Origin of the sequence: Hydrogenophaga sp. (assembly GCF_030656115.1) — a bacterium.
GTDB lineage: Bacteria > Pseudomonadota > Gammaproteobacteria > Burkholderiales > Burkholderiaceae_C > Hydrogenophaga.
In genome coordinates, this window is record NZ_JAUSOO010000153.1 from 1 (window position 1) to 41464 (window position 41464).

Here is a 41464-nt window from a genome sequence, read left to right on the forward strand (position 1 = left end):
ATGTGGTGGCCAATGCGCAGACGGAGCCGCGCGGCACGATCCGCGTGGTGTGCCCGGTCACGCTGGCGCAGACGGTGCTGGCCGACGTGATGCCGATCTACCTCGCGCGGCACCCGCAGATGCGCGTGGAGATGGAGGTGAACAACCGCGTGGTGGATCTGGTGAAGGAAGGCGTGGACGTGGCGTTGCGCGTGCGCCTGTCGCTGGAGGAAAGCGGCAGCCTGGTCATCAAGCGGCTGGACGACGCCCGCTCCGTGCTGGTGGCCAGCCCGGCGCTGCTTGAAAGGCAGGGCACGCCAGTCACCCTTGAAGAAGCGAGCCAGCTCGACAGCGTGGCGATGTCGGCCGCGGATGGACAAGTCAGCGTCCGTCTGACGCATACCCAGGGCCGGGAGGCCGTGCTGCAGTACCGGCCACGCTACATTGCCGACGATCTGCTCACCCTGAAGCGGGCGGTGCTGGGCGGCAGCGGCATGTGCTGGCTGCCGGACTACATGTGCGAGGACGAGTTGCGCGACGGCCGTCTGATGCGCCTGCTGCCGGAATGGTCCATGCCGGTGGGCGTGGTCCACGCGGTGTTTCCCTCGCGCCGCGGCCTGTCGCCGGCGGTGCGCAGTTTTCTGGACTTCCTAGGCGAATACGTGCCGGTGTGCAGCAAACAGCTGCGCCAAGCGCCCATGTAACGGCCACCGAGCCGACCCGACGGTCACCCGTACAATGCGAGCTCGCCGGTTTTCGCCGCCATAGTTCAATGGATAGAACGAGCGCCTCCTAAGCGCTAGATACAGGTTCGATTCCTGTTGGTGGTACCACATTCGACCCCTGCGCGGGTCCACCGGGAGACACCGCATGCACACCGCCCCTCCCCGCTGTTTTGGCACGTCCACCGCCCTCGCCTGCTGCCTCGCAGCCCTCGCCGGTATGGCGCTGCAGCCGCCCAGCGCACAGGCGCAAGCCAAGTTCGTGCAAACGCCCTACAAAAACCCCAAAGCCCTGTTCGACATCTACCTGGACAACCCGGCCAAGATGGGGGCTGCACTGTACTGGCTGCGCTCGTTCATCAACCCGCTGACCGAGGCGCCTTACAGCCTGTTCAACGACGATATGAGCGTGGTCGTGGTACTGCACGGCACCGAGTTGGTGACGGTGGCGAAGAAGAACGAAGCCCAATACGAAGAAGTGGTGCAGCGCATGCGCTACTACGCCGAGCAGGGCGTGAAGTTCAAGGTCTGCGGGCTGGCGCTGCAAGACTTTGGCTACACGCTGGCCGATATGCAGCCCTTCGTGGAAGTGACCCCCTCGGCCATGACCGAGTTGGTGCACTGGCAAAACCAGGGCTATGGCCTGATCACGCCGGTGGTGACGGACAAGCGTTTTTCCATCGACGACATCCGCTGAACAGCGGCGCACAAGCCCATGTCAAGACGCGCAGCGGCTATGTACGCTGGCGCAGTGTGCGGCTCAGCAGGATCACAGGCACCAGGCCCACCAGCACCAGGGTGAGCGCGGGCAACGCCGCTTCGCCCAGGCGCTCGTCGCGCGCCAGCTGGTAGGTCACCACCGCCAGGGTGTCGCTGTTGAACGGGCGCAGCACCAGCGTGGCGGGCAGTTCTTTCATCACATCCACAAACACCAGCAACGCAGCGGCGGCGGTGGATCGTTTCAGCAGTGGCCAGTGCACCCGCGCCGCCAGACCGAAACCGGTGGTGCCCAGCATGCGGGCCGAATCGTCCAGGCTGGCGGGTATGCGCGCATAACCGCTTTGCACCGACTGCAAGGCCACCGCCGTGAAACGCACCAGGTACGCCCACACAATGCCCAACGCCGTGGCGGTGATCCAGTAACCCACGCTGGACTCGGGCCGCAGCATTTGCACCCAGCCCACCGGCAACAAGATGCCCACCACAATCACCGCGCCCGGCACGGCATAACCCAGGCTGGCCAGTTGCACCACGCCACGGGTCACCGGGCCAGGGCGAGCCCGCACCGCAAACGCCAGCGCCAGCGCCAGCGCGGTGGCCAGCGCGGCGCTGAGCCCGGCCAGCCACACGCTGTTGCGCGACCATTGCACAAAGGCGGTCCAGGGCAAGTCGTCCCAGCCGCCGATGAGGGGACGCAACATGAACAGCACCGGCAGCACGAAACCAAACAGAATGGGCAGCACACACACCAACACCGCCAGGGTGGCGCGACCACCGCGCAAACGCACTGGCTGGGCTTCGCTGCTGCCCGCGCGCTGGCCGCGCAGGGTGGCAAAACGCATGCGCTTTTGCGCCCGGTGTTCCAGCCACAGCAACAGCGCCACAGTGGCCAGCAGCATGGTGGCCAGTTGCGCGGCGGCCGAGCGGTTGTCCATGGCCAGCCAGGCTTTGTAGATGCCCGCTGTGAAGGTCTGGATGCCGAAATAGCTGGCCACACCAAAGTCGGCCAGGGTTTCCATGAGCGCCAGCGCCACACCCGCTGCCACGGCGGGGCGCGCCAGCGGCAGCGCCACCTCGCGGATGCGGCGCGACAGCGGCGCCCCCAACAAGCGGGCCGCCTCCATCAGCTGCGAGGCGCGCTCGGTCAGGGCGGTGCGCGCCAGCAGGTACACATAGGGATACAGCGAAAAGGTGAACACCCAGACCGCGCCGGGTGTGTTGCGAATCTCAGGAAATACGCGCCCGCGCCAGCCAAAGGCATCGCGCAAGCCCACCTGCAGCGGTCCGCTGAACTGCAGAAAGTCGGTGTAGGCGTAGGCCACCACATAGGCGGGCATGGCCAGTGGCAGCAGCAACGCCCATTCAAAAATGCGCCGGCCGGGAAAGTCAAACAGCGTGACCGCGCTGGCCGTGCCCATGCCCACCAGCGCCACGCCCACCGCCACACTCAGGCACAGCACCACGGTGGTGAGCGCGTAGTCGGGCAGCACGGTTTGCGCCATCTGGCTCAGCACATCGCGGGCGGCCGCGTCAAACTGCAGCCACGAACCGCCCAGCGACAGCACCGGCAGCGTGAGAAGCAGCGCAATCAGCATCAAGGAAGCCAAGGACAACCAGCGCAACATGGGCAAACCAAAGTTAGGAAGGGGAAAAGCGGTGCGGGCAAACCACCAGCCTACAGGGCACTGGACGGCGGTTGACCCACATCAACACAAATGAGAATTGTAGTTATCTACAATAAGTCCCATGTTTCTGAACGTCTCCCACCTCAGCGTGCAATACCCCGGCCAGCCGCAAGCGGCGGTGGACGGCGTTTCGTTGGGCCTGCGTGCCGGCGACATCGGCGTGCTCATTGGCCCCTCGGGCTGCGGCAAAACCACCCTGCTTCGCGCCGTGGCCGGGCTGGAGCGTGCCAGCAGCGGCAGCATCACCCTGCAAGGCGAAACCGTGAGCGACGGCCAGCACCACATGCCGGCCGAGCAGCGCCGCATTGGCATGGTGTTTCAAGATTACGCACTGTTCCCCCACCTTGAAGTGGGCCGCAACGTGGCCTTTGGCATCCACCGCCTGCCCCGCGCCGAGCGCGACCACCGCGTGGCCGAGGTGCTCAAGCTGGTGGGACTGGACGGCATGCAGGCGCGCTTTCCCCATGAACTCTCGGGCGGACAGCAGCAGCGCGTGGCGCTGGCCCGTGCGCTGGCCCCCAAACCGCGCCTGCTGCTGTTGGATGAGCCGTTTTCCAACCTCGACGTGGACCTGCGTGAGCGCCTGGCCCACGAAGTGCGCGCCATTTTGAAGGCCGCAGGCGCCACCGCGCTGTTCGTCACCCACGACCAGCTCGAAGCATTTGCCATTGGCGACGTGATCGGCGTCATGCACGAGGGCCACCTGCACCAGTGGGACGATGCCTACGCGCTGTACCACCGCCCGGCCACCCGCTTCGTGGCCGAGTTCATTGGCCACGGCGTGTTTGCGCCAGCACAAATACGGCTGGTGGGCAACGAGGTGTCGGTGCAGACGCCACTGGGCGCCCTGCAAGACGTGGAAGAATGCCCGCTGCCCAGCGCCTACGAGGCGGGCCTGTGCGACGTGTTGTTGCGGGCCGACGACATCGTGCACGACGACCATGCGCCGGTGAAGGCGCAAATCGTCCGCAAGGCGTTTCGTGGCTCTGAATTTCTCTACACCTTGCGTCTGATCAGCGGTGAAACGCTGATGACACATGTGCCTTCGCACCACAACCACGCGGTGGGCGAATGGATTGGCATTCGCGCCGAAGTGGACCACGTGGTCACGTTTGCACGCGGCGCGGGCGCCACCTCGGCGCCGGCGCCAGGCGTGGTGCGCCATCCGGCCGACCTGATCGGGCATTGACGGTTTGCCACCGGGCGCGGAACCCTCACGTTCGATGTGCAACACGCCCGTCAGACACCAGCTTTCTTGCCGTCAACGGCCACCGACAGGCATGGTGGCGTAGTTGAACACCAGCCGCACGGAGGCAAACGACACACGGGTTCCGCCCACCGATTCGCGGCCCGCTTCCACACGGACATCCGCCCAATCCGCCGGGCTGTAGCCCAGCATCAGGGTGTGGCGGTTCGACGGCGTGTAAGCGTTCAGCTGCGTTTCGCTGGCCAACAGGCTGGCGCCAGGACCGTTCAGCCGGTGCGAAGCGCTCAGGCGCTCACCGCGCCAACCCAGCTCCCACTGGGGCCGCACATGCCACAGCGCCTCCAGCCAGCCCCCGCGGTTGTTCCCTCGGTAGTCGGCCAAGCCATTGGCCGACTCGATGGCACCCGTCTCATGCCGAAGCCAGCCGGCAGCGGTCAATGTCACGGGCCAAGGCTGCTCGGCATTCAGGCCACTCCATCGCCAGCTGGCTGCGGCCAGTTGGCTGCGGCCGCTGAAACACACCACCTTGTTTAACGCAGCGTCGCACACCGGCGCGCTGTGGCTGTGCCCAGCCGTGCCGCCGATCGCGCTGCCACGCCCTTGGGGCTCGAAGCGAGCGGCCACAGCATCCACCGCCCAAGGGTCTTGCGTCCAGCCCGCATGCAAGCTGGGAGCCGCTCCGCCGTGTGCAGCCCCCGGGAAGGCCTGGCCACGCCAGAGCCCGGCATCCGCGCGCCAAGTGGATGCGCCCATGTCGCGGCGCCAGCCCAGCTGCAGTCCGTCGTCGATCCACTGGTCATTGACCGCCATGCGCACGGCCAACGGCACGAGGCCGAACCGGTCCAGATGGCCTGCACCGCCCAACACAGCGCCCATGGCGGGTTGCTGTCGACCTGCGCTGAACAACCACGTGGCATCGTCGGTGTCGTGTCGGGCCTGCAGCCAGGCCGCCTCCACATGAGCCGGATCGCTGCCGTGCTTGCCCAGCACCCATTGAGCGCCCCAGGTGCCGTCCAGCCGCACCGCCAGCCCCACCGTTCCGTGCTCCAACTGCGTACCACGCAGCGCCGGTCCGGCATCGCCCTGCAGCAAATAGCCGCTCAGGCGTGCAGATGGCAGCACCGCGTCAGCGCTCAGGTGGCGCAAGGCGGCAGCGGCTTCAAACACCACGCCGGGTTCGGTCGGCAGGACATCGTCCACCTCGCCATGCGCAAAGGCCGAACCAGCACACACCGCCAGGCCCACCAAGACAGCCCATCGCATGGCGGACACACCCACGCCATCAAGGTTTGGCGAACGGATCAGAGAACTTGGGATGGGTGAGGAATTCATGGTCGGTCAGTGTTTTGAGGAAGGCGACGATGTCGGCTTTTTCCTGTGCGTTGAGGTCGATGCGGCTGATCAGGTCACTTTTGTTGGGGTTGAGCCGCCCGTCGCCCGCTTGCGGGCCACTGGTGATGTGGCGGCCTCCGGCGGCGTAGAAGTCCAGCACCTCTTCCAGCGAGGCGATGCTGCCATCGTGCATATAGGGCGCGGTCACCTCGATGTTGCGCAAACTCGGCGCCCGGAACAGGCCCCGGTCGCCGGGCTTGTTGGTGAACTCGAACAAACCCTGATTGCCCTCGGGGAAATTGCCGGTTCCCCCAATGTTGTAGAGCCCGGTGTTGTGGAACGGGGTGTCCAGCACCTGGGTGGACGCATGCACCACCTGGTCGTTGAAGTTGAAGCCCGCGTGGCAGTGGAAGCATTCGGCCTTTTCGCCAAAAAACAGGGTCTGGCCGCGTTGCTCGGCAGCGGTCAGGGTTTCCTGGCCACGCTGGCTGCGGTCAAACTTGCTGTTGCCCGACATCAGCGTGCGCTGAAATGCTGAAATGGCCCGCCCGATGTTGCCCCACGACAGCGCATCGGCCTCAGACGGAAAAGCCGCAGCAAACATGGCCGGGTAACGCTGGTCTGTGTTGATGCGCTCCAGCACCTCGGCCTTGTTGTGGTCGTTGATGCCCATTTCCACCGGGTTCTCGCCAAACAATGGCACCTGCAACTGGGCCTCCAGGCTCAGCAGCGACGGGTTGGCCCAGGTCAGCGTGGGATGGTAGGCCGCATTGGCCAGGCTTTGGGCATTGCGGGGGTGCAGCTCGCCGGTGGATCCGCGTGACACGGTCAGCCCGTCGGTGAAAGCCTTGTTTTGGTGGTGACAACTGGCGCAGGCCTGGGTGCCATTGCCCGACAGGCGCTTGTCGTAAAACAGAAACCGCCCCAGCTCTGCCTTGGCTTCGCTCATGGGGTTGCTTTCGGGCACCCGGGGTGCCGGGAAGCCGCTGGGCAGCGCCCAGGCCCACGCACCCGGTTTGCCACCACCCAAGGTGGTATCCACCACGGTGGTGCCGCCGCCTCCACAACCGGCCAGCGTCACCGCTGCCAATGCAGCGGTGAGTCCCACCAGGCCGAGCAGCGTGTGAATCAGACGCCGCCCGTTTTTCATTTGGCGGCCACCTTGAACACCGTTTGCGCCGCACCACCCGCAATGGGCAGACCGTAGTTGGTGGCATCGCCCACCTTGCCAATGGTGTAGGTGGCACCGGTTGCGGCAGTGCCGTCGAAGCCGATTTGCAGCGCCTTGAACACGCCCGTGCATTCAAAGTCGGTCAGGCCAGACATGCAGCCCGTGGGGCCAGACATGTTGGCGGTGGCATCGTTCTCGGCCAGCAGCGCACGCACATCGACGTTGACTTTCTGTGTCTCGGGGTTGAAGGCCGCAAAACGCACTGTGGCGCGGTTGGGTTCGGTGCATTTATCCACCAAACCCGCAGCGGGGTTGGTGCCGGTGCAACCGGTAGAGCCCAAGTGCATGTTGAACACCGACGCAGCCCATTTGCCCGCCGTATCTGCGGGTTCAGCAGCCAGCACATCGGTCAACTCGATCTTGGCAAACTTGCGCCCACCGGCCCACGACCAAGCCATGCCAGGATGGACAGCGTTGTTGATGACGGCGGGGGTTTTGTCCAGCGCTGCCGTCTGGTCGGTGTGGTTGAGCGCAAACGGCACGCCCAGGGTCATGGTCACGCCCACATAGTTGCCCGCAGGCACCGTGCCTTTGAGGCTGGGGTTGGTATCCGTGGTGCCGTTGCAAGCGCCGGTTTTGTCTTCCAGGTCGATCAGCGTGACGCGGTCTGTGCCCACGGTGGCGTTCCAGTTGTTGTTGGCGGGCAATGTCACGGGCACTTCCACACCGTCGGCGCGGATCATGGCCACGTTGCTGACGTAAAAGCGTGCGTCGCGCAAACGGCCATTGGCATTGGTAGTACCCAAGCTGGGAATGGACGCGGTGTCGCAGTTGACAGCGGCACTACCCGCTACCGTGGCGAACTGGATGTCGATGGATTTCGGACTGCTGGGCTCAGCATCGCCGCCACCGCAAGCAGACAACAAGCCAGCGCCAGCCAGCGCAACGGCGATCAGGGAAAAACTGTGTTTCATAAAAATCTCTAGATGAAAAGGATAGATGTGCATGCCCGGCAGGGAACGATTGACAAATCGTTGGCCCAGGCACGCCAAACAAAATACGAAAGAAGGCTCAGACGGCCAGTGGCGGTGCCCGCATGGCGGACATGAGCAGCACCCGCTCCGCGCTGTCGCTGTGGGGGCCGGGGCGAACGTCCCCCTGGTCCAATGGGCTTGTGTGCCCGGGTGCGCGCAGCCGCAGCAGCGGCGGTGCCCACACCATGGCCGTATGCGCCGACGACCAGACACAGGGCTGTGCCAGCCCTTCCAGGTCCGATTCACCACCCGGCGCGCTGTTTTCCAGGGCAACCCATTGCATGCCCTGCGGCGTGCAAATCTCCACCGCTGCCTGGCCCGACCATACCGGCACCACCCACGCGCCCAAGGTGCCGTGCAACGCAGAAAACAGCGTGCACAGCCACAGCAGGTGCAGCCAGCGGCGCACCTGGGCGACCGGCATGGGCAGAAGGCGCACAGACGCCATGGATCAATGCCTGTGTTCGCTCGTTGGGGAAGCCGTGCCAATGCGCCGTGGCGTTTGCACCCAGACCGTCACCGCATGCGTACCCGCCCGCTCAAAACGCAACGTGACAGGAAAGCGATCGCCGTCTTTCAGGGGTGCGTTCAGCTCAAACAGCATCAGGTGGTGCCCATCTTGGGCGCCATGGCGCAGCTTTACCTCGGACTTGGCGGGCAGATCCACCGCGTCGACCGCGCGCATGCGCATCACGTCGCCATCCATTTGCATGCGGTGAATCTCCACCCGAGCGGCCACCGGCGTGCTGGCCGACAGCAGACGGTCGTTTTGCGCACCCCGGTTCCTGATGGCCCTGAAATACACCGTGCCGGTCTTCAGGCCGGGTGCGCTGGGCGTGGCGTAGGGATGGTCGACGCGCAACTCGCCGGCCTTGAAATCATGGGCCAGAACAGGCTCGACGAGCCCAAAGCCCAACAGGCCCAGCAACATGAAGCGCCGGTTCACGCCGCGGCACCCAGCGGTACCACGTTGGCAGCCCATGCGCTGGCCAGGCGGCCCGGCGCAGCGGCAGACCACTCGCGCACCGCGCGGACCGGTCCGCCCTTGCGGCTGCGTGGGGGCAGCAGTTGCGCGAGCGCACGGCACACCGTTTCGGTCTTGGCGTCCACCAACAGCGCCACCTCGCGCAGCGCTGGCAAGGCCTGTCGGATCGCGTCCGCCTCACCAGGCTGGGCGTACCCAAGGGATGTCACGTTCAAACCCATGAGTGCGAGCAAGTGAGCCAAGCGCTGCAACACGCTGCCGGTGCGCAACTGGGCCATGTCTTGGCTGCGTTCCATGTGCTGCAGCAGCGCCTGCTGCAGCAACGGCCGGTGCATGCTGAGGTCTTCCGAACACACCGCCTCCAGCCGGCAGGGCGTAAAGGCACTGGCGCCGAGCTGGTAGGGCTGATCGCACAGGGCCTCGATACCGATCAGATCACCGGGCAGGGCCAACTGCACCGGCTGGCAGACCGGGCCGCTGTGGCGGTCCAAACGCACAATGCCTTGAACCACGCGCCAAACCGGGCCGGATTCACCGGCCAGAAAAACCGATTGCTGGCCGGCACAAACCAGCTCGACAGAAGAAATTGCTGATGTCATGAAATGCTCCTGAGACGGGGCCGGCATTGGTGCCAAGCCACTGAACCTGCGAACCCAAGCGGGGTCGCACCGAAGGTTCAGCTCAGCAGCGGCGGACCACGGGCGCCTGGGCTGGGCGCATTCAGAACATGCCGCGCAGCGGCCAGGTAGGCGGGAGAGGCCCACACACCATCGCCGGCAGGCACGGCGGGCAAGCTGGGCTGCAGCGGCGCAAAGCGCTCCGCCGCCAACGCGCAATGACCACAATGGTCCAGCGCATGCTGCAGATCGCCTGCGTGGCCCGGTTGCGGCAAAGCGCCTCGATCCGCCAGTTGCACCCATTGCATGCCCTGAGCGCTGCAAACCTCGACCCAGTCGCCGGCCACCCGCGTGCTCGCCAGCACGCGCGAGAGCCCGGGCGCGAGCACGGCGAGCAGCATCGCGGCCAGCAGGACGCGGGTCAGCGAACGCTTCAGGTGGGTGGACATGCCAGGGGCGGCAGCTCAGGGCAGGAGGCCAGCGCTCAGCGCAAACCGTCCAGGTACAGCTTGCTGAGCTGTGCGAACTGCTCGGCACTCAAGACCTTGCGCAAGGCTTCGACGCAGCGGTCACGGCCCTTGAAATGCGCCACTTCGGCCTCGGCGATCTGTTGCATCAGCGCCTCGCGTTCAGCCGGAGGCTTGTTGTCCAGGATGGCCATGCGCAACTGGCCGCGCAACTCAACGATCTTCTTCTGCACTGCGATGCGGCCGGGCATGGCCTGTTTGCGGTAGTCCGCCAGCGCCTGGATTTGTTCGGCGCTGAGCTTGAGATCGGCCTCGTAACGCAGGGTGAGCGGCATCAACTCCACCACAGGAATGGCCGCATCGCCGGGCACGTTTTTGGCCACCGCGAGGCTGCCGGTCACCACCAGCGCCAGCAGCATGGCAGCACAGCGCACGGTACGGAAAGTGGTTTTCATTGGGATCTCCAAGGTCACCAAGGTCTATAGGGGTTGGGGGTCTCAATGCTTGTGGCTACCGTGGCCCATGTCGTTCTTCATGGGCGCAGGGCCATTGCCACCGCCCAGCGCGGTCACGGGGGCTTTGATTTCTTGCGTGAAGCGCTTCTTGGCATCGTCTTCAAACACCAGCGTGATGGCCACACTGTCGCCCCCCTTCATTTGTTGTTTCAGGTCCATCAGCATCACGTGGTAGCCGCCCGGCTTGAGCTCCAGGGTGCGGCCTGCCGCCAGGTCCAGACCTGGAATCTGGCGCATTTTCATCACGTCGTTTTCCATCGCCATTTCATGGATTTCAACCACGCCGGCCACAGGCGACTGGGCCGCCACCAGGCGGGCATTGGCCGAGGGCGTCAGGCGCATGAATGCGCCGGTGGCCTTTTGGGTGGAGACGGTGCCGCGCACCCAGGCGTCTTCTACTTTGACGGTGGTCTGGGCCCAGGCGCTGGCAGTGACGGCGAGCAAGGCGGTGATGAGCAATTTTTTCATGGTGACTCCTGTTGAAAGGGGAAAAAAGGAAAGAGAACGGTGCAACTCAGTGGGTCTTTTCGGCAAGCAACTTTTTGATGTCGAAGGCGTAGTCGTCGGCGCTCTGCTCGTGTCGCAGTGCCAGGCGCAAACGGCCCTGACGGTCAAACAGATAGGTCAGTGCCGTGTGGTCCATGGTGTAGCTGCTGCCGGTCGGAATCTTTTTGAAGAACACCCGAAATTCATCGGCCGCAGCCTTGATCTGCGCGGTGTCACCGGTCAGCGCCATGAATGAAGCGTCGAAGGCGGCCATGTACTCGCGCAACAAAGCCGGCGTGTCGCGCTCTGGGTCCACCGTCACAAACAGCAGTTGCACCTGGGCGGCGTCAGGCCCGAGCTGTTGCATCACGGCCGAAGCCCGTGTCAGCGCCGTCGGACACACATCGGGGCACTGCACAAAGCCGAAATACAGCATCACCACCTGGCCACGGTAATCGGCCAGGGTTCGCGGCTGGCCGTTGAAGTCGGTCAGGGCAAAGTCGCGGCCATACGGAGCGCCTGAGATATCGATGCCCTTGAAGCCCGCAGAGCCACCGGTGACAGAAGGACCATCGCACGCAGCCAACAACCCACTACAGACCACCGCACCCAACCACACGGCGGCCGAGCGGCGGCTCAGTCCGTGTTGCGCCTGCGGCGCCTTAGAAACCCAATGAGGCATGGGGCCTCCCTAAAAATCGTGAAACACACGCAGCACCCGCGAAAGGTGTGCGACCGTGGTGATTTCAGGTGGCGAGAGGAGGCGCTCGGGCGTGGGCAACGGCCCAAACCCCCGCGAGCGCGGCGGCGTAGAAAAAGGCGGGAGGGCGCTCCGTCTGGCGCGGCGGTGCTTCGGCCGCATCGACCGATGGCGGCAAGCCTGCCGCCCCACCGTGCAGGCTGCACCAGGCGCAGTGCATAGAAGCGTCGGACATTGGCGCGCTGTGCCCGCTGCTCTGCGGGTCTGCGGCGTCCAAACCGGTGTCGGCCTTGACCCAGACCATGCCGCTGGCACTGCACACCTCGACCCATTGAGCCCCGTCAGACGAGGCCACCACCGCCTGCGCCAGCGTAGGCGCCAGCGCGCTCAACACCATGGCGAGCATGGCCAGCCAGGCGGTGAATCGGCGGTGGACACGGGTCAAAGACATCTTCGCAGTGTATCAGCGTGCGCAGTCTTGCAAGCCCTGCGGGCCGTGTTGCCTGCGCGACGCCTGCACCAGCCAAGCCCGAACTACCATCGCGTCACCCATCCAACCAACGGAGACAACCGATGCTCACACTCTGCGGCTTCGCGGCCAGCAACTACTACAACAAGGTCAAACTTGCCCTGCTTGAAAAAGGCGTGCCGTTTGAAGAAGAGCTAGCCTGGGTGGGCCAGACCGACACCGACGCCAGCCCTCTCGGCAAGGTGCCCTACCTGAAAACCGACGAGGGAACGCTCTGCGAGTCCACCGTGATGCTGGAATATATTGAGGCCAAATATCCGCAGCATCCGCTGCTGCCAGCCGACCCCTTTGCGGCCGCCAAGGTGCGCGAATTGCTGCGCTACCTGGAACTGCACCTGGAACTGGTGGCGCGCAACCTGTACCCCGAGGCCTTTTTTGGCGGCAAGGTGAGCGACAGCACCAAGGAAAAGACGGGCCAGCAACTGGAGAAAAACGTGGCCGCCTTTGCCAAACTGACCCGGTTTTCGCCCTTCATTGCCGGCGATACCTTCACCCTGGCCGACTGCGCTGCACTGGTGCATCTGCCGCTGGTGGGCAGCGCCACCAAGATCATTTATGGCCGGGACTACCTGGCCGATTTGCCGGTACGCGCCTACCTTAAACACCTGGGCGAACGCCCCACGGTGCAGCGCGTGGGCGCTGACCGCAAGGCCAATACCGAACTGATGCTGCAACGCATGAAGGCCTGAGAAGCTTCAGCAGGGCAGCTGGCCAGATAGCTCAACGCGGGGGTGGGTCGGGCTGCAACAGCCGCTCCACCTCAGCGTGCAGGTCTTGCGCCCAGGTCCGGCGATCACGGCCGTTGTGGGTCTGCGACTCGCCGTAAACCACCACCGCTTGCAGGTTGTTGGCGCGCAGGGTGGTCCAGATCGATGCGATCAACGTGGTGTCACCGATGAAGACGGGGGCATGGCTGCGCTGGCCGCTGGCTCCATCCACAAACCGCAATGCCACCGGCACCACCGGCGCGTGGACCGCGATGGCAGCCTGAAATACGTTGGCATGAAAGGGCAGCATCGCGCGGCCATCGCCAGTGGTGCCTTCGGGGAAGACGGCCAGTATGTCGTGCGCCTGTAGCCGCTCGGCCATGTGGTGCACCACGCGCATGGCGTCGCGTCGGCTTTCGCGTTCAATGTAAAGCGTACCGGCCCCGGTGATGAGCGCGCCCAGCAACGGCCAATGTTTCACATCGGCCTTGGACACAAAGCGGGCGGGTTGCGCGGCGTTCATCACCAGAATATCAAGCCACGACACGTGGTTGGCCACCAGCAGCGCCGGACCTTGAGCGGGCGGTGTACCGCGCACCACCAGCGTCACGCCCATGATGTCCATCATCTGACGCGACCAAGCGCGCACCAGCAGTTGGGTTTGCGCTGGCGAGAGTTGGGCAAACTCGCTGCGGACGATCCACAGCCCGCGCAGCACGTGACCCAGGGCCCGTAGCGCGCGCCCCGTGGCGCGCAAACGGCTCACGCGGCGGTGGCCAGTACGGTGCCCGGGGCCAGGTGGGCCAATTGCCCACCCACCAGCGTTGCGCGCACCGACACCGGCATTTCATGCCCTTCAAAGGGCGTGTGCTTGCCTTGGCTGCGCAACGCGCTGCGCTGCACCGTCCAGCCCTGGTCAGGATCGAACACACACAAGTCGGCCACGCCGCCAACCGCCAGCCGGCCCACGCTGGCTTGCAGCGTACCCAGGCTGGTACCCAGCACCGCCTGCGGCCCGCTGGTGAGCACGGTCAACGCTTGCATGAGGCTGCGGCCGTCTTGCTGCGCCCACTTGCAGGCGAGACCCAGCAACAATTCCACGGCGGTGGCACCGGGTTCGGCTTCGGCAAACGGCAGAATCTTGGCATCGCTGTCCACAGGGTTGTGATCCGATACCAAGGCGTCAATCGTGCCGTCGGCCAGACCTGCGCGCAGCGCGTCGCGGTCGCGTTGCTGGCGCACCGGTGGCTGCAGGCGCAGGCGGCTGTCGTAAAAGCCAATGTCCACATCGGTCAGGTGCAGGTTGTGCACGCTCACATCGCAGGTGACTGGCAGGCCCTCGGCCTTGGCCTGGCGCACCAGGGCCAGACCGCCCGCGCTGCTGATGCGGCACAGGTGCACGCGCGCACCCGTGCTGCCCGCTGGCTTGCCCTGCACCGCGCGCATGAGTTCAAACAGGGTGTGCAGCGCAATGGTTTCGGCCGCCGCCGGAATGCCCGACAAGCCCAGCCGCGTGGCCAGCGGGCCGCTGGCGGCCACGCCTTTGCCCAGCCAGAAATCTTGCGGGCGCAGCCACACGGTGTAGCCAAACGTGGCCGCGTATTGCAGGGCACGCTGCAGCACCTGCACGTTGACAATGGGCACCTCGGCCTGACCGAAGCCAATACAACCGGATTCGGTCAACTCGGCCATTTCGGTCAGCACCTCGCCCTTGAGGCCGCGCGTGAGCGCACCCAGCGGAAACACCCGCGCCAGATGCAGCTTTTCAGCGCGGAACTTGAGCATGTCCACCAGACCAGGCTCGTCCAGCACGGGGTCGGTGTCGGGCGGGCACACCAACGAGGTGACGCCACCGGCCACCGCTGCAGCCATTTCGCTCTCCAGCATGCCGGCGTGCTCCTGGCCGGGTTCGCGCAGCCGCACCGACAAGTCCACCAGGCCGGGCACCACCACGCACCCGCTGGCATCAATGATGCGGTTGGGCTGGAACTCGGGTGCAACCTGCCCGATGGCAATGATGCGGCCTGCGGCAATGGCCACGTCGGCCAGTTCGTCGCGGCCCGTGGCAGGGTCAATGACGCGACCATTCTGAATCAGGATTTTCATTTTCTCGTCCTCATGCGTCGTGGCTGGCCACGATGCTCATCACCGCCATGCGCACCGCGATGCCGAATGTGACCTGCGGCAGGATCACACTCTGCGGTCCGTCCACCACGGCGGAATCGATCTCGACCCCACGGTTGATCGGGCCGGGGTGCATCACGATGGCATCGGGTTTGGCCCAGCGCAGACGCTCGGGTGTGAGGCCAAAGCTCTTGAAGTATTCCTGGCTGGAGGGCAGCAGCGCGCCGCTCATGCGCTCGTTTTGCAAGCGCAGGGTGATCACCACATCGCAGTCTTTGATGCCCTCCTCCAGCGTATGGCACACGCGCACGCCCATGTGCGAGAGGTCGCTGGGCACCAGGGTGCGCGGACCGACCACGCGCACATCGGGACAGCCCAGCGTGGTCAGCGCGTGGATGTCGGAGCGCGCCACGCGCGAGTGCAACACGTCGCCCACAATGGCTACCGACAGCTGGGTAAAGTCTTTCTTGTAGTGCCTGATGGTGTACATGTCCAGCAGGCCCTGCGTGGGGTGCGCATGGCGGCCATCGCCCGCGTTGACCACGTGCACATGCGGGGCCACGTGCTGGGCAATGAGGTAGGGCGCACCCGACTCGCTGTGGCGCACCACGAAGATGTCAGCGGCCATCGCGCTCAGGTTGGCGATGGTGTCCAGCAGGCTTTCGCCTTTGGAGGCGGACGAGCGCGCAATGTCGAGGTTGATGACGTCGGCACTCAGGCGTGTGGCCGCGATCTCGAAGGTGGTGCGGGTGCGGGTGCTGTTTTCAAAAAACAGGTTGAACACACTCTTGCCACGCAGCAGCGGCACTTTTTTCACATCGCGGCTGCTCACGCTCACAAAGTTGGTTGCGGTGTTCAGGATGTTGGTGAGGATGTCGCGCGACAAGCCTTCGGTGGACAGCAAGTGAATAAGCTCGCCATTTTTGTTGAGCTGGGGATTGCGTGGCACGGTCAGCCCCCCTTTCTTTCCAGCACGAAGCTCAAGCGTCCGCTGCTGTCGCACGCCAGTTCCAGCAACTGGTCTTCAGGCAAGCTCAGTGTGGCGGCAGACACATCGGCCTCAATGGGCAGTTCACGTCCACCACGGTCCACCAGCACCGCCAGCTTCACGCTGGCGGGTCGGCCGTAATCAAACAGCTCGTTGATCACCGCACGCAAGGTGCGCCCGGTGTAGAGCACATCGTCCACCAGCAGCACATGGGCACCGTTCACATCAAACGGCAGCACCGTTTGCGCGCTGAGCGCCAGGCCACGCTGCGCAAAGTCGTCGCGGTGCATGCTTGATGAGATCACGCCGGCGTCACCCTCCAGGCCCAGATCCTGTTGCAAGCGCACAGCCAGCCAAGCACCACCCGAGGTGATGCCCGCTAGGTAAACGGGCTGCGGCGCAACCGCCAGAAGCTTTTTCACGCCGCGCAAGAGCTCGGTATAGAGCGCTTCAGCGTCGAGCTGAATCGATTGGGTCAAGGCAAACTCCTCAAAAACTGTTCCAAAATAATGCAGGCTGATGCGGCATCGGCGTCTTTGGCACCCAGGGCATGGGCTTCGGTGGTGCTGTAACGCTCGTCCACCTCAAACACCGGCAGGCCGTAGCGACCTCGCAGCTGCCGGGCAAACTTCAGGGCACGGGCGGTGTTTTCGTGCGCCGCGCCGTCGGGGTGGTAGGGCACACCCACCACCAGAGCGTCGGGCTGCCATTCCTGGATGCGCGCGGCAATCGGTGCAAAGCGGGCGTCGCCCAAGGCCTGGATGGTGGCTTGGGGTGTGGCGGTGCCGGTCAGGCGGTTGCCACTGGCCACGCCGGTACGTTTAAGACCGAAGTCAAAAGCCAGAAAACGCTGGCAACGGGCCGAAACCTCTACCACCATCATGCGTGGCCTGCATCGGGCGAGAGCATCCACGGCTGCAGGCCCAGCAGGGCCATGGCCCGCTCGTAGCGCTCGGCCACCGGCGCGTCAAAAATCAGGCTCGGGTCGGCTTCCACGGTCAGCCAGCTGTTTTCGGTGATTTCGGATTCCAGCTGACCCTGGGCCCAGGAGGCATAACCCAACGTCACAAACACCTTGCGCGGACCAGCGCCCGAGGCCATGGCTTCAAGCACGTCTTTGGACGTGGTCATCTCCAGACCACCCGGAATGGACAAGGTAGAGGCGTACACCGACTCACCGTCACCGCCGGCCACGGCTTCGTGCAGCACAAAACCCCGCTCAGTTTGCACCGGACCGCCCTGAAACACCGGTTGCAAGGCCAGATCGCTGCGACCCATGGTGAGGTCCACTTTTTCAAACAAACGGGGCAACAAGATGTCGCTGGGCTTGTTGATCACCAAGCCAAGTGCCCCGCGCTCACTGTGTTCGCACATGAACACCACGCTGCGGCCAAATAGCGCATCGCTGAGATTGGGCATCGCAATCAGAAAGTGATTGGTCAGATTGATGGGGGCAAAATCAGCAAGCATGCGGTGATTTTAAGCCGCCCACCCCACCGCGCCCGTCCGCGCCGACTTTCGATTGAGATGCATGAACACGTACTCCAAAGGGCTGATGTGGTTCCGCCGCGATCTGCGTGCACAAGACAACGCCGCGCTGTACCACGCGCTCAAGGTCTGCCGCCAAGTGTGGTGCGTGTTCGTGTTCGACACCGACATTCTGGACCCCTTGCCCCGCGCCGACCGGCGGGTCGAGTTCATCCGCGAGTCGCTGGTGGAGCTCGATGCAAACCTTCGTGAACTCGGCCTGGCCAACGGCACGCAAGGCGTGGGTTTGATCGTGCTGCACGACCGGGCGGCAAAAGCCATAACCGCGCTGGCCCAGCGCCTGCAGGTGCAGGCGGTTTTTACCAACCACGACGACGAACCCGCTGCACTCGCTCGCGATGCCCACATTTTTGGCGACCTGGCCCACGCAGGCATCTTGTTGCACAGCCACAAAGACCATGTGATTTTTGAGCGGCGCGAGGTGCTGACACAGGCCGGCCACCCGTTTGGCGTGTTCACACCCTACAAAAACGCCTGGCTCAAACAGCTCACCCCTTACCACCTCAAGCCCTACCCCGTGACACGTTACACCCAGGCGCTGGCGGCTGTGCCCGCCGAATGGGCAGTACCCGTGCCAACACTGTCCAACATCGGCTTTGAGAAAACCAATCTCAGCCAATTGCCCATGCCCACCGGCACCAGCGGGGCACACCAGCTGTTTAAGGACTTCGTGCAGCGCATTGACCGCTACCACGAGGCGCGCAACTTCCCTGCGGTCAAAGGCCCCAGCTACCTCAGCGTGCACCTGCGCTTTGGCACGCTCTCGATGCGGCAAGTGGCGTCGGTGGCCCACCAGATGCACCTTCAAGGCATGGCCGGCGCGAGCACCTGGCTGTCGGAGCTGATCTGGCGCGACTTTTACCACCAGGTGCTGGCCAACTTCCCGCATGTGGTGGACAAAGCCTTCAAACCGGAATACGACCACATCAAATTCGAGCATGGCAAGCACAGCAAGGCGCTGTTTGCCGCGTGGTGCGAAGGACGCACCGGCTACCCGCTGGTGGACGCCGCCATGGCGCAGATCAACCAGACCGGCTACATGCACAACCGCTTGCGCATGGTGGTGGCCAGTTTCCTGGTGAAAGACCTCGGCATTGACTGGCGCTGGGGCGAGCGCTATTTCGCCGAACACCTGATCGATTTTGACCTGGCCGCCAACAACGGCGGCTGGCAGTGGGCCAGTTCCAGCGGCTGCGACGCCCAGCCCTACTTCCGCATCTTCAACCCAGTCACACAAAGCGAAAAGTTCGACCCCCACGGCAAGTTCATCCGGCGTTACCTGCCGCAACTCGCCGGCCTGCCCGACGCTGCGATTCACGCGCCCTGGAAGGCCAACGAAATCGAAATGGCCGAAGCCGGTGTGGTACTGGGCACCCACTACCCGGCGCCGGTGGTGGACCACGCCGAAGCGCGCGCGCGCACACTGCTGCGCTATGCGGTGGTAAAGAAACCGGGGGCCACCCCGAAATAAAAAACCCCGGGGAGGGTTCGTGCAGCGCAGGCGACATCCTGCTGCGAAGCAGCAGGGACTCTGTCTCAAACTTCTGCGGCGATCTTGGTGTAATGCGCGATCAGTGCCAGCAACTCGTCTTCAGGGTACGGCTTGCCAAGGTAGTGGTCCACCCCCAACTCGCGAGCATGTTCACGGTGTTTGTCGGCAATGCGTGACGTGATCATGATCACAGGCAAATCCGTCAGGCGCGGATCGCTGCGGATGTTTCGAACCAAATCGAATCCGTCCATGCGCGGCATCTCGATGTCGGACAGAACCACGTTAGGTCGCTCTTGCTGCAAGCGCTCCAGCGCCTGCAGACCGTCTGCAGCGAGCGACACGCGGTAGCCTTCTCGCTGCAATAGACGCTGGGTCACGCGGCGCACCGTGATGGAGTCGTCGACCACCAGCACGAGTGGCACCGCATTGGGCACCATGTCCATCGGAGTCTGCGCATCACCGGACACTTGCGGCGCTTGCCGCTGTTGCCTACCCAGCCATTCGCGCACCTGCGTTCCATACACTGTGGCCAGCGCCACAGGGTTGTAGATCAGTGCCACCGCACCCGATGCCAGTACCGACATACCCGCCAGACCCGGCAGACGCGAGAGCTGCGGCCCCAGATTCTTCACAACCACTTCCTGATTGCCCAGCACCTCGTCCACATGCATGGCCACACGTTGCGCAGCACTTCGGAAGATCACCACCGGCAAGGTACGGCCCTGGGCCTGCGTCGATTGTGCAGACGACAGCAACAGCGCACCACCCCAGTAGAAGGGCACTTCTTCAGTGCCCACCATGAGAAAGCCTTTGGCGTAAGCCTGAGCCAGTTCGTCGCTGGTGACTCGGCGCACCAATTCCACCAGGTTCGAGGGCACGCCCAGCGTAAGTGCACCTGCACGCAACATCACCACCTGGGTCACGGCGGTGGTCAGTGGCAATACCAGTTTGAACGTGGTGCTCTGACCTGGCTGGGTGCTGGTTTCAATGCGTCCACCCAGCGCCAACACGTCGTTGCGCACCACGTCCATGCCAATACCGCGGCCGGCCAATTCAGACACTTCGCGCACTGTACTGAGGCCCGCAGCAAACACCAACTGTGCTGCGGCTTCATCGCTGATGTGCGTGCCAGGCAACACATACCCCTGAGCGATGGCTTTTTCGCGCAGGAGCGGCAAATTCAGACCTGCACCGTCGTCGCGGAACACCACCGACACATCGTTGAGCTCCTGCACCAGCGCAATGGTGATATGGCCCTCTGCCGCCTTACCGGCAGCCAGACGGACCTCAGGAGCTTCAATCCCGTGAACCACGCTGTTGCGCAACAGGTGTTCAAAGGCGGCGGTCACTCGGTCCAGCACACCACGGTCCATTTCAATTTGACCGCCCGTAATGTCCAGACGCACCTGTTTGCCGGTCTCCTTGGAGGCCTGACGCACCACACGGTACAGCCGCTCGGAAATACCTTCGAACTCAACCATGCGCGTGCGCAACAGATCGCGCTGCAGTTCCCGGGTCTGGCGGGCCTGAGCAACCAAACCGTCTTCGGTCGACTCCACGGCACGCTGCAAATTGCGTTGCACGGTGGCCACGTCGTTCACCGACTCGGCCATCATGCGAGTAAGTTCCTGCACACGGGTAAATCGGTCGAACTCCAGCGGATCAAACGAGTGCTCAACATCACGCGCCTGGGCCAAACGCGACTGCATCTGGGTTTCAGCCTGCAATTCAATGTCTCTCAACTGCTGACGCAAACGATCCAAGTTACCGGTCAAATCTTTGAGGGAACCGCGCAAAGTGACCAACTCGGACTCCATGCGCGAACGCGTGGTCATGACCTCGCCGATCTGGTTGACAAGCCGGTCCAACAACTCTGAGCGCACGCGCACAGCCGCACCCGCACGGGCCTGAATGGGTGTCGGAAGTCTGGACAGCGACAAGCCGGTCAGCCCCTTGCCGGATACAAGAGTCGGTGCGGTGGACGCCATTGTGGCCAACGTTGACACATTGACCTGTTCAAGCAACGGCGGCGACATGGCATCCGCAGGCACCTGCTCTGGCGCCTGCTGAATCACATTCAGTGCTCCCAGGTCGGTGCGATTGAGCAGTTCAAAGCGGGCACTGATCGCATCAAAAGACGCCTCTAAAGGCTCCAGATCGGCACTGCGTTGCACGTCAGACCCCAAGCGCTCGGCCGTGGTTTCCATGCGGTGCACCATCTCACCCAGGCGCAAGGCACCCGAGAGACGCGCGCTGCCTTTGAGCGTGTGCAAGTGGCGCAAAACTTCTGACCGTGCACTGCCATTGTCAGGACGAGCAACCCACTGCCTCAGCGCCGCTCCCAATTGAGGCAGGAGCTCATGCGCTTCATCTGCGAATATGGGAAACAGGTCCGCATCAATGGTGTCGAGGACATCGATGTCATCATCAATGTCCTGCACCAAACCGGTCATGCGAGGGAGCAACTCAGACAAGCCGGCGGTCTCTACCGTAGGCAGCACCGCAGGAACATCCAACGGCATGGTTTCAGCAAGTACCTCAGGCGCTTGTGTGGCCACCGTAGGCGCAGCATCCCATGGCATGGAAGCTTCAATGTCAGCATCCTGCGCGACCGAATCATCCGCCAACTCGAAAGTTTCCTGCGGCAACTCATCTGGCACGGGTTCGTGCACCACCCGGTACAACGCTTCCAGCAACTCTGGCTTGGGTTCGTTCAAGAAACCAGCTGCAAATTGATGCAACAGGCGACGAATGTCCTCGGAAACCAAGACAAACAACTCGGCCTGCTCGGGCGTTGCCGCCCAACCTGCTTGTTGACGCAAACTCACCGATTCAAGGGCGTGCTCCAGCGCACGGGCAATATCCGAGAGCGACTGAAAACCCACCGTGGCCGAACTTCCTGCCAGCGAATGCGCCAACGCTTCGGCATGTGCAGGCACAGGCATGTGGCGCTCCAGCGCCCATTCGGCCATTTCGGTGTCCAAGCGACGAGACCATTCATCAGCCTCGTTCAGGTAGACGTTGTACAGCTTGATGCCAATGTGCAATGACCCAATGACCCGGGTTTGCTCGTCAGGCACCTCATCTTGGAATGACCCAGCCAACTCAACTGCACCGAGCGCCTCTGTTTCTTCTGTTTCCTGAATCTCAGAAAACGCTTCAACCGCCGCCCCCGTCTCAAGCAACACATGTGGTGCAAACACTTCATCCGTTGGTGAAACGGGAGGTTCAAGATGTTCGGTATCGTCCGGCGAACTTGAAACCACAGGCGCAGAGAGTTCTGACATCAGCCCATCAACGTCCTGTCCGGGCTCATCTGCACCAACGCGCGTACCACCGTCTAAAACCATTTCAGACAACGTATTCAACCGCAGGGCATCAGCATCGAGGTCGAAATCAATGCTGTCGCTGGTGCGTTCGGGATCGGATTGTGTATCCGAGACCAGGGACCGATCCTCGTCGAGATCCAGCGAAAGACCGTCCCAGACCAAAGACAGAGCGCTGGCGGGTTCATCGACCAATGCGGTTGGTCTCTCATCCGTTGGTGAAACGGGAGGTTCAAGATGTTCGGTATCGTCCGGCGCACTTGAAACCACAGGCGCAGAGAGGTCTGAGATCAGCCCATCAACGTCCTGTCCGGGCTCACCTGCACCAACGCGCGTACCACCGTCTAAAACCAATTCAGACAACGTATTCAACCGCAGGGCGTCGTCATCGAGGTCAAAATCAATGCTGTCGCTGGTGCGTTCGGGATCGGATTGTGTATCCGAGACCAGAGACCGATCCTCGTCGAGATCCAGCGAAAGGCCATCCCAGACCAAAGACAGAGCGCTGACGGGTTCATCGACCAATGCGGTTGGTCTTTCGCCTTCAGCCGCTTCAAACGCAGCCTCCTCATGCCCTGTCGCTGGCTGACTTGAGGACAACGCTTCAAGGCTACCGAAATTGATCTCTTCGAACGCCTGCTGCCCATGCACCGAGTCCGCAGCCTCGACAACAAAGAGGTCTGCGCGCTCGTGACCGACATCCCCAAACAACGGCATATCGGCAAATTCAACGGGCGTTTCGCTCAGCTCTGCTGCTTCAACGCCAACCTGAATTGGGGCTTGCTCCGTCGGCTCTTCTCGCATGTGGAGGAGCGGCGGTTCAGCCTCGGTAGGACGCTGCAGTTCAACAGCACCTTGTTCAGACACAGCATCGTCCTTGGCCGGATTTTTTGCTGAACCGTCTTCTAAATTTTCTGGCAAAGGAACCGAATCACCCAAGGCATCCGCTTCAGGCAACGGCTGGGCCGGCGCCAAAACAACCACCGCCGCAGAAACCGTGGGCGATGAACCAACCACAGGCCTCTCTGCTTGGCCCTCTTGCGCCGATGTTTGCAGATCAAGCGGTAGGTACTGCGCATGGTTGCGCCAAGCTTCGGCGCTGGTGCGGAACGGTTGGGCATGCCAACCGCCATCGGTGTGAGAGGCGATATCTTCAACCCAACGTGACAGCGCAACCATGGCATCGCCAGACAGGCTGAGCATATGGGAGTGCACCGCACGCTGCTCGGCCAAAGCGGCATTGACCAACTGCTCCATGGCCCAAGCCGCCTCACCGAACTCGGTCAACCCCACCATGCGTGAACTGCCTTTGAGGGTATGGAAAGCTCGGCGCAGCGTGGTGAGTTCTTCCAGGTTGGCTGGCTGCATTTTCAGCAGCCTCAGTGCTTCCAGGCCATTTCCGACCACTTCGCGCGCCTCTTCCAGGAAAATGTCTAAAAGCTCATCTTCTTCATTGTCTTCACTGGCCTGCGCGTTGGCAGCTGGGACGCTGACGGGAGACTCGGCCTGAGACAGATCAGTCGGCACCGATGCAGTCTCGACAGCGTCATCGGGCACCACAGTCTGGTCTGAACCGCTGACAACAAAATCCACATCGGGCTGAGAAGCCTCATGGTCCAGCGACTGGCTCCGATCGCTCAGACCAAACGCTTCGGGCAATCCCTCGGCTGCGTCCGGCATGCTGGCAAAAATGCCTTCACCGTCCTGGGGCGCAGACGCTTGGATTGCTTCAGGAGCCAGGTTGCGACCCATGAGGGGAAGCAACTCGCCTTTATCTTGATCGAAAACAAACAGTTTCTTGGCCAGCAAAGGCTGGTAGTTGAGCATGTCAACCAAAAAGCTCAAAGCACTCAAATTGTTGCCAAGCTGCTGGAAGGTACCCGCTTCACGCGCTTGATCTTTGTCCACATCGGTGTCCAGCATTTGATCGACCGTGGCGCGCATCCGCACAACGGTCTGCACCGCTTGATCAAGACCCAGCACCGACAGCACGCCGCGCATCTGCGCCAGCTGCGACACCGCGACATGCAGACAACCCTTTTCGTTGGGTGCACGGAAAAACTGATCCAGCGATTTTTCGGCCTCGCCCAGCGATACCTTGAGTTCACCCACAACGCTGCCCATCGTCTGACGATCGCTGACGCGGCGGTACAGTTGCTCCATCCAAGGGTCCAACGGCTGGGCAGCTGCACCTGCACGCACAAGCTCCAGTCTCGCGGCGAGCGCCTGAGTACGCTCGGTCATTTCAGCGTCGCTCGGATCAAAATCTTCGAATGCCGCCTCCAGATACAACGTCGTCGTAGCCACCTCCATGGCAAGCTCGGGACGAACGCCAGCCGGATCGTGGGCAGCCTGGTCTGCTGCTTTCAACAGTGCTTGTGCCAGCACGGTACTGGCTGGATGGAGCTTCAATAGCGAGTCGCCAATCAGACCGAACTGATCGACCACTTGACGCGCACGGCTGGCATCGCCACCAGAATACAGTGACCACGTTTCTTTCGCGGCGTTTATGCGTTTGCGTGCCTGGGCCAGAATGGCTGGGTCATAACGCCCAAGGGAAGCCAACTGATAGTCCACCGGCTCGGCGGCTTCCAGTCCGTATGCTTTGCGCACGGCCATCAGGTGCGGGGTATTTTCCAGCGTGCCCCCACGCGCTTGTGAACAGAAAAACAGCAGATCGTGGAGCAAAGTCTCCGAGACCTGGTTTTGCCCTTGGGCAAAAGACGCGAACTGCAGCAAAATGCGCGAAGCAGCACGCTTGACATACACATCGTCAGGCAGGAGTTGGTGTGCAACAGCTTCAAAATAAGCTGCCGTGACACGCCAGAACGTTTTTCTGCGAGCGTCGGCAGCACCAGCAGACAAACCCGCGCTGAATTTTGCCAACTGCTGCGCCCCGGCCGGGCTGTTCGTTTTGACAACCAACAAGACGAGCCGGTCAAACAACGATCGCATAGGGGCGTCGCAGTTCAAGGGTTGAATACCGGCAGGCGCTGCCACCTCAATGCCGCGTTGATCAAAAGACCACAAATCAGCCGGATGTATCCGCTCAGCTGCGGCCAACTCCTGGACTTCACGGTATTGGACGAACAAAGCCACCGGGTGTACAGGCTTGTTGTTGAGAACCGCTTCCAAATACTCAATGAGCGCGAAACTGGCTCGCTCAACCCTATTGGCTGCATCTTCGTCGCACACCAGCGGACGCCGTACAAAGCGCTGCACGGCGGCTTCCATGGAACGCAATACCTGAGCTGGAGCCGCAAGCCCGACCATTTCAAGAGCACCAACAGCTTGGTGCAACTGCTGACGCGCTACACGCAACGAACTGGGATCCACCGCCTCCAGATCGTTGTTGCGAGATTTTTCTGACTCACGGACGAAACGCTTGATCGCTTTGTTGGCAGCATCCAGCGATTTCCGTAACTCGTCAAACACCCAGGCCAGCGGACCGAGGTCGGCGATCGGAGCGTCCGTCTGCGAACTGTCGGTTCGTGTGGTGTCCAGCATGTTGGTGTGAAGTTGGGGCTCGAAAGTAAGTTAGGCGATCTTGAACCGTGCCACCGACTGGCGCAGATCCTCAGCCATGATGGACAGCTCGCGCACCTGCTGGGCCGTGGAGCGTGTACCCTCTCCGGTCTGTTCGGTTACAGCAAAAATGTGCTGAATGTTGCCTGCCACTTCGTTGGCAGAATCGGCTTCGCGGGAAGTGGAGTTAGAGATCTGCTCAATCAGATCAGCCAGCCGGCGTGACACACGGTCAATTTCAGACAGTGCGGTACCGGCGTTGTCCGACAGCTTGGCTCCCTCGACCACACCTTGTGTGGAGCGCTCCATAGCGGCCACAGCGTCTTGCGTATCGGTCTGAATCGCCTTCACCAGGGCAGCAATCTGACGGGTCGCGTCTGCGGATCGTTCAGCCAGTCGCTGCACCTCCTCAGCCACCACAGAGAAACCGCGCCCTGCTTCTCCTGCAGAGGCCGCCTGAATAGCAGCGTTGAGTGCCAATACGTTGGTCTGTTCGGTAATGTCAGAAATCAGCTCGGTAATTTCACCGATCTCCTGCGACGACTCACCCAGCCGCTTGATGCGCTTGGACGTTTCCTGAATCTGGTCGCGGATGGCATTCATACCACCAATGGCATCCTGCACCGCCTGCAGACCCGACTCGGCAGCCTGCAGAGAGACGCGAGCCACAGCAGCCGACTCTTGCGCCTGGCCAGACACTTGGTTGATTCGCTGCGCCATATCCACCACCGACTGACCAGTTTCGCGAATTTCGCGCAGCTGCTCGTTCGAAGCGGCCAACAGTTCGGTGGAGGTACTTTCCACCGCCGACGTGGTTTGCGCCACCCGTGTGGCCGTGGCCTGTACGTTGCCCACCAGCGAGCGCAACTCTTCCACCGTGTAGTTCACCGAGTCGGCAATGGCACCGGTGATGTCTTCGGTCACCGTAGCTTCTTGCGTCAGATCACCCTCGGCCACCGTTTGCAATTCGTTCATCAATCGCAAAATAGCCGCTTGGTTGGCATCATTGACTCGCTTGGCATCTTGTTCCAGCGACACGGCTGCTACACGCTGCGCTTCCGCCACGCCTTGGCGCTGGCGACTGTCCAGCAGCTGCACATAAGCCAGGCCCGCACCGCAAGACAACGCAAACAAAGCAGACAACAACAGCGCAGCAAGTGCACCGCCACCCAGACCGGAGCGCGAGGACAAATCGGTTTGCAAGGTTTGCAAGCCCAGACGCAGAGGTTCGCTGTCAGCAATGATGCTGGCCTGCGCCTCACGCGCCGAAACCAATCCCTGCAAGTTACCCAAAATAGCACCGGCTTCAGTTCGGGTTTCTTCATACAGTTTCAGCAGTGCGTCCAGACGCTCCCGAATCTGGTCATCGTCGGCAGGGGTCAAGCGCAACTCTTCACTGCCGTTAAGCAAACCTTCGGTAATTTCTTTGAAGGTGTTCAAATCTTTTCCAAGCAGAAATACCGCCTCGGGGCTCACGCCCTCCATGGTCAAGAACTCGTTGGCAGACTTGCCGATGCGCTGCGTCAACATCACCAACTGCCCCGATGCAGAAATTTCAGCAGCTGGCGCGTTTTTTTGGAGTTTGAGCGATGAAATGGTTTCAGCGATTTCCAGCAAGTCTGATGACTGTCGGTTGATCGTACGCAGCGCATTGCCCACCTGGGTCAGGATGGCTTGCTGGCTCAGCACCGCTGCCGCATTGCGTTCAGCGGCCTCCATTTTGGGCAGCAGCGTGTTCAGTTGCTCGCTGTATTGCTGGCCCAACGCGTCAATGGACAACTCAGCGTCGCCATCTTTAAGACCACGCAGGTTGCGCGCCAACACGTCAGAACTCTCACGCACTTCAGGAAATGCCGAAGGGCTGCCAATCAACGCTTGCGAAACGCTCTTGGCCAACCGCTGCGACTGCATCAGGGCCTGACCGCTGCTGGCCACTTGTTGACTGATTTTTTCTGTCTGGCTCAACGCAAAAAACGTTACGCCGCCGAGCACAATCAAGCCAAAAGCCAGCAAGGTGGCCAGCGTTCGTTGGTGCTGCTCAGCCGGCTTGCGACCCAGCAGCGGCACAGCCACCAAATCTGTCTGGACAGGAAAATCTTCATCATCGGCCATGCGACTTGCAGCAAAGTCGTCGTCGGATAGATTCGGCGCCAGCCGCACAGTGGCAAGGCTTGCCACCTCCTGATCGGTGGTGCCGCTCAGATCGGGTTCGTTCCCGGTTTTTTTCTTGAACAGTTCCTGGATTCGATCAAGCATGGCCATGAATAAACCTTCCAACAGAAAACAAAATACGTATCACCGGCATCAATCGACAGCTTTCAACCGTCATGCAGCGATGGCGAGGAATTCGGGTTTGGCCGCAAGTATCTGAAGATCAAGCTCCTGCCAAGGCAGGCCTTGGTGGTCTATCAGACGGCGGGTGAAGTAAGCGGGAGCACCTGCGGGGGTATCACCCAACTCGTGGAACATAGCGGGATTGCGCAAACCCTGCAAACGGTCGATCCATAAAACAGCATTAACCCCCAAGGCTGCATGCAAGCTGATCAAGCGTGACTCGGACGTGATACGTTCAGCAGAATGAGGCCACTCTGACGAAGGATCAATCAGTTGTCCAAGATCGATCACGCCATAGAGTCCCCCACGAAGGCTGGCTACGCCGGCATACCAAGGCTTGGTGAAAGGCACAACTTGCACCGAAGTCCAAGGGAAAATCTCACCAGATTGAACCAGAGGGAACAGGTAGCGCTGGCCCCGGGCTTCTACGGCCAACCACGATGCGGTAGCGGCTTCAGATTTGGCAGCGGTCAGACGTTGAGCCAGTCGTTCCTGCAAATCCCTAAGTGACTGTCGGTAGGCCATATGGGTGTTTATCAGGTCACGCGAAAGGTACGGCTTCGCTCAACCCAGCGCCCGCATTTTGGACAACAGCTCTTCAGCATTTACAGGTTTCGTGACATAGTCGCGCGCACCTTGCCGCATACCCCAGACGCGATCGGTTTCCTGATTTTTACTGGTACACATGATGATGGGAATGTCCGAATACTGAGGATCGCGGGTGATCGCTCGGGTCAGCTGAAAACCATTCTGACCGGGCAACACAACGTCCATCAAAATAAGCTCCGGCTTTTCCTCTCCTAGCCGACGAAAGGCCTCTTCCGCATTCTCGGCGGTGCGCACGCTGTATCCATTTTTAACCAACAAGTCCGACAAAACCATCAACTCGGTTTTCGAATCGTCCACGATCAACACTTTCTGGATAGACATCAAACAGCTCCGGTGTAATTAGCGCCAAACTGCTGCACCGCTTGCAACAACTGGTCTTTGGTAAAGGGTTTGGTGAGGTATTCCTGTGAGCCGACCATGCGACCACGCGCCTTGTCGAATACCCCATCTTTGGACGAGAGCATGACCACAGGAATATTGGAAAAACGAATGTTACGTTTGATGATGGCACAGGTCTGATAACCATCCAGACGCGGCATAAGTATGTCGCAGAAAACCAGATCAGGCTGGTAGTCATTGATCTTGGACAAAGCATCAAAGCCGTCGTCGGCCAACAGCACCTCGTGCCCACCCTGCTTGAGAAAAATCTCGGCGCTTCGGCGGATGGTATTGCTGTCATCAACCACCAAAACTTTCAGTGCAGGTGTCGTGCTCACAGTGGGATCGCTCCAGAAAACAGGTCAGAACAGGGGCCGCTTAACGGGCAGTAGACCCGATACCCGAACCACGAAGACTCACCACGGCATGGCGAATTAGCGTCAGATTTGTACCATTTCGAAATCTTCTTTGCGTGCACCGCACTCAGGGCATGTCCAGTTCATGGGCACCTGTGCCCACGGTGTTCCAGGCGCCACGCCATGCTCGGGATCGCCTGCAGCTTCGTCATAGATCCAACCACAGATCAGGCACATCCAAGTCTTGGTTTCAGTCATGGTTATAAGGGGCATTGTCATAGAATGCAATCATTGTATCGATCCCTACGAACCATCCGCAGGCCGCTTACAAGTCATTCTTGACCGGCCATCCGCTGGTTTTTTTCGTATGCACGCAAAGGCCCTTCAGGAACCTACCCGCGCTGCGCTTCACACAGCCCCCATGCCCGATACCCCTGAATCCCTTTCGCCGACCCCGGCCGGTGTGCCCAGCGAAACCAGCCTACCCTGCGTGATGGTGTTCAATGCCAACGACTCCAGTGGTGCAGGAGGTCTCAGCGCCGACATTACCGCCATGTCCAGCGCATCGGCCCATGTACTGTCGGTGGTGACGGGCGCTTACATCCGCGACACCACTGAGATTCACGACCACGTGACTTTCGATGAAGAGGCCGTGGGTGACCAGGCACGCTGTGCGCTGGAAGACATGCCCGTACAAGCCTTCAAAGTAGGCTTTGTGGGCAGCCCGGAAAACCTCAGCGTCATTGCCGAGATCACCTCCGACTACGCCGACGTGCCTGTGGTGACCTATATGCCCGACCTGTCGTGGTGGGACGAACTCGCCATTGAAACCTACCTCGATGCCTGCGCCGAACTGCTGCTGCCCCAGACCACCGTGCTGGTGGGCAACCACAGCACGCTGTGCCGCTGGCTGTTACCCGAATGGGAAGGCGACCGCGCACCGAGCCCGCGCGAGATTGCACGCGCTGCTGCAAACCATGGCGTACCCTATACCCTGGTCACCGGATTCAACGCCGCCGACCTTTACCTTGAGAGCCATCTGGCTTCGCCCGAAACGGTGCTAGCCACCGCCCGTTACGAGCGTTTTGAGGCCACATTTGCCGGGGCTGGAGACACATTGTCTGCAGCCTTGTGCGCGCTCATTGCTGGCGGCGCCGACCTGCAATCGGCTTGTGCCGAAGCCCTGACCTATCTGGACCAGTGTCTGGATGCCGGGTTTCAACCCGGCATGGGCCATGCTGTTCCAGACCGTCTGTTCTGGGCCCACGAAGATGAAATCGATAATGGCGATGTGGCGTCTCCATCCGAAACCGCACTGGATGCGAATGACTTTCCGTTGGACACCACCAGACACTGAGGGGATAGAAATGGAAGGGGATCCGCCATGCCCACTTTGACACCCCCTTGAAACCCTTACTGGCGACCTTGGCCAAGCGAGCCCCCCCCAAGCGGATACGTCCTACCCTGGCAATGCCCAGTATCCCAAGCCCCACGATTTGACGAGAACCGACCATGACCGATCGCAACCAAGACTTGTTTGAACGCGCCAAAGCCCTGATCCCGGGTGGCGTGAACTCCCCTGTGCGCGCCTTCAAGGCCGTGGGAGGCACGCCGCGTTTCGTGCAGCGCGCGCAAGGCGCCTACTTTTGGGACGCCAATGGCCAGAAATACATCGACTACATCGGCTCCTGGGGCCCGATGATTCTGGGCCACGGCCACCCGGCGGTGGTGGAAGCGGTACAAAAGGCCGTGCTGGAAGGCTTTTCCTACGGTGCGCCGACCGAGCGCGAGGTGGAACTGGCCGAAGAAATCATCAAGCTGGTGCCGTCCATCGACATGGTGCGCTTGGTCAGCTCGGGCACCGAAGCCGGGATGAGCACGATCCGCCTGGCGCGCGGCGCCACCGGGCGCAAGAAAATCATCAAATTTGAAGGCTGCTACCACGGCCATGCCGACGCCTTGCTGGTGAAAGCCGGTTCGGGTCTGGCCACGTTTGGCAACCCCACCAGCGCCGGTGTGCCACCCGAGGTGGTGCAGCACACCATCGTGCTCGAATACAACAACGTCGAGCAACTCGAAGCGGCCTTCGGTGAGCACGGCCCCGATGTGGCCTGCCTGATGATTGAGCCGATTGCCGGCAACATGAACTTCGTTCGAGCGAGCGTGCCATTCATGAAGCGCTGCCGAGAGCTGTGCACGCAACACGGCGCGCTGCTGGCGTTTGACGAGGTGATGACGGGCTTCCGTGTTGCACTCGGCGGCGCGCAAAGCGTGTACGCCCAGCTCATCCCCGGCTTCGAACCCGACATGACGGTGATGGGCAAAGTCATTGGCGGTGGCATGCCGTTGGCGGCCTTTGGCGCCAAGCGCGCGGTGATGGAACAGCTGGCTCCGCTGGGCGGCGTGTACCAGGCCGGCACGCTGAGCGGCAACCCGGTGGCCACGGCCTGTGGCTTGGCAACGCTGAAAGAAATCCAGAAACCCGGCTTTTTTGATGCGCTGTCGGCCACCACGCAGTCGCTGGTAAGCGGTCTGACCGCCGCAGCCACCGCAGAGGGCGTGACACTGTGCGGCGACAGCCAGGGCGGCATGTTCGGTTTCTTCCTGTTCGATCAACTGCCGCAGAACTACGCCAAGGTCATGACCACCGACGGCCCGCGTTTCAACACCCTGTTCCATGGCCTGCTGGACCGCGGCGTGTACATCGCCCCGGCGCTGTACGAAGCCGGGTTCGTGAGCGCAGCGCACACGGCGCAGGACATTGCGGACACCGTGTCAGCAGCCCGCGACGTGTTCAAGCTGCTGGCCAAATAGGCTGTGGGGTTGCTCCCTCTGGTAGAGGGAGTCAGACACTTTTCGGGAAGCGTCCGATGGTTCAGTGTCGGAAGTGGCGCACGCCGCTGTACACCATCACCACACCACGCTCGTTGGCCGCGTCGATCACCTCCTGATCGCGCATCGAGCCACCGGGCTGGATGACGCAGCTTGCACCCGCGTCCACCACCACATCCAGACCGTCGCGGAACGGGAAGAAGGCGTCGCTCGCCACCGCAGTGCCTTGCAGTGACAGGTTGGCATGACCGGCCTTGATGCTGGCGATGCGGGCCGAATCGAGGCGGCTCATCTGGCCAGCGCCCACGCCCATGGTCATGCCGTCCTTGCAGAACACAATGGCGTTGCTCTTCACGAACTTCGCCACCTTCCACGCGAACAGCAGGTCTTCCAGTTGTTGTTCGGTCGGCTGCAGCCGGGTCACGACCTTCAGATCGGCGCGCTGCAGCACGTGGTTGTCGGCGCTCTGCATCAGCAGGCCCGAGCCGATGCGCTTCACATCGGTGAGGTTCAGGCCCTTGTCCCACGCGGTGGGGCCACCCGGCGGCAGCGCAATCTCAAGCACGCGCACATTGGCCTTGGCCTTGAAGACCTCCAGCGCTTCGGGCGTGTAACCCGGTGCCATGAGCACCTCGACGAACTGCTTGCTGATGGCCTGGGCCCCGGCACCGTCGAGCACGCGGTTGCACGCGATGATGCCGCCGAAGGCGCTGGTCGGGTCGGTCTGGAAGGCTTTGCTGTAGGCCTCCAGCGCATCTTTGCCCACGGCCACGCCGCAGGGGTTGGCGTGTTTCACGATCACGCACGCGGGCACGTCGAAGCTCTTGACGCATTCCCAGGCGGCGTCGGCGTCGGCGATGTTGTTGTAGCTCAGCTCCTTGCCCTGCAGCTGTTTCGCAGTGACCAGCGAACCGGGCGCGGGGTACAGGTCGCGGTAGAAGGCGGCGGTCTGGTGCGGGTTCTCGCCGTAGCGCAGGTCCTGCAGCTTGACGAAACGGCCGTTGGCCTGGCCGGGGTACTCGGCGCGTTTCGGCACGCTGGCACCCTCTTCAAACTGAATCGACGAGAGGTAATCGCTGATCGCGCCGTCGTACTGGCTGATGCGGTTGAACGCGGCGACCGACAGGGCGAAGCGCGTCTTGTCGCTCAGCTTGCCGCTGGCTTTCAGCTCGTCGATCACGGCGGGGTACTGGGCCGCGTCGGTCAGCACCGCCACGTCTTTCCAGTTCTTGGCCGCGCTGCGCACCATGGCCGGGCCGCCGATGTCGATGTTCTCGATCGCGTCTTCCAGCGTGCAGCCGGCCTTGGCCACGGTGGCCTCAAACGGGTAGAGGTTGACGATCAGGATGTCGATGGTGTCGATGCCGTGCGTCTTCAAGGCAGCCATGTGCTCAGGCACATCGCGGCGCGCCAGCAGGCCGCCATGCACCTTGGGGTGCAGGGTCTTGACACGGCCATCGAGCATTTCAGGAAATGCCGTCACTTCAGCCACTTCGGTGACCGGCAAGCCGTTTTCAGCCAGCAGCTTGGCGGTACCACCGGTGGAAATGAGGGCCACACCCAGACCGTGCAGGGTCTGGGCCAGTTCGACGATGCCGGTTTTGTCAGAGACGGAGATGAGTGCGCGCATGGGATGGTTCAGCGTTAAGGAAAAAGGTAGGGCCAGAAGAAGACCGCAGCAAAGTGCCGGGCTTCACAGCAGATGGTGTTCGAGCAGTTTTTTGCGCAACGTGTTGCGGTTCAGGCCGAGCCATTGGGCGGCACGGGACTGGTTGTTTTGGGCCTGTTCCATCACCACTTCGAGCAGCGGCTTTTCGACCGCCTTGACCAGCATGTCGTGCAGGCCGGCCGGGTCGGTGCCGTTGAGATCGCGAAAGTAATCTTCCAGGCTAGCACGAACACAGTCGTGCAGGTTGTTGTGGGAGCTCATGCGGCCAGTTTCCAGTTGTCTTCTCGGGTCGTGTCTTGTTCGGGCCGGGCGCAGGCCCAGGCATCGAGGTGCTCGCGCACGCAGTCCAGCTGCGCCTGCGCTGTGGTCAGGGTGTTGATCTGTGCGCGGAACAACGCAGCAGCACCCATGGGCAAAGGCAGCGCTTGCGCGTACCAGCCCAGGTGCTTGCGGGCGCTGCGCACGCCGGTGAATTCGCCGTACAGGTGGTAGTGGTCTTCAAGATGGTCCAGCAGCCAGGTTTTCACCTCGGGCAGTTCGGGCGGGGGCAGGTGTTCGCCGGTGGCCAGAAAGTGGGCGATTTCACGAAAAATCCAGGGTCTGCCCTGCGCCGCGCGGCCCACCATGACGGCGTCAGCCCCGGTGCGGGCGAGCACCTCGCGGGCCTTTTCGGGACTGTCGATATCGCCGTTGGCCACCACCGGAATCTTCACCCGGCTCTTGATGTGGGCCACGGTGTCGTGTTCGGCCCAGCCTTTGTAACCTTGTTCGCGGGTGCGGCCATGCACGGTGAGCATCTGCACGCCCGCCGACTCGGCGGCCAGCGCAATGGTCGGCGCATTCTTGCCTTGGGCAGACCAGCCGGTGCGCATTTTCAGCGTCACCGGCACGCCGTGTGGCGCACAGGCGTTCACCACGGCTTGCACGATCTCGATGGCCAGCGCTTCGTCTTGCATCAGGGCCGAACCGGCCCATTTGTTGCACACTTTCTTGGCCGGGCAGCCCATGTTGATGTCGATGATCTGGGCGCCGCGGTCGATGTTGTAGCGCGCGGCGTCGGCCATCATTTGCGCGTCGGTGCCGGCGATCTGCACCGCGATCGGGCCGGGCTCGCCGCTGTGGTCGGCGCGGCGCGAGGTCTTCAGGCTGTCCTGCAAATCGGGGCGCGAGGTCACCATTTCGCTCACCGCATAGCCCGCGCCCAGCCGTTTGCAAAGTTTGCGAAACGGGCGGTCGGTCACGCCCGCCATGGGTGCGACAAACAAAGCGTTGGGCAGGGTATACGGACCCAGTTGCATGGTGATGGGAGAATGGTTGGTGCACAGCCGCACAGAACCCGGTCAAAGCGGGGGGAAAGGGATGGGCATTGTATCTGCCTGTTTTTTCAGCAGGCGATATGCTGTACCACGCCGTTCTTGACGCTCCCACCGCCCAACACTCCACCCATGCCCGACTGGATCCTTTCCTTGTTGCAACTGCTGGCCTTGCCCGAGGTCGGCTTGAGCACCGTGTTTGTGGTGGCCTTCTTGTCGGCCACGCTGCTGCCCATGGGCTCCGAGCCGGCGGTGTTTGGGCTCATCAAGCTCAGTCCCGAACTGTTCTGGCCTGTCATTTTCGTGGCCACGGCCGGCAACACACTGGGCGGCGCGGTGAGCTGGGCCATGGGTCTGGGCGCGCACAACGTGGTGGACAAAGCCAGCCACGGCCACACGCCGCACCCGCGTGCCCTGCGCTGGCTGGAGCGCTTTGGACCCAAGGCCTGCCTGCTGTCGTGGCTGCCGGTGGTGGGCGACCCGCTGTGCGCCGTGGCTGGTTGGCTCAAATTTCCGTTCTGGCCCTGCGTGGCCTACATGGCGGTGGGCAAGTTCGCCCGCTATCTCACCATGACGGCCGCCCTGCTCTGGGTGTTCCCTGGGGGACTCCCGTTCTGATGCCACCGGCGCTGCAGGGCGATACTTGAACGCTCTTCACCCTGTTCCCACCGCTCCCACATGACCCACCCCCAACGCGACGCCGCCCTGCCGCGCGCCCTCTGGGCGCTGATGATGGGCAATTTCGTCATCGGCACCGGCATCATGGTGGTGCCAGGCACGCTCAACGACATCAGCCAGTCGCTGGGCGTGTCCATTCCACAAGCCGGCCAGCTCATCACGGCGGGTGCAATTCTGATGGGCCTGGGCGCGCCCACCTTTGCCACCCTGGTGGCCGGCTGGGACCGCCGGCGCCTGCTCACGCTCTCGCTGGTCTGGTACGCGCTGCTCATGGGCATCTGTGCGCTGGCGCCCAGCTACACCGCCCTGCTGCCGCTGCGGGTGCTGGCGGTCATTTCGCCCGCCATCTTCACGCCGCAGGCCGCCGCCAGCATCGGCCTGATGGTGTCGTCCGAACGCCGCGGGCGCGCCATCACGTTTGTCTTCATGGGCTGGTCGGTGGCGTCGGTCCTGGGCATGCCGCTGTCGGCCTGGATCGGCGGCGCCTTCGGCTGGCGCTGGGCCTTCGGCCTGGTGAGCCTGATGGCGGTGGTGAGCGCGGTCTGGGTCTGGCGCGCCATGCCCGACGGCATCCGACCCGCCGCGCTGTCGCGCGACGCCTGGCGCCAGACCCTGGGCTCGGCACAGCTGATGCTCGCCCTGGGCGTGACCCTGCTCTCGGGTTTCGGACAGTTCATCCTGTTTTCGTATTTCGCGCCCTACCTGCAGCAGACGCTGGCCACCAGCGCCACCACGCTCTCGCTGCTGTTCCTGTGGTTCGGCGCCTTCGGCCTGGCGGGCACCCTGGGGCTCACGCGCTGGGTCGACCGCATGGGCGCACCGCGCGCGGTGTTGCTCACCCTGGGTCTGATGGCGCTGAGTCTGGCGATCTGGCCGTTGGGCCGACAAGGCCTGTGGGTCCAGGCGCTGGTGATGGTGCCCTGGGCACTGGGCTGCTTTGCCGCCAACTCGGCCCAGCAGGCGCGGCTGGTGCACCTCTCGCCGATCCTGGCACCGGCCACTGTGGCCCTCAACACCTCGGCCATCTACGCCGGCCAGGGTCTGGGGGCTGCGCTGGGCGGCCTGCTGATCGCGCAGGGCCACATGCTGAACCTGCACAGCGTGGGCCTGGCGCTCATGCTGCTGGCCATGGGCCTGAGCGTGTGGGCTCAGAAGCGCTCGGTGGGCAGCAGGTCTTGATCTGCGCAGAATGGCGTCGTCAGCCGGCCTGACGGCAGTCCACAAAGGCCCTGGGAGCCAGCATCTCGGTGGGCAACAGATCGAAGTAGCGCCGGATCGCCCGGGACGCGTGCGACGCGTCGTAGAAGCCCCCGGCGCTGACCAGCTCCGTGGCGCTGTGCGGTTGCCCGCGCTGCTGTGCCTCGCACGCCCCGACGGCCACCAGATAAAGCCTGACCCACGACTGGTAGCTCGAAAGGGTCATGCCGACCTGTTGCCGAAACAGCTTGCGCACATGCTCGGCCGACAGGCCCAGTTCACGGGCCATGGTGGCCGGACTTGCCCTGCCCTCACCTCGCTGATGCAGGCGCTCACGCAAGCCGGCCAGCCGTGGGTCCATGCGAGTCGAACCACCGCAAAGATCTGCCACTTCGGCCAGCACCCCGGCCACCCACCGCCCGGCCTGCGCGGCGTGCACTGCACCGCCGCACAGGTCTTCCAGGTCAACACCGTTGCGATGCATCAGGTCGGCATCTGGCCATGGCGCCACGCTGTCCTGCGCGCGCTGCTGCAGGCTGACGCCCACGTCGGACAAGGGGTCCACGTAGAGGAAGGCCATGGCGCTGCGCCCGGTCATGCAGCTCCAGGCCCCGCTGGCATGCAAGAGCACCGGCGCGCAGACCTCGCTGCCATTGCGCAGCGTCAGCGTGGCAGGGCGCAGCGGCGGCCCGAAAACCAGCGCCGGCGCAACGTTCTGGGACAGGTTGAACCGCAGATCCGGATCGGCATACAGAAGCCAGTCGTGGCCCAGATAGACCACCCCGGGAATGGCATGACTGCCCAGCATTGGTGATTACCCCCGGTTCCCCGTGGCGTACAAGACGCCGGAATCTTCTCTTCCTAGCATGGGCCACGTTCGTCGCATCAGGCCAGATGCCTTGACCGGCCCGGTGGTGCGCGAGCGGTCCCCTCTTTGCAAGGAAGTACATTGATGAAACACCCATCCAGCATAAACCCAGCCCTGCCCCAAGGGGTCCGCGCCCGGGCTCTGACCGGCTCTCTGCTCGGCACCCTCCTGCTCGCCGCCTGCGGCGGGAGCGACACGCCGCCACCCCCCTCATCCCGGCCGCTCGCCCAATCGTGCGCGGCGTATGTGCCCAGCAACCTGCCAGTCAATGCCACCTTCCTGCGCACCGAGCTGCGGGAAACCCAGACCGTGACAGAAACGCACTATGCCACCGGGGAGCCCATCACCATGCCCAGGGCCTGCATCGTGCGGGGCACCATCGCGTCCGGCCCCGGCTCCACCATCCACTGGGCCGTGGAGCTGCCCGAGGGCGCCGACTGGAACGGCAAGACCATGACGCTGGGTGGCGGCGGCTTCGACGGCTTCATGCCCACCGACGACCCGTGGCACGTGAAGTACGTGCAGAGCGATGCGGCGTTGTCGTTCGTGCGCATCAGCTCCGACTCGGGCCACCAGACGGAAGACTTTGCCTGGGCCACGGACCCTGTCGCCCTGCAAAACCACGCCGACGAAGCCAACCACCTGGCCTTGCAGGTGGGCACGCACATCGCCACCCAGTTCTACGGCAAGGCCCCCACGCGCCGCTACATGGTCGGCCACTCCAATGGCGGGCGTTCGGGCCTGATCGCAGCCGACCGCTACCCCAACGACTACGACGGCGTGCTGGCCATGGCCCCGGCCATCAGCCAGCAGGCGCATCAGGTGAACATGGGAGGATTCAACCGCTGGATCTATGGTCGCCACGCGGACGGCAACCCGGACACCAGCCTGCCCGCGCAAGCCAACTGGATCAGCCCCGGCAAGTCGGCCCTGTACGCCGCCGCCGAGATCGCGGCCTGCGACGCGCTGGACGGACTGACCGACGGCATCATCGGCAACGTCGAGGCCTGCACCTACGTGCCCACCGACCTGCAGTGCGCGGACGATGTCGCAGGCGCCCAGGACGACAGCTGTCTCACCACGGGCCAGATCGAAGCCATTCGCCTGAACTACGCCGACAAGACCGTGCCCCTCACCCTGGCCAACGGCATGACCGGCTATGAACGCTACGGACGCGGTGGCGCCGCCACCGGCGACTGGCAGGTTTACGCCTTCGGCTTCGAGTACGACGGCGGCTTCCTGAGCAAGGGCTTCAGCTACATCGCACCGACCTCTGTCATCCAGGCCCTGACGGGTTCCGAGTCAGCCGACTCGATGAACCACGACCCGCTGGGCATGGCCACGCAATGGCAGGCCCTGGCCAACACCATGGAGCCTTCCACCGACCTGGTCAACTTCGGCCAGCGCAGCAAACTGCTGGTCTGGTACGGCATGGCCGACACCTGCGTCTCGGTCTACCGCACCGCCGCCTATCTGGACCAGGTGCGTCAGACCAGCGGCAGCGCCGCCTTCGACCGCTTCGCGCGTTTTGTCACCTCGCCGGGTGTGGGGCACGACCTGACCGGCCCGGGGGCGGCCAAGGCCGACCTGATCACCGCACTGGTGGATTGGGTGGAAAAAGACGTCGCACCCGACCAGCTGGTGGCGACCGGCTCCTCCGACGCTGGCACGTTCGAGCGGCCGCTGTGCCCCTTCCCCAGCTTCCCCAAATACACAGGCAGCGGCGACACCAGCAAGGCCACCAGCTTCACCTGCTCGGTCAGCTGAGACTGCCGACGCGCAAGCACTCGGCATGAGGCACCCCACCCGGGGATGCCCCGTGCCGGGCCACCGCGAGCGCCCCCTGACCAGAATCAGAAGCGCTCGTAGCCCAGCAGGTAGCGCCACTCGCCCACGGGCAGACCGGCCAGAGAAATGCGGCCCAGCCGCAAGCGGCGCAAGGCGGTGAGCTGCAGGCCCGCGCGCTCGCACAGGTGCGCCACCTGGCCTGGCCGGTTGCCTTTGATCGCCAGGCGCAAGCGCAGCTCGCTCTGCCAGCTGGCACGCGCCGAAGGCACGGCCCAGCCGTCAAAGAACAGGGCTTTGCCCAGCGAGCGGAGCACCGCCTCGCGGCGGGCGTCGTCTTCCAAATCCGGATCGGCCGCCACCTCGGCCAGCCACTCGTGCTCCAGCTGCGCTGCGTCGTCCGTCATCTTGCGTGCCACGCCCGGGTTCTGGGTGAACACCATCAGGCCGCTGGCCTTGGTGCCCAGCGGCGCCACGGGCAGCAGCTTGTGCAGGTGCGCCTTGAGCGGGCGCACACCCGAGCGGTCGCCCTTGAAGCGGTTGCTGTCGGTGAACCATTTGGCGGCCAGCGCGTCGGGCAGCAGCGGTTCGTCGGGCAGTACCCGGTTGGCCGGCTTGTGCCAGATCAGCGTGATCGACTCCAGTGGCTCCATCTTGGCCTTGGGGTCCAGCGCCACCGTCTGGTCGTCGCGAACCCGCTCCATCGGTTCTTCCACCACCACGCCGTCCACCCGCACCCAGCCCCCGGCGATGTAGTTTTCGGCGTCGCTGCGCGAACAGGGCAGCTGCGCCGCCAGGCGCTTGGACAGGCGTTGGGCTTCGGGCCGCTGGGCGTGGGTCATGCTCAGCTGCTGAACAAGAAGTTCAGCACGTCACCGTCTTTGACCACGTAGTCTTTGCCTTCGGCGCGCATCTTGCCGGCGTCTTTGGAGCCATGCTCGCCTTTGTAGGTGATGTAGTCGTCAAAACCGATGGTCTGGGCGCGGATGTAGCCCTTCTCGAAGTCGGTATGGATCACGCCAGCGGCCTGCGGGCCGGTGTCGCCCACGTGAATGGTCCAGGCGCGCACCTCTTTCACGCCGGCGGTGAAATAGGTTTGCAAACCCAGCAGCTTGTAGGCGGCGCGAATCAGGCGGTTCAGGCCCGGTTCGCTCTGGCCCAGCTCTTCCAGAAACATCTGGCGGTCTTCGTCGCTCATCTCGCTCATTTCGGCTTCGAGCTTGGCGCAAATGGCCACCACCGGCGCATTTTGCGCATCGGCAAACGCCTTCAGCCGGTCCAGCAACGGGTTGTTTTCAAACCCGTCTTCGGCCACATTGGCCACAAACATGGCTGGCTTGGCCGTGATCAGGAAAAACTGTTTCAGCAGCGGGCGCTCTTCTTTGCTGAAGTCGATCGTGCGCACCGGCTTGACCTCGTTCAGCGCCGCCTGGCACTTTTCCAGAATCGCCACCAGCTTGATGGACTCCTTGTCGCCCGAGCGCGCCGTTTTCTGCACGCGGTGCAAGGCTTTTTCCACCGCCGCCAGGTCGGCCAGGCACAGCTCGGTCTGAATGACCTCAATGTCGGCGATCGGGTCCACCTTG

The 41464-nt window shown here is 62.9% G+C and carries 40 protein-coding genes and 1 tRNA gene; 11 read left to right on the forward strand and 30 right to left on the reverse strand.

The genetic code is table 11. The features are described from left to right. The 3 genes from Q7J58_RS20215 to Q7J58_RS20225 all read left to right on the forward strand — a co-directional run. Nucleotides 1-683, forward strand: a 683-nt coding sequence (locus Q7J58_RS20215) for a LysR substrate-binding domain-containing protein (RefSeq protein WP_304831574.1), incomplete at its 5' end; no start/stop codon positions are given. Between the two features lie 54 nt (nucleotides 684-737). Then, nucleotides 738-812: transfer RNA gene (locus Q7J58_RS20220), tRNA-Arg, on the forward strand. Nucleotides 813-849: 37 nt separating this feature from the next. Further along, nucleotides 850-1398: a DsrE family protein gene (locus Q7J58_RS20225; RefSeq protein WP_304831576.1), complete on the forward strand. Its 549-nt coding sequence runs from the start codon at nucleotides 850-852 to the stop codon at nucleotides 1396-1398. Between the two features lie 37 nt (nucleotides 1399-1435). Here the strand turns inward: Q7J58_RS20225 and Q7J58_RS20230 are convergent, their stop codons facing one another. Next, the gene (locus tag Q7J58_RS20230) at nucleotides 1436-3046 is read right to left on the reverse strand and encodes an iron ABC transporter permease (protein WP_304831578.1); all 1611 of its coding nucleotides are present in this window, start codon (nucleotides 3044-3046) and stop codon (nucleotides 1436-1438) included. 121 nt (nucleotides 3047-3167) lie between these two features. On the opposite strand from Q7J58_RS20230, the gene Q7J58_RS20235 reads away from it, so the two are divergent. Further along, on the forward strand, nucleotides 3168-4295 hold the full coding sequence (locus tag Q7J58_RS20235) for an ABC transporter ATP-binding protein (protein ID WP_304831580.1): 1128 nt from the start codon (nucleotides 3168-3170) through the stop codon (nucleotides 4293-4295). A gap of 72 nt (nucleotides 4296-4367) precedes the next feature. Here Q7J58_RS20235 and Q7J58_RS20240 read toward each other — a convergent pair whose 3' ends face one another. From Q7J58_RS20240 to Q7J58_RS20290, 11 genes are all read right to left on the reverse strand, one after another. Further along, complete coding sequence (locus tag Q7J58_RS20240; RefSeq protein WP_304831582.1) at nucleotides 4368-5576, reverse strand: hypothetical protein; 1209 nt, start codon at nucleotides 5574-5576, stop codon at nucleotides 4368-4370. Between the two features lie 19 nt (nucleotides 5577-5595). Continuing rightward, complete coding sequence (locus Q7J58_RS20245; RefSeq protein ID WP_304831584.1) at nucleotides 5596-6795, reverse strand: methanobactin export MATE transporter MbnM; 1200 nt, start codon at nucleotides 6793-6795, stop codon at nucleotides 5596-5598. Continuing rightward, nucleotides 6792-7790 (reverse strand): MbnP family copper-binding protein, encoded by a 999-nt coding sequence (locus Q7J58_RS20250; RefSeq protein ID WP_304831586.1) that lies wholly within the window; start codon nucleotides 7788-7790, stop codon nucleotides 6792-6794. Before Q7J58_RS20250 ends, Q7J58_RS20245 begins: the two co-directional genes overlap by 4 nt. Before the next feature lie 97 nt (nucleotides 7791-7887). Beyond that, nucleotides 7888-8298, reverse strand: a complete 411-nt coding sequence (locus Q7J58_RS20255; protein ID WP_304831588.1) for a hypothetical protein — start codon at nucleotides 8296-8298, stop codon at nucleotides 7888-7890. 3 nt (nucleotides 8299-8301) lie between these two features. After that, a complete protein-coding gene (locus tag Q7J58_RS20260; protein ID WP_304831590.1) occupies nucleotides 8302-8796 on the reverse strand; it encodes a copper chaperone PCu(A)C in 495 nt (164 codons plus the stop codon). Continuing rightward, on the reverse strand, nucleotides 8793-9434 hold the full coding sequence (locus tag Q7J58_RS20265) for a hypothetical protein (RefSeq protein ID WP_304831592.1): 642 nt from the start codon (nucleotides 9432-9434) through the stop codon (nucleotides 8793-8795). Before Q7J58_RS20265 ends, Q7J58_RS20260 begins: the two co-directional genes overlap by 4 nt. Nucleotides 9435-9511: 77 nt before the next feature. Further along, nucleotides 9512-9901, reverse strand: a complete 390-nt coding sequence (locus tag Q7J58_RS20270) for a DUF2946 family protein (protein WP_304831594.1) — start codon at nucleotides 9899-9901, stop codon at nucleotides 9512-9514. 35 nt (nucleotides 9902-9936) lie between these two features. Beyond that, a complete protein-coding gene (locus Q7J58_RS20275) occupies nucleotides 9937-10374 on the reverse strand; it encodes a Spy/CpxP family protein refolding chaperone (RefSeq protein ID WP_304831596.1) in 438 nt (145 codons plus the stop codon). Between the two features lie 42 nt (nucleotides 10375-10416). Beyond that, entirely contained in the window at nucleotides 10417-10902 is a 486-nt protein-coding gene (locus tag Q7J58_RS20280; protein ID WP_304831598.1) for a copper chaperone PCu(A)C, read from the reverse strand. A 46-nt stretch (nucleotides 10903-10948) separates the two neighbouring features. Next, the gene (locus Q7J58_RS20285; protein ID WP_304831600.1) at nucleotides 10949-11602 is read right to left on the reverse strand and encodes an SCO family protein; all 654 of its coding nucleotides are present in this window, start codon (nucleotides 11600-11602) and stop codon (nucleotides 10949-10951) included. 64 nt (nucleotides 11603-11666) lie between these two features. Beyond that, on the reverse strand, nucleotides 11667-12071 hold the full coding sequence (locus Q7J58_RS20290; protein ID WP_304831601.1) for a DUF2946 domain-containing protein: 405 nt from the start codon (nucleotides 12069-12071) through the stop codon (nucleotides 11667-11669). A 122-nt stretch (nucleotides 12072-12193) separates the two neighbouring features. On the opposite strand from Q7J58_RS20290, the gene Q7J58_RS20295 reads away from it, so the two are divergent. Then, nucleotides 12194-12838, forward strand: a complete 645-nt coding sequence (locus tag Q7J58_RS20295; RefSeq protein WP_304831603.1) for a glutathione S-transferase — start codon at nucleotides 12194-12196, stop codon at nucleotides 12836-12838. A 31-nt stretch (nucleotides 12839-12869) separates the two neighbouring features. Here Q7J58_RS20295 and Q7J58_RS20300 read toward each other — a convergent pair whose 3' ends face one another. From Q7J58_RS20300 to Q7J58_RS20325, 6 genes are read right to left on the reverse strand one after another with little or no spacing between them, the layout of a single operon-like run. Next, nucleotides 12870-13622: a lysophospholipid acyltransferase family protein gene (locus tag Q7J58_RS20300; RefSeq protein ID WP_304831605.1), complete on the reverse strand. Its 753-nt coding sequence runs from the start codon at nucleotides 13620-13622 to the stop codon at nucleotides 12870-12872. Beyond that, nucleotides 13619-14962 carry a dihydroorotase gene (locus Q7J58_RS20305; protein ID WP_304831607.1) on the reverse strand — a complete coding sequence of 448 codons (1344 nt, stop codon included), beginning with the start codon at nucleotides 14960-14962 and terminating at the stop codon, nucleotides 13619-13621. The genes Q7J58_RS20300 and Q7J58_RS20305 overlap by 4 nt, the downstream gene beginning before the upstream one ends. Before the next feature lie 10 nt (nucleotides 14963-14972). After that, entirely contained in the window at nucleotides 14973-15935 is a 963-nt protein-coding gene (locus Q7J58_RS20310; protein ID WP_304831647.1) for an aspartate carbamoyltransferase catalytic subunit, read from the reverse strand. Beyond that, nucleotides 15932-16447, reverse strand: coding sequence for a bifunctional pyr operon transcriptional regulator/uracil phosphoribosyltransferase PyrR (gene pyrR / locus Q7J58_RS20315; RefSeq protein ID WP_304831609.1), 516 nt, complete (start codon nucleotides 16445-16447; stop codon nucleotides 15932-15934). The genes Q7J58_RS20310 and pyrR overlap by 4 nt, the downstream gene beginning before the upstream one ends. Next, a complete protein-coding gene (gene ruvX / locus Q7J58_RS20320) occupies nucleotides 16444-16851 on the reverse strand; it encodes a Holliday junction resolvase RuvX (RefSeq protein WP_304831611.1) in 408 nt (135 codons plus the stop codon). Before ruvX ends, pyrR begins: the two co-directional genes overlap by 4 nt. Further along, entirely contained in the window at nucleotides 16848-17438 is a 591-nt protein-coding gene (locus Q7J58_RS20325) for a YqgE/AlgH family protein (RefSeq protein ID WP_304831613.1), read from the reverse strand. Before Q7J58_RS20325 ends, ruvX begins: the two co-directional genes overlap by 4 nt. Nucleotides 17439-17499: 61 nt before the next feature. Between Q7J58_RS20325 and Q7J58_RS20330 the strand changes: the two genes are divergently transcribed. Beyond that, on the forward strand, nucleotides 17500-18987 hold the full coding sequence (locus Q7J58_RS20330; protein WP_304831615.1) for a deoxyribodipyrimidine photo-lyase: 1488 nt from the start codon (nucleotides 17500-17502) through the stop codon (nucleotides 18985-18987). 65 nt (nucleotides 18988-19052) lie between these two features. Here Q7J58_RS20330 and Q7J58_RS20335 read toward each other — a convergent pair whose 3' ends face one another. The 6 genes from Q7J58_RS20335 to Q7J58_RS20360 form a co-directional block, all read right to left on the reverse strand. Next, a complete protein-coding gene (locus Q7J58_RS20335; RefSeq protein ID WP_304831616.1) occupies nucleotides 19053-25841 on the reverse strand; it encodes an Hpt domain-containing protein in 6789 nt (2262 codons plus the stop codon). A 30-nt stretch (nucleotides 25842-25871) separates the two neighbouring features. Then, the gene (locus tag Q7J58_RS20340) at nucleotides 25872-28121 is read right to left on the reverse strand and encodes a methyl-accepting chemotaxis protein (RefSeq protein WP_304831617.1); all 2250 of its coding nucleotides are present in this window, start codon (nucleotides 28119-28121) and stop codon (nucleotides 25872-25874) included. 63 nt (nucleotides 28122-28184) lie between these two features. Further along, complete coding sequence (locus Q7J58_RS20345) at nucleotides 28185-28718, reverse strand: chemotaxis protein CheW (protein ID WP_304831619.1); 534 nt, start codon at nucleotides 28716-28718, stop codon at nucleotides 28185-28187. A gap of 39 nt (nucleotides 28719-28757) precedes the next feature. Next, nucleotides 28758-29123, reverse strand: a complete 366-nt coding sequence (locus tag Q7J58_RS20350; RefSeq protein WP_304831621.1) for a response regulator — start codon at nucleotides 29121-29123, stop codon at nucleotides 28758-28760. Beyond that, nucleotides 29123-29518 carry a response regulator gene (locus Q7J58_RS20355; RefSeq protein ID WP_304831623.1) on the reverse strand — a complete coding sequence of 132 codons (396 nt, stop codon included), beginning with the start codon at nucleotides 29516-29518 and terminating at the stop codon, nucleotides 29123-29125. Before Q7J58_RS20355 ends, Q7J58_RS20350 begins: the two co-directional genes overlap by 1 nt. 102 nt (nucleotides 29519-29620) lie before the next feature. After that, nucleotides 29621-29794 (reverse strand): rubredoxin, encoded by a 174-nt coding sequence (locus tag Q7J58_RS20360; RefSeq protein WP_304831625.1) that lies wholly within the window; start codon nucleotides 29792-29794, stop codon nucleotides 29621-29623. Between the two features lie 163 nt (nucleotides 29795-29957). Here Q7J58_RS20360 and Q7J58_RS20365 point away from each other — a divergent pair, with 163 nt between their 5' ends. Together Q7J58_RS20365 and hemL are read left to right on the forward strand one after the other, a co-directional pair. Further along, nucleotides 29958-30893, forward strand: coding sequence for a bifunctional hydroxymethylpyrimidine kinase/phosphomethylpyrimidine kinase (locus tag Q7J58_RS20365; protein ID WP_304831627.1), 936 nt, complete (start codon nucleotides 29958-29960; stop codon nucleotides 30891-30893). A gap of 155 nt (nucleotides 30894-31048) precedes the next feature. Beyond that, on the forward strand, nucleotides 31049-32350 hold the full coding sequence (gene hemL, locus Q7J58_RS20370; protein ID WP_304831629.1) for a glutamate-1-semialdehyde 2,1-aminomutase: 1302 nt from the start codon (nucleotides 31049-31051) through the stop codon (nucleotides 32348-32350). Nucleotides 32351-32411: 61 nt separating this feature from the next. On the opposite strand, the gene purH is transcribed toward hemL, so the two are convergent. The 3 genes from purH to dusB form a co-directional block, all read right to left on the reverse strand. After that, nucleotides 32412-33998, reverse strand: a complete 1587-nt coding sequence (gene purH / locus Q7J58_RS20375; protein WP_304831631.1) for a bifunctional phosphoribosylaminoimidazolecarboxamide formyltransferase/IMP cyclohydrolase — start codon at nucleotides 33996-33998, stop codon at nucleotides 32412-32414. Nucleotides 33999-34061: 63 nt separating this feature from the next. Next, a complete protein-coding gene (locus tag Q7J58_RS20380; RefSeq protein ID WP_304831632.1) occupies nucleotides 34062-34298 on the reverse strand; it encodes a Fis family transcriptional regulator in 237 nt (78 codons plus the stop codon). Continuing rightward, complete coding sequence (dusB, locus tag Q7J58_RS20385; RefSeq protein WP_304831634.1) at nucleotides 34295-35335, reverse strand: tRNA dihydrouridine synthase DusB; 1041 nt, start codon at nucleotides 35333-35335, stop codon at nucleotides 34295-34297. Before dusB ends, Q7J58_RS20380 begins: the two co-directional genes overlap by 4 nt. Before the next feature lie 147 nt (nucleotides 35336-35482). On the opposite strand from dusB, the gene Q7J58_RS20390 reads away from it, so the two are divergent. Both Q7J58_RS20390 and Q7J58_RS20395 read left to right on the forward strand, forming a co-directional pair. After that, complete coding sequence (locus tag Q7J58_RS20390; protein WP_304831636.1) at nucleotides 35483-35968, forward strand: YqaA family protein; 486 nt, start codon at nucleotides 35483-35485, stop codon at nucleotides 35966-35968. A 60-nt stretch (nucleotides 35969-36028) separates the two neighbouring features. After that, entirely contained in the window at nucleotides 36029-37207 is a 1179-nt protein-coding gene (locus Q7J58_RS20395; protein WP_304831637.1) for an MFS transporter, read from the forward strand. Nucleotides 37208-37226: 19 nt separating this feature from the next. On the opposite strand, the gene Q7J58_RS20400 is transcribed toward Q7J58_RS20395, so the two are convergent. Further along, nucleotides 37227-38033, reverse strand: coding sequence for an AraC family transcriptional regulator (locus tag Q7J58_RS20400; RefSeq protein ID WP_304831639.1), 807 nt, complete (start codon nucleotides 38031-38033; stop codon nucleotides 37227-37229). A 144-nt stretch (nucleotides 38034-38177) separates the two neighbouring features. Here Q7J58_RS20400 and Q7J58_RS20405 point away from each other — a divergent pair, with 144 nt between their 5' ends. Next, entirely contained in the window at nucleotides 38178-39860 is a 1683-nt protein-coding gene (locus tag Q7J58_RS20405; RefSeq protein ID WP_304831641.1) for a tannase/feruloyl esterase family alpha/beta hydrolase, read from the forward strand. 86 nt (nucleotides 39861-39946) lie between these two features. On the opposite strand, the gene Q7J58_RS20410 is transcribed toward Q7J58_RS20405, so the two are convergent. Together Q7J58_RS20410 and ychF are read right to left on the reverse strand one after the other, a co-directional pair. Continuing rightward, nucleotides 39947-40720 carry an RNA pseudouridine synthase gene (locus tag Q7J58_RS20410; RefSeq protein WP_304831643.1) on the reverse strand — a complete coding sequence of 258 codons (774 nt, stop codon included), beginning with the start codon at nucleotides 40718-40720 and terminating at the stop codon, nucleotides 39947-39949. A 2-nt stretch (nucleotides 40721-40722) separates the two neighbouring features. Further along, on the reverse strand, nucleotides 40723-41464 hold a 742-nt coding region (ychF, locus tag Q7J58_RS20415), incomplete at its 5' end, for a redox-regulated ATPase YchF (RefSeq protein WP_304831645.1).

Excerpts from the sequence above, each read along its gene's own strand:
- Q7J58_RS20225 (WP_304831576.1), top strand. The coding sequence starts at position 850 with ATGCACACCGCCCCTCCCCGCTGTTTTGGCACGTCCACCGCCCTCGCC.
- Q7J58_RS20230 (WP_304831578.1), bottom strand. The coding sequence starts at position 3,046 with ATGTTGCGCTGGTTGTCCTTGGCTTCCTTGATGCTGATTGCGCTGCTT.
- Q7J58_RS20235 (WP_304831580.1), top strand. The coding sequence starts at position 3,168 with ATGTTTCTGAACGTCTCCCACCTCAGCGTGCAATACCCCGGCCAGCCG.
- Q7J58_RS20240 (WP_304831582.1), bottom strand. The coding sequence starts at position 5,576 with ATGCGATGGGCTGTCTTGGTGGGCCTGGCGGTGTGTGCTGGTTCGGCC.
- Q7J58_RS20245 (WP_304831584.1), bottom strand. The coding sequence starts at position 6,795 with ATGAAAAACGGGCGGCGTCTGATTCACACGCTGCTCGGCCTGGTGGGA.
- Q7J58_RS20250 (WP_304831586.1), bottom strand. The coding sequence starts at position 7,790 with ATGAAACACAGTTTTTCCCTGATCGCCGTTGCGCTGGCTGGCGCTGGC.
- Q7J58_RS20255 (WP_304831588.1), bottom strand. The coding sequence starts at position 8,298 with ATGGCGTCTGTGCGCCTTCTGCCCATGCCGGTCGCCCAGGTGCGCCGC.
- Q7J58_RS20265 (WP_304831592.1), bottom strand. The coding sequence starts at position 9,434 with ATGACATCAGCAATTTCTTCTGTCGAGCTGGTTTGTGCCGGCCAGCAA.
- Q7J58_RS20270 (WP_304831594.1), bottom strand. The coding sequence starts at position 9,901 with ATGTCCACCCACCTGAAGCGTTCGCTGACCCGCGTCCTGCTGGCCGCG.
- Q7J58_RS20275 (WP_304831596.1), bottom strand. The coding sequence starts at position 10,374 with ATGAAAACCACTTTCCGTACCGTGCGCTGTGCTGCCATGCTGCTGGCG.
- Q7J58_RS20280 (WP_304831598.1), bottom strand. The coding sequence starts at position 10,902 with ATGAAAAAATTGCTCATCACCGCCTTGCTCGCCGTCACTGCCAGCGCC.
- Q7J58_RS20285 (WP_304831600.1), bottom strand. The coding sequence starts at position 11,602 with ATGCCTCATTGGGTTTCTAAGGCGCCGCAGGCGCAACACGGACTGAGC.
- Q7J58_RS20290 (WP_304831601.1), bottom strand. The coding sequence starts at position 12,071 with ATGTCTTTGACCCGTGTCCACCGCCGATTCACCGCCTGGCTGGCCATG.
- Q7J58_RS20295 (WP_304831603.1), top strand. The coding sequence starts at position 12,194 with ATGCTCACACTCTGCGGCTTCGCGGCCAGCAACTACTACAACAAGGTC.
- Q7J58_RS20305 (WP_304831607.1), bottom strand. The coding sequence starts at position 14,962 with ATGAAAATCCTGATTCAGAATGGTCGCGTCATTGACCCTGCCACGGGC.
- ruvX (WP_304831611.1), bottom strand. The coding sequence starts at position 16,851 with ATGATGGTGGTAGAGGTTTCGGCCCGTTGCCAGCGTTTTCTGGCTTTT.
- Q7J58_RS20325 (WP_304831613.1), bottom strand. The coding sequence starts at position 17,438 with ATGCTTGCTGATTTTGCCCCCATCAATCTGACCAATCACTTTCTGATT.
- Q7J58_RS20330 (WP_304831615.1), top strand. The coding sequence starts at position 17,500 with ATGAACACGTACTCCAAAGGGCTGATGTGGTTCCGCCGCGATCTGCGT.
- Q7J58_RS20335 (WP_304831616.1), bottom strand. The coding sequence starts at position 25,841 with ATGCTGGACACCACACGAACCGACAGTTCGCAGACGGACGCTCCGATC.
- Q7J58_RS20340 (WP_304831617.1), bottom strand. The coding sequence starts at position 28,121 with ATGGCCATGCTTGATCGAATCCAGGAACTGTTCAAGAAAAAAACCGGG.
- Q7J58_RS20345 (WP_304831619.1), bottom strand. The coding sequence starts at position 28,718 with ATGGCCTACCGACAGTCACTTAGGGATTTGCAGGAACGACTGGCTCAA.
- Q7J58_RS20350 (WP_304831621.1), bottom strand. The coding sequence starts at position 29,123 with ATGTCTATCCAGAAAGTGTTGATCGTGGACGATTCGAAAACCGAGTTG.
- Q7J58_RS20360 (WP_304831625.1), bottom strand. The coding sequence starts at position 29,794 with ATGACTGAAACCAAGACTTGGATGTGCCTGATCTGTGGTTGGATCTAT.
- Q7J58_RS20365 (WP_304831627.1), top strand. The coding sequence starts at position 29,958 with ATGCCCGATACCCCTGAATCCCTTTCGCCGACCCCGGCCGGTGTGCCC.
- hemL (WP_304831629.1), top strand. The coding sequence starts at position 31,049 with ATGACCGATCGCAACCAAGACTTGTTTGAACGCGCCAAAGCCCTGATC.
- purH (WP_304831631.1), bottom strand. The coding sequence starts at position 33,998 with ATGCGCGCACTCATCTCCGTCTCTGACAAAACCGGCATCGTCGAACTG.
- Q7J58_RS20380 (WP_304831632.1), bottom strand. The coding sequence starts at position 34,298 with ATGAGCTCCCACAACAACCTGCACGACTGTGTTCGTGCTAGCCTGGAA.
- dusB (WP_304831634.1), bottom strand. The coding sequence starts at position 35,335 with ATGCAACTGGGTCCGTATACCCTGCCCAACGCTTTGTTTGTCGCACCC.
- Q7J58_RS20390 (WP_304831636.1), top strand. The coding sequence starts at position 35,483 with ATGCCCGACTGGATCCTTTCCTTGTTGCAACTGCTGGCCTTGCCCGAG.
- Q7J58_RS20395 (WP_304831637.1), top strand. The coding sequence starts at position 36,029 with ATGACCCACCCCCAACGCGACGCCGCCCTGCCGCGCGCCCTCTGGGCG.
- Q7J58_RS20400 (WP_304831639.1), bottom strand. The coding sequence starts at position 38,033 with ATGCTGGGCAGTCATGCCATTCCCGGGGTGGTCTATCTGGGCCACGAC.
- Q7J58_RS20405 (WP_304831641.1), top strand. The coding sequence starts at position 38,178 with ATGAAACACCCATCCAGCATAAACCCAGCCCTGCCCCAAGGGGTCCGC.
- Q7J58_RS20410 (WP_304831643.1), bottom strand. The coding sequence starts at position 40,720 with ATGACCCACGCCCAGCGGCCCGAAGCCCAACGCCTGTCCAAGCGCCTG.